Here is a 46,320-nt window from a genome sequence, read left to right as displayed (position 1 = left end):
ATTCAACGAAGGGCTACCGCCTGCGGTCGCAGAGGAAAAACTCAATTCAGTGTCCGGGATCAGTTGACCACTACAGTAATCGAGCTTTCCAGAAACTTTAGCGCAGTCGAATTTAATCACTACATATCCTATGAATTCAGCTAATCGTGGTATGCGGCGCAAGACCAGCAAGGCTGGAAACAGCTTTCCAGACAACTCGCGCAGACCCTATAGCCCCATAGAGGGGACTATAGGCCTTCGAATGGGGCATGGCAATCTGACTTCATGCTCCATTTGTTGGAGCCTTCCATGCTGTCTCGCTAAGCACTCGCGGCTGTCATCCGCGCTCTCCGAGCGTTGAAGGGGGTGAGTCAGGGAGAATTGCCTGCAGATCGCAAGCACCTCTACAAACTCGAACCCGGTTTTTCGGACATCAGTCTTGATATGCTCGTGCAACTGGCGCGGTCACTTGAGATATCGCCCTCAACGCTGATGGTTATACTGCAGGCAACTGATCAAGCGTCTACGTCTGACTCTGTAGTTGATAAGGTTAGAGCCGAGCTGGAGGAATTTGGCCGGTTGGGCGGGCCCGCCGAATTAGCGCGGCAGGTTGAACTGGGGGGAGAGCAAGCCAGGAACGCTGCCAGGGAGGATCGAACAGCTGCTATCCAAGCATGCAAAGCCAGGGGCCTCACCCAGCGAGAGACAGCTGCTGAGCTAGCGCTTTCAAAATCCACGGTCGCCAGGGCTTGGTGACAGCAATCCATTGCTTGCGGCTATTTCGCGCAGAGAACATTTGTACTCCTCGCGTATTTACAGCACGCCTCGAGGGGCACTGATGCCGTTGATTCCCCTCCGGTCGTCAAACGACAGCTGAGCGATGAGGAGGTGGCCTGGAACACCACTGGCACTGTTGAGTACCAAGAACTGGCCAAGAGATGCCTGGAAAACATGAAGGCTTGTTAGCCTGGCCCGCACTCATGTGCGAGCGGGCTCTTGGGGACTACTGTGTAATTTGCCGATTGATTTTCAACAAATACGCATTATTTTCCGCTGTCAGTTGGTCGAAACTGCTCTCGCCTACATGGTTAGCGAGTGTCGTGATTATTTCATCGCGCCGTTTAGGAGCGACCACACGATCTGCTCTCAGCAACGCTGCGCCTATCTGCGCAGCCGTCAGATCCGTGCAATAAACAGGGTTCCCAGGTTGCTGACGCCAAGAATCCAAAAGCGTGCCTGACGGGACTGCGTCAAATCCAGTTTGGTCGACTAGCTCACATACAATGGCCACGCCCGCCTTATCATCGCCTGCGATAGGCAGAGCAATCCTTTCCTGTACTCCCTTGGCATGCCCCAGGTCAGCCAAGCTACCTGCGAGTATGGTGTTCCATGCCTTCACAACAGGCCGCCCAAGCTGTTCACACACCCAAAGACTCTCGATTTGGCCTTCCTCAAGGGCGTCTACGGAACCGTCGCGGTGTGGGTAATAGTTAGACGTATCGGCAACGATTGTTGTCGACGGTGCTTGGGCAAGGATCGGCTTTAGATGCGGAATTTGTGTGAACGGGACGGAAATGATTACGACATCAGCAGCCGTGACAGCTTGCTCAGGTGTCGCAGCTTTAACCCCCGTTTCGGCGGCAAAATTTTCCAGCGACTGGGGGCCGCGAGAGTTCGCCAGGTAGACATCGTGCCCTGCCACGCGCAGCTTTCGCGCCAAGGTAGCACCGATGAGTCCACTGCCTATGATGCCAATTTTCATGAAAATCAAACCTCTCAACTATTTGGTTCTGCTCGGTCTCGGAGAGGAACTGTCGGCGATGAGCGCTAAACTCTCGCCAAAACGGATACACCCTCCGGTTAGTGAATTGATTATATGGAGTGTTCCTCCGTATAATCAACCCCTGCTCAGCGCCCAGGAAAGTCCAATGTCCGGCAAGCTACAAATCGCCCGACCGCCTCGATCCGATGCACTGCGAAATCGCGCCAACATTCTTGGGGTCGCGATCAAGCATTTTCAGGATTATGGTACGGGAGCCTCCCTGGAAGGGATCGCCAAGGAGGCCGGTATCGGGGTCGGTACGCTCTATCGCCATTTTCCGCAGCGCGAGGATCTGATCGCCGCAGTGTTGCAAACGCGTGAGGTTGCCTTGGGCCAGACCATTGAGCGCTTAAATGCAATGGCGGATGCAAAACAATCCTTGCAGTCGTGGATAGAGGCCTTGAACGAGTATTTGACCAGCTTCGATGGTCTGGCTGATCCACTCAGCCGCGCGATGATGGCGGCGGAATCTTCGTTGGCCATTTCCTGCGACTGGCTCGTTGGTGTTACTGAACGATTCCTGACTGCCGCTCAACTAGCGGGGTTTGCGCGCAAAGACCTGAAGGCGCGTGACTTGTTTCTTCTGGTACTCGCTTCATCTTGGGTAACCCGCTCCGTTGTCGCCGATAAGCAGAGCTTGAGATCCGTGCGTACCGTGATTTGGGATGGAATCCAGGCAGCGAGCGCAGGACTGTCGCGGCAGTGAATTGCGCCTTACATCTCGCCGCCTTCGGCAGCTTTGGATTGGTAGAGCCCCGTCACAGGTAGCTTTCGGCCCAGAGTGTGTAAAAACGCCTTCACGAATCCTTCGCTATGTTTTCTGAGAATTTCATCGCAGGGATCGTCCATGAAGAGCTTTATCCAAGGTGAACATCGAGGCCAAGGCACCTTACCGTAAGCGTCTGCCCAACACATCTTGCTCAATGTTCAGCGTTTGTCTGGGAGTAGGAAATCTACCTCGTAGATACCCCGTGCCGCACGGATAGTCACAGGGTGTGTGACTGGCCTTACGTCACTCAACTCCCATGCGAGCCAGCCATCCTCAAAATTGCTTGCACAGGCCGCTTGCATGTCAGCGAGGATGAAGGGGCGCACGGCTTTCACGCACACAATTGCGACGGCAGTACCGTTATCGTCTTCGTCCCCATCGTTATGGAGAAATCGCCCGTTTTCCACAATCAGGAGATCCTCGGAAGGATCTAAGTCTGGATGCCAACGACGGACTTCGAGGGTTTTCTCGCCAGAAGCGATTCGGCCTCCACTGGGCCGTACAATTGATAACGCCTTTATGGTTCTCTCCTAAAAACTAGACGCTTGGAAAATAGTCGCTTCGATAGGATTCCACCTATGCGGCAGAAGCTCGGCGATCTCACTTGCCCGCTGCGTCGGCAGGCGTGTAAGAACATCCTTCAGGTGTGCATACGGATCATGCCCATTGAGCCGCGCAGACTGGATCAAACTCATGATCGCTGCGGCACGTTTACCACTGCGTAGCGAGCCTGCGAACCACCAATTCGAGCGGCCAAGAGCCCACGGCCGAATCTGATTCTCGCACCAATTGTTGTCGATGGGCACAGCACCGTCATCAAGATAGCGCGTTAGCACTATCCGCCGTTTGAGGCTGTAATCAAGGGCCTTGGTGATGGCCGCCCCCTAAGGCACAAGCTGGCAGGCAGGCCCGAGCCTGCTAAAACCCAGCTGCTGGAAGCCGGCGCCGCGACGCTGCAGTCCAAGCCGCCCATTGAGGCCATCAACGCCTACCTGGATGGCTTTCACTTATACAGCGGGCACCCGAATACTGAAACAGCTAGACACCTACATTGCTTAACAGTCCCGCGTTAAACAGACCGTGGCAAGAAGTAAGCTGCAGCCAGCATTGAGACATGGCCAGCAAAAGTCCCACTTTGCTGATTAGTGCCTACATCAAGCGCGCTCTGTTCCGAGCCAGACAACCGCATCTTTCCAAACACCATTGGTTACGAGTTCTTCTAACGTCTCTAGTAACAACTTTTCCCAGCTCAGTGCAAGGCGGGAACGGCGCCTGTCCTTTAGCGTAGTGATCGACACGACCGACCTAATTCCAGGCCTTTCGATGGAGTGTCCAACCAGCGTACCGCGAGCGATATCCTCCTGCACAGCAGCGTGCGCCAGGATCGAGAAGCCCTGCCCTTCCGAAACCAGCTTTTTGGTCAGGTTGACACTGTCCACCTCCAACATCGTCTTGAGATGAAATCCATTCTGTGCAGCCACTTGCTCTAAAAGCCGTCGATTACTGTGTGGCAGCCCCGGCAGTATTAGTGGGAGCTCCGCAAGCTCGGCCAGCCTTAAAGATCTGATTGAGTCACCGGGCGGGCCGACAAGCACCATGGGCTCACTGAAAATCGGTCGCACATCGAACGCCTCGACGAGAGGCTGGTTATAGACCACCGCGACCTCGATCCTGCCGCTGAGGAGCCATTCCTGCAGGGATGTACTGAGTCCCTCCAATACATGGATAGTCGCTTGGGGCCAGCGCTGCTGGAATTTGGCAATAAGCTGGGGCCCGACCACGGTTCCCAGTGTGGGCGGCAGACCAATAGCAAGGTGGCCGCGCTCTATAGCTGCGGCATTGCGTACGTGGTCAGAGGTCTCTTCTGCAAAACGAAGCATGACTTCCGCACGCTCCAGGAGCCTGGAACCCGCCTCGGTAAGCTCCACGCCTTTGCCATGCCGGATGAACAGAGATACTTGGAGCTCTTCTTCGAGCTTCGCTATCTGGCGGCTCAGTGCGGGCTGCGCGATGAATAGCTCGCGGGCGGCTCGGCTGAAACTGCCGCAGTGAGCCACTTTCACAAATGACCTCAACTCTCGAATATCCATCACAATCTCCATGCTCTGTGAGCATAGCTTTTTATCAAAATAAGGTTTTTGCGCCTACCCCCTCATTTTTCTATGCTCAGGGCATATAGCTTGGTTGAGGGTTTGGCCACCTCGGCAAGCAATACGACAAGAACAATTACGCCCGACACGGGCGAGGACAAGCCATGAAGCAATTGAAGAAGCTCCACGTCCAGGTGCTGATAGCCTTGGTCGCTGCCATCATCTTGGGCTTTGCTGCGCCTGAATGGGCGACTGCGATGAAACCAATCGGCCAGGCATTCATCGCCCTTCTCAAAATGATGCTCGCCCCCATCGTTTTCGTCACTCTCGTGCATGGGCTCAGCCATGTTCAAGACATGCGAAAGCTGGGCCGGCTAGGTATGAAATCTCTCCTGTACTTCGAAGTAGTCAGCACCATCGCAATGATCATCGGGTTCATCCTGGTGAACGTCGTCCAACCTGGTGTAGGACTGCATGCAACCAGCATGACCGAGTCGAGTGAGGCGATCAAAGCCACCTCGGCAGCGGGAAGTGTGTCCATGATCAGTTACCTTCTGAGCCTTATTCCCCATACCTTGGTCGACGCTTTTGCCAAGGGCGATATTATTCAGGTTCTGCTTATCTCCGTGTTGACAGGAATCGCGATCAACCGTGTGTGTGGCCCGGACTCGGTAGCCGTCAAGGCTATCGATGAGGCGCAGAACATTCTGTTCAAAATGCTGAGCTTCATCATGAAGCTTGCACCACTGGGTGCCTTCGGCGCTATGGCTGCCGCGATCGGAAGCTACGGGGGGGATACGCTCCTCTACCTCCTCAAACTCATCGCCGTCTACTACGCGGCATCGTTGATCTTCGTGTTTGGCATCCTGGGCACTATTAGTTGGTCTATCGGGCTACCTTTCGGCAGTGTGCTGAGACTGATCCGCGATGAAATCCTGCTGGTGTTTGGTACAGCATCCGGCGAAGTTGCATTCCCTCGCTTGGTCGAGAAACTCAAACGTAGCGGCTGTGACGAAGTGGTAGTTGGCTTTGTCCTGCCAGCGGGCTACAGCTTCAATCTCGATGGCACCGCGATCTATATGGCGATCGCCATTGGATTTATCGCGCAGGCAACCGACACCCCCTTCTCGCTCTGGCAACAACTGGGCCTGCTGGCAATCCTGAGCATCACCTCCAAAGGCGGCACGACCGTGGCGGGCGGCGCCTTCATCAAACTCGCTGCCACCCTGCAATCGGTGCAGACCCTGCCATTGAGTGGACTTGGCCTGTTGTTCGGAATCGACCGGATCATGGCCACCGCAACCGCGTTGACCAACATTGTGGGTAACACCATCGCCGTATTCGCTATCGCTCGCTGGGAAGGTGCTTTCAATCCCGAAGACTTCAAGCGCGAAACTGGCCGAGCGCCGAGCCGCAGCCTGTTACGCCCTCCTGCAAATGCACAACCCGTAGATCGATCAGAGCCCTTGGCTAAATCACAAACTCAGTCGTAGTGCTCTTGAGGAATTAGTAGATGAAACGTTTACCTCCAGTTGATCCCGACAACCTGAGTGCTGCACAACAGGTTATCTATGACCGCATTGCCAGCGGCCCCCGCAAAGGCGTGCGCGGCCCACTCGCCATCTGGCTGCACCGCCCGGAGCTGGCTGAGTGTGCTCAAGCGTTGGGACGGTTTTGCCGCTACGACAGCAGTCTTGAGCCCCGTTTATCGGAGCTGGCAATCCTGATGATGGGGCGGCATTGGCTGGCCGAATACGAATGGGCCGCGCACAAACCCTTTGCGCTGGAAGCCGGGCTGGCCCCGCACATCATTGACGCCATCCGAGATGGTCGCGAGCCCTCTTTCACTCAGGCTGATGAAGAGCTGGTTTACCGCTTTATCCGAGAGCTGCATGACCATCGCAGTGTGAGCGATTCGCTCTATCAACAATTCGTCGAGCTGCTGGGCAATGACGCGGCTGTCGATCTGGTCGGTATCGCGGGTTACTACACGCTCATTTCAATGACCATCAAGGTGTTCGACGTCCCGCCGCCCGTCGGTGTCGCTCCCGAACTGCCTACCACTCTTATTTAAGGATTCTTGCGATGTCTGAAGCATTTCAAAAAAGCGACCGCCTGAAAGGCAAAGTGGCCATCGTGACCGGCGCAGGATGCGTTGGCCCTGGATGGGGCAACGGTCGAGCCGTGGCCGTTTTGTTCGCACTGGCAGGTGCCAAAGTGTTCGCGGTCGACCGCGACTTGAGCACCATGGAGGAAACCCTAGGCCGCATCCGTGAAAACGGTGGTGATGTGACACCTCATACCTGTGATGTCACTGACGGTGCAGCTGTGAAGGCCATGGTTGTTGCTTGTAAAGAAACCTACGGCAAAGTGGACATCCTTGTGAACAACGTCGGTGGCTCTGCAGCCGGTGGCGCTGTGGCTCTGAGTGAAGAGAAATTCGACGAGCAGATCGCGCTCAACCTCAAGAGCGTATACCTGACCTGCAAACACGTCCTCCCGCTGATGGAAGCTCAGGGCAGCGGATCGATCATCAACACGGCCTCTACCTCCGGCATTCGCTTCACTGGCTCTGCGCAAGTCGCTTACGCCGCAAGCAAAGCCGGCGTAATCCAACTGGGCCGCGTCACTGCCGTTGAGTACGCGCCAAAGGGTGTTCGCGTGAATACCGTCGTACCTGGACAGCTGCACACTCCAATGGTCGAAGTTCGCCTCGCTGGGCAACGCACCGGTGGTGATGTCGACAAACTCCTCGACTCACGCTTGGCGCGTATTCCCTTAGGGTTCATGGGGGACGGCCGGGACACCGCGTTTGCGGCTCTGTACCTGGCAAGTGATGAGTCGCGCTTCGTGACGGGCACCGAGATCGTCGTTGATGGCGGGATGACCGTACGCTGTAACTGATATCAGGGGCGGCTTCGCTGCCCCATTTTTCTCCTACAACAAGAGCCAGTTCCATGGACGATCATTCGAATTTTCAGGCATCTCGCCGCCTGTTCATCAAACGCATGTCGATCGCCGCCGCCGGCGCCAGCCTTTTCGGTGGAGCTTTCGCCCAGACTTACGGAGCCACCATGTCCAGTCCATCTACACCGTCTGGAATGTGGGATTGCCATACCCATATCTACGGCCCATGGGATCAATTCCCTCTCCCAGCAAATGCGGCTTATACGCCTGCGCCCGCCCCTTTCAGCCAACTGCGTGCGCTGCATCAGAAGCTCGGCATCGGCCGGGGCGTTCTCGTACAAGCTGCGCCTTATGGCACTGACCACTCCGCGATTCTCGCAGCGATTACCGAGAGCGGTGGCGACTATCGGGGAGTCGGCTTGATCGACGAACAAACTGCTGACGCTCAGATTCAGGAGCTACACGAGGGCGGGCTGCGCGGCATCCGATTTAACCTTATGGGCCATCTCCCCGGCGCGCGCGATCCCGTAGCACTACGGCATCTGGCGGAGCGGGTTTCTGCATTCGGCTGGCATGTGCTGGTTCATGGAGAGCTGCCAAGCCTGCTGCCATTTCTGGAGCAGTGGAAAGACCTCAAGACCCCCCTCGTTATCGACCACATGGCTCGACCGGACTTTACCCAGCCTATCGACGAAGTCGCATTCACAGAGCTGCGTGAACAGCTAAGGCGGCCTGATCGCTGGATCAAACTCTCCGGCGTCGACAGAGCCATGCAAGGTAAGCCGGCCCCTTGGCCACAGGCAACTGATCGAGTGCGTCAGCTCTTGGAATGCGCACCCGAGCGCGCGATATGGGGATCAGATTGGCCCCACCCAAACATAAAGGGCCCTGCTCCGGATGACGGCCAACTGCTCAACTTCATCGAGCAGGTCTGTGACAGCTCAGCTCTGAAGCAGGCGGTTTTGGTCGACAACCCCAATCGGCTCTACCGCTGAAAGGTCAGCCCCTCCGGCAAACACAGCTCAACTCAGGAGATCAACGAATGGACGACATCCAATGGCGACCAAGCGCCCGCGTGCCCGATCCGGCAGTACGGGAGCTTGACCCACGCTTCGCTCACTATCGGCTTGCTCATGCCAAGGTCGAGCGTCTAGCAGGCGGACTGCGCTGGGCGGAAGGGCCTGCGTGGTTTGCTGATGGACGATACTTGTTGTTCACCGACTTGCCTAATGACCGGATCATGCGCTGGGATGAGGCCAACGGCACACTTGGAGAGTTCCGTCAGCCGTCCAGTCAAGCCAACGGAATGACCCGTGACCGCCAGGGTCGGCTGCTGGTCTGTGAACACGGCGGACGGCGTGTTACTCGAACCGAGTATGACGGCTCCATCACAATCATCGCCGATAGCTTCGACGGCAAGCCCCTCAACTCCCCTAATGACATTGTCGTCAGATCCGATGACAGCATCTGGTTCACCGATCCACCGTTCGGGCTGATCAGTGACTACATGGGTCGCCAAGGAACGCCCGCTCTCCCAGCCAACGTCTATCGACTAGACCCGTCGGGCGCGCTGAACTGCGTAGCCGAGAATGTCGAAGGGCCAAACGGGCTCGCATTTTCTCCGGATGAGAAAATTCTTTACCTGGTCGAGTCCAGAGCGCGCCCCCGCCGGATCGTTGCCTACAGCGTCGATACGCAAGGCTACCTCAGTGATCGTCGCGAGCTGATCGACGCGGGTACCGGACTGCCTGACGGTCTGCGGGTGGATGTAGACGGCAACCTTTGGTGCGGATGGGGTGCACCTGAGCCGGGCCTGGACGGCGTGAGGGTTTTTGCTCCAGACGGCTCCGCTATTGGCCATATCGACTTACCGGAGCGCTGCGCAAACCTATGTTTCGGCGGCCCGCGTGGCAACCGACTACTGATGGCTTCAACCACCTCTTTGTATTCGCTGTTCGTCAACACTCGCGGCGCCTGAAATGCGCCCCATCGAAGGTAGCTCTATGAAAAAAACAAAAAATGCTCCATTGCTGGTCTCTACGGGCCTTGCCGGCCTGCTCACGCTCTCTCCGCTGGTCGGCGCGGCCGAGCTGAAGATTATCGCCAGCGGCGCGCTGAAAGGAGCAATGGCCCATCTTCAGCCGGCTTATGAGAAGGCTAGCGGGAACACATTGGCGATAAGTTGGGGCCCCTCCATGGGGGATTCCCCCGAGTCGATTCCGCAAAGGATCAAGCATCAAGAGCCAATGGATCTGGCGATCATGGCCAGTGAAACCCTCGACTTGCTCTCTCCATCCGGTGCGTTCGATATGGCCACGCGCCGAGACATTGCCGACTCACCTATCGGTGTGGGTGTACCTCACGGCCATCCACACCCAGACGTCTCTACCGTCGAGGCACTGAAAGCCGCGTTGCTGGCCGCAAATAAGGTTGCCTATTCCCAAGGTGCAAGTGGCGTGTTTATCCGCACGGAGCTTTTTCAGCGCTTAGGCATCGCGTCTGACCTGCAAGGCAAGACTGTAGAGATACAGGGCAAAGAGCTGGTCGGCACCGCGTTGGCCAGAGGTGAGGCTGACATCGGAATGCAGCAGGTCAGCGAGCTCAAGGTCACGCCAGGCGTCGACTATCTGGGCCCACTGCCAAAAGAAGTCCAGAAGGTGAGCCGATTCTGCGCAACGGTGGCGAAGCAGACTTCCAATGCCACTGTGGCCAAGGAATTCGTGGCGTTCCTGTCTAGTCCTGCAGCACATCATCTGCTCACCGAAAGCGGTCTGGAACCTGTTAAATCATCATTGAGCCAAGGGGTACAAAAATGAAAAAAATTTCCCGCTTCGTTATCGCCACTTCCCTCAGCCTCATGGCGACCGCAGCCTTTGCTGACGCCTCTTTGAAGAAGGAAGTCGTGCATTACGACAATGTTCAGATCGAAGTGACATCGCAAGGGACAGGGCCTGTAGTCGTAATGCTTCCTTCGTTAGGTCGCTCGGGACGAGATTACGACCAGGTCGCTCAATACCTGCAGGCTGATGGGTTCCGGGTAGTAAGACCAGAGCCACGTGGTATCGGCGAAAGCAAAGGCCCGATGGAGAATCTCTCAGTACATGATTTCGCTCGGGATGTGGCTGCGGTAGTCGAGCATGAAAACAAAGGGCCCATCGTAGTCGTCGGTCACGCCTGGGGGAACTTCGCTGCACGTATGCTGGCTGCTGAACGTCCCGACCTCGTTCGCGGCGTAGTCATGGCAGCGGCCTCTGCCGGAAAAGTACCACCAGGCTCCACCGAAAAACCCATCAACGCAGAAATGCGCCAGGCAATTGATGGGGCCGGGGATTTATCGCTAACCAAAGAGCAGCGGCTGACTTATCTGAAGAAAGCGTTCTTTGCTCCCGGCAATGATCCCACTGTATGGCTCGATGGGTGGCACGATGAGACCCATGAGGCAGAGTCGCATGCAAGAAACACTACTCCCGTTGACGATTACTTTGCTGCGGGTACCGCCCCAATCCTTGATCTACAAGGGGAGGCAGATACAGTCGCACCAAGACGTTTTTCGGGCGTGCTGAAAAGCATGCTGGGTGACCGTGTTCAGGTCGTGGTTCTCAAGAACGCCGGGCACGCGATGGCGCCCGAACAGCCCAAAGCAATGGCTGACGCAATCGCAACATTCGCGAAAACACAGTACGCGCGATAACTTCGAGCGAGTCATGAAACAGGCGCCGTATGGCGCCTGTTTTTTTCCTCAGCGAAACTACCTGTTCGCTCACACTCCAAAAGCTACCCGGCCTCGGCTCCCCAGCATGTACAGAGGAGCTCATCGGTCAGCACTCTTTGACGACCTTTTGCAGCACCAGAGTCAAGATTGTCGCGAGACATAGCATCCCAGCCATTGCTATCAATCCCGAATTGAAAGAGTGGGTCATGTCCTTCAATACGCCTACCGCATAGGGCCCTACCAAGCCTCCTAGACTTCCTACCGCGTTAATGAACGCGATACCCCCTGCTGCGGCCTGTTTGCTCAGGAACGTTGCCGGAATGCTGTAAAAGCAGGTGCGCACCGAACTTAGCCCTATCAGCGCAATTGTCAGGCCCACCAAGGCAGGAACCAAATCACTGTAAATCACCGAAAAAATGAATCCTGCCGCACCCACCCCGCAGGTGATCGCAAGATGTCGGATGCAGCGACGCTTGCGGGCCAGGATTTTCGCCCAAACCAACATCGCCAGACTTGCGATCAGGTAAGGGATTGCCGAGACCCAGCCAATTTGAGTGGTAGTAAGTGAATGGGTTTTCAAGATTTGAGGCAGCCACACCCCAATGCCCAAAATGCCAATGATGTAGCTGAAAAGGATGGCAGCGAGCAGCCATACTCGGACGTCGCCGATTGACTGGCGAAAACTGTGAGCGCCCTTCGACTCGTGCTCCTGATCGAGCGCCGCTTGAAGCGCTTCACGTTCCTCTAAAGTGAGCCAACGTGCATCAGTTGGTTTGTCGGCTAGCATTTTGAGGCAAATGACACCCAGGACACATGCAGGCAAGCCCTGAAGAACCAGTAGCCATTGCCAGCCAGCGAAGCCCAAAAGCCCATGCATACTCAGCATCACGGCAGAGAGCGGCCCGCCCAGAACGGACGATATGGGGATAGCGAAAAGGAACCAGGCCATCACACGAGTTCGGTACTGCACCGGAAACCACAGGGAAAGAAAGAAGATCACACCTGGGAAAAAACCCGCTTCTGCAATCCCTGCCATCAACCGAATGATCGCGTAGCTTGTCGGCCCTTGCGAGAATGCTGTGGCGGCTGAGAACAATCCCCAGGTAATCATGATACGGGCCAGCCATCGGCGCGCTCCAAATCGATACAGAGCCAGGTTACTTGGAACTTCGAAGAGGCAGTAGCCGATATAAAATATACCCGCCGCAAAACCGAATTGTGAGGCTGTCAGGCCTAAATCTTCGTTCATTGTTAACGAAGCGAAGCCAACATTTGTTCTGTCGAGGTAGTTGAAAAAATAGGCGATCGCCAACAGAGGGATTAGTCTGATCGCGGCCTTGCGGCAGGCGCTCTGTTCCAACGATTCACGCTCTGATACATCCTGAGCAGCAAGATTAGTCATAGTTTACCTATTGTTGTTGTAGGGGGTCGGCGCGAGCTTATTGCACCGCAAAGCGCTCTAGCCAAGACCTTATTCCCATAACTAGCCATACCCCTTCGGCATAGCGAGTTGTCGTTTCCTCACTGAAATCGAAAGCCATCAGCTCATACCTTTCGGGCATAGATTGTCATCAGCAATCGGCATTTGAAGTTCCTGGAAAGTTGTTCGAATGTGCTTTGGCAATGGCTATTGACTTCTACCAACAAAAAAGGCCCTTTATGCAATTCAGTCGAATTTTTCCTTCATCTGTTTTTGCAGGTTTAATCGCGCTCAGCGCCGCAGCTAAAGCTGACATTTCTGCCCATACCATTTCTGCCGAAAAGGGCAGCGTCCACATTGAGGCGCTCGTTCAAGGGAAAGGCCCCGTGATCGTGATTCTGCCCTCTAAAGGTCGAGGCGCTCACGATTACGATGAAGTAGCCAACCACCTCGCTAAAGATGGATTCAAGGTCATTCGCCCGGAACCACGCGGAGTCAACGGTAGCCGGGGGCCAATGGATACACCCTCCTTGCATGATTTTGCCGCTGACGTTGCGCTCGTCATGGATCAAGAGCATTCAGGGCCAAGTGTCATCGTGGGCCATGCTTGGGGTAGCCAGCCGGCACGGGTGTTGGCGGTTGATCGTCCAGACCTGGTAAAGGGAATCGTTTTAGCGGCAGCATCGATCGGCAAACTCCCGCCAGGTTCGTCGGAGAAACCTTACGGCCGCATGATTGTGGCCATTAAAGGAGCTGGAGACTATTCCCTCCCGGAAGCACGACGGATCGAATATCTACAAGAGGCGTTCTTTGCACGGGGCAACGACGTACGCCCTTGGCTAACCGGTTGGTATGACAAAACACATCAAGCTCAAGATCATGCTCGTGATACCACGCCGATCGACAACTATTGGTCTGGCGGAGATGTCGTTCCGATCCTCGACCTGCAAGGCGAGAAGGATGCGGTGGTGTTGCCAAACATTCTCAAGCCAATGCTGGGCGCAAGAGTCGAGCATAAGACGATTAAAAACTCGGGCCATGCAATGGCGCCAGAGCGACCGCACGAGATGGCTGAGGCAATAGCATCCTTTGCTACTCGCGTGTACCAGAAGCAGTAACTCGCCTTTGTCCGGGATACCAGCGATTTCAAATCGAGGGTATACGGCCCGCTATTCTCTCCGGTAATGGCTGACTCACCGCGCCTCCTACTCGTTCTGAGGCGCGGACAAGCCCAAATTCGATCCTGGATGACACTATGGACACGCCACCAAACATGGGCACTGTGACAGAGGCAGCTCAAGCTTTGCTTCTTGTTCTACTTGAGCCACCTTCCACTCTTGAGGAAGAGTTCAACGACTGGTATGACCTTGAACACTTCCCTCAACGCACAGGGGTGCCAGGGTTCATTGCCGGAGAACGGTGGGTGGCTACGTCAGGATGGCCGCGTTATCTGGCACGCTACAAGTTGAAAGATTCACAGGTGCTCGACTCAGCGCAATACCTGGCTATTTCGGGGCCTAGAAATAGCCCGTGGAGTCAACGGATTTTACCTAGAACCATCGGTCGAGAACGCCTTGCTCTGACTGTGTGTTCTCAGCGAACTACCCAACACACCCCCTCCTCCCTGTGGCTGATCCGGTGGCCGATCAGAAACTCACAAAACTGGGAGCGTCTGATCCGGACTGCTACTGACTTCATCGAGCAGTTGGAAGGGGTCATCGAGTATCAGTGGTGCAGAGATGCAGACACTGTGGTCTGCGTCCTGGGATTCGACTGCATCATTGCCCCAGAGGTTTTAACGCCGCTGTGCAGGGTCAATGGAGTAGGGAGCAATCTGATGAACAGCTATGTGCGCTACCGTCGGTGACAAGAAAGCATCATTCAGAAGAGGTCGTCGTTCCACGCTCGATGAGTGTGACCGGCACCGTTATTTTGTGAGCTTCGGGCAGCGTTTCAACGAGCGCGAGCGCACCGCTCACCAGGGCTTCGATGCTTTGATCGAAAGTCGTCAACTCGTGAGCCTTCCATGCGCTCATCGGAATGTTGTCGAAACCAACTACCTGAATATCCTCAGGAACGCGTCGTTTCCAGACGTGCCTGATAGCGTCTATCGCGCCTAATGCAACGAGATCATTTACGCAAAATAGCCCGTCAATGTCCTTGTCTGCCTCCCACAAAGCCAAAGCGCCGTCATAGCCCTCTTCGTAACTGAATCCACCCACTGCGCTGACAGGCTTGGAAAGTTTCACGCGTCTGGCTTCCGCTATAAATCCAGCTTCGCGATCATTCTGAGGATCACTGTCGCGGCCGGCAAGATAGGCCAGGTGAGTACAGCCCCTCTGCTTCAAAAAGCGCGCGGCCTGAGCGCCTGCCTCGAAGTTGTTGGACGATACAGAGCCGATGTACCCCCCCTCGACTTTGGAGTTGATCGTCACGATGGGGATTTTGTACGTGTTCAACTGGTCGGCAATGTCGTTCGAACGAATGCCCAAGGCACTGAAAACGGCGTCGATCCGGTAACGAGCCAGGTCTCCAACCACCTCATCCAACGCGCTGTCACTGTCTGCCTGAACCAGCATCACCTGGAATTTACGCCGCCGAAGAGCAGCAGTCAGCTGTTCCAAAAATCGCGTAAAAAACGGGTTATAGAACCCCCCAACAATGACAGCGACGATCCCCGACTTTCCCGTCTGCAAAATACCTGGCAAGGCATTGGGTCTGTAGTTCAGCTCGGCAGCCGCCTGCAGTACACGCTCTTTGACCGAGGGGGAAACGTTAGCCCCAGCGCTGAAAACGCGGGAAACCGTAGATTGCGAAACGCCAGCTCGATTCGCCACATCAGTCGACGAAACCGGGCGTTCGCTTGGCGTAGTGCCAGGAGACAAGGGTTGGATTGGAGTCATGACGCGGACGTTACCAATTGTTGCATAGCTATTCAAGGGTAGGTATTTTGAATAGCTATGCAGCGACACTTCGTCGCAGAAACTGCCTGACATAACCATCTCAATGGAGCCATCAGGCTTGCACAACCCAGATCAGCAGCGGTCGGCAGCAGGCTCCTCGTAGCGATGACCGACTAAGCCCGCCACATCAGCTGATACCCCTAATCCGCCCAAGAACTCAGGCGGCTCACAAGCACCTACAGGAAACATAATGGCAAGCTTTGGAAACACCAGAAAGAAACGGGCAATAGGGTGGGGAGGCAAACTCCTGGCTGTAGCCCTGGCCCTCTTCGGGGTATACCTCGTGATAGGAGGCACATGGTTAGTTGCCCTAGGTGGGAACTGGTACTACGCAATCGCCGGCTTGTTGAGCCTGGCATGCGCAGTCGAACTTGCGAGGGCTAAGGCATCAGCTATTGGCTGGTTCGCCGCCCTGTTTTTTTTGACCTTGCTGTGGACGATCTGGGAGTCCGGCACCCGTTATTGGGGGTGGATCCCGCGCTTCTCCCTGGTTCTGCTGTTCGCCATCGCGTTCTCTTTCCTACTCACAACGCTGAACAGCAGAATCTCGAAGTCACTTTCTCGCAGCGTTACTGCCATCCTCGTTCTTGGATTGGTTGTGGCAGGTGGCCTCGGCTTCGTACCGCATCACGTCACCCCCGCCACCAACGTGCCCGACAGTGTTGAAGGCGCTTTTGCGACCGATACCGGCCCTGGCCCGAGTGCGCAAGTCCCGACAACGGAATGGACTGCATACGGTGGAAATCAGGCTGGGCAGCGCTTCAGTTCCGCCTCCGAGATCACGCCGCAAAACGTGAAGAACCTGACACTGGCGTGGTCTGTACATGCTGGGGATCTTCCAACTGGATCCCGCTGGGGAACTGAAAATACACCGCTGAAGGTTGGCAATACGCTCTACGTCTGCACCGCACTGGACAAGGTGGTAGCGCTAAATCCTGCTACGGGCGAGCACAAATGGACGTTTGACCCCAAGATCGATCACGACGCAATCCCTTACACGCCCGCTTGCCGATCACTCGCTTATTACGATGGATCGCCAGCGAACGGTACCGCTGCATCTACTACAAGTGCATCATCATCCAGTGCCTCGGCGTGCGAACGTCGGATCATTCTGGGAACGTTGGACAATCGAGTGATTGAGGTCGATGCCGGCAATGGTCAGCGCTGCACGGACTTCGGCAAGAACGGTGAAGTCTCGATCCTTGAAAACATGGGCCAAACCTACAAAGGCTACGTTGCAATTACCTCCGGGCCCGTTGTTGTGCGAGACACTGTTATCGTTGGTCATCAGGTTGTGGATGGCCAACGTGCGTTCGGGCCCCCGGGTGTTGTAAAAGCCTATAACGTCAAAACCGGTGAGCTGAAGTGGGCTTGGGACGCTGCGGCGCCATACGATCCTGCGCCTCGATATGGTGATGACGCCTACAAGCGTGGCTCACCCAATGTCTGGACGACGTTCACCGGAGATAACAAGCTTGGCCTTGTCTACCTCCCGGTTGCCAACGCTTCTGGCGACTACTACAGCAGCTCCCGCACCGCCGAGGAGCTCAAGTTCTCGCCTTCACTCACCGCGCTCGATGTAGAAACCGGTATGCCACGCTGGACATTCCAGACTACGCATAACGACGTATGGGACTACGACGCTGCCTCCCCTGCGAGCATGATCGATTACCCCGCACAGAACGGTCAGCGGGTGCCTGCGATTGTCATGCCGACCAAGAATGGTGAGCTCTACGTACTGAACCGGGAGACCGGAGAGTCACTCTTCGGTGTGGAGGAACGCCCTGCCCCGCAAGGCGGTCTGGAACCTGCGGCGCGCGCCAAAACCCAACCGTATTCGCTCTTCAACAGCATGGCGCAGCCAGACCTCACGCCTGAAAGCATGTGGGGACTGACACCTATGGATCAGTTGTTCTGCCGCATCCAGTTCCACCAGGCGAACTATCAAGGTCGCTACACGCCGCCGGACATCGGTAAACCGATTATCGACTATCCAGGCTACAACGGCGGTACGGACTGGGGCGGCGTCGCGATCGACCCAACACGCGGCCTGATCATCGCAAACTATAACGACATGCCTAACTACACTCACCTCATTCCCCGAGCTATCGCCGACAAGCTGGGTTGGAAAGCAGCCGATGTCATCAGCGCGTCCAAGGACACGCTTGGGCATGCTGAGGGTGCGAGCGACCCGCAGGAAGGAACTCCCGTAGCTGTGGACGTAAATGCTGGATGGCAAAACAAGTTCACAGGCATGTTGTGCAAAGAGCCTCCCTACGGTGGCATCCGAGCAATCGATGTCCGTAACGGTCACACCGTATGGGATCGGCCATTGGGTACCGCGCGTAAGAACGGGCCGTTCGGCCTGCCTACCGGGTTGCCGATCAACATTGGCACACCTAACAACGGTGGCTCAGTCGTCACTAAATCTGGACTGGTATTCGTCGCGGCAGCCACTGACGATCTGATTCGCGCGATTGACATTCGTACAGGCGAAACGATCTGGTCGGCACCGCTACCCGCTGGCGGCCAGGCCAACCCAATCGTTTACGAGGAGAACGGTCGTGAGTACGTCGTCATCGAAGCTACAGGTCACCACTTCATGAGGACAGGTAAAGGCGACTACGTGCAAGCGTACGCCCTTCCGAAATAATCAGCAGAGATTCATCACCCCCTCCAGTCAAGGGAATCAACTCCCTGACTGGAGTCTTGCATGGGATATTTTATGAGCACTACCAAGACTATCAGCAGCGAAGCCAGAGAAGAGGCCACACTCGGATTCGTGTTCAACCACACGATGCTTCGAGTGAAAGATATTGCCCCCTCCCTGGCGTTCTATACCAACGTACTGGGCTTCAGTCTGATCGAACAGCTAGACTTTCCTGAGGCTGAATTCAGCGTCTACTTTCTCGCCATCATCGACAAGCAACTGATTCCAGAAAATGTGACCACTCGCCGTATCTGGATGAAAACCCTGACAGGTCTGTTAGAGCTTACGCACAATCATGGTACTGAGACAGATCCTGACTTCCACTATCATGACGGCAACGCTGAGCCTCGCGGATTTGGGCACATCTGCATCTCGGTACCCGATGTCCACGCAGCATGCACTCGCTTCGAAACGCTCGGCGTTCCGTTCCAGAAGCGACTCACCGACGGACGAATGAAGGACATCGCGTTTATCAAAGACCCCGATGGTTACTGGATTGAAATCATCCAACCCACTGCGCTGTAGCTGGCCCGCAAATCCTTTGGATCGACTCCGATTGGGGGGCTGGATGTTGCCAGGTGCCGTTGCGGCACTTGGCACATCGACAACACCCTACTAAGCGAGATGCAACACCCAATGGGCAATCGAATCCCCACTGGACAAGTCTGGCCGAACCAGTCCATCGATCATGAATGTCGGGGACACATGGATACCATTCTGCCTCGCGTACTTACATTGCCATTTGATGGCGTGTTCAAGGTCGGGGGCAGCAAATGCGTCCGCCAAGCTGATACCGCTGTAGCGCTCTATCCGGGCGATGATGTCATTGGGCGTGGCGTCGCGGTTCGGGCCGGTTGCGTGATTCTCGAACTCGAATTCCTCACGATGCGCGGCTACTGCTGCCATGACAGCCTTGGCGCATTCTCGACCTCCCGCAAGCGTCGCCGCCGCCAGGATGCATCGCACAACGACGCCTGAAAACATGTGCCAGGGCTGGGATTGAAGCCGGATCTTGAGCGTGATTTTGTCCTCGCCAGCAGACGCAAGCAGCTCATCAAGTTTGTGGAATGCCCTGACCGAAAACGGGCATGTCGGCTCAAGAAAAACTTCAAACATGCGGGGCCCATTACCCCATGACAGAATGTCAGCTTGCATTGCATCTCCTGCTAAATAATCGTATCCGACCGCCCGGTATTCTAGAACTGGACACCGTTGGTCAAGCCGCCATCGACCAACAGTGTAGTGCCGGTGATGTAACTGGCTGCCATGCTCGCCAGGAAGACCGTGGCTGATGCCACCTCCTCCGGCCTCGCCATTCTCCCCATCGGGTTGGCCGCCAAACACTCGGCAAACGCTTTGGGATCGCCGCGTTCGATGCTTCCCCAGACGCCATCCGGGAAATAAACATTACCCGGAGACACTGTGTTCACTCGAATGTGCTCGTGGGCGTGTCGCGCTGACAATGTCTTCCCATAGTGCGTCAGAGCCGCCTTCAAGACCCCGTATGGCTCAGCAAAACGATCGATCTCCCGGCCTGAAACACTAGAGATCAGTATCACAGATGCAGCTGACGATTGCTTGAGATAGGGCAATGCCGCATTCACAAACGCCACGGTACCGAGAAGATCGATATCGAACGCCCTGCGCCAGGTTGACAGATCGCCACCGCCGGTTAAAGCGCTGACATTGGGGACAATGATGTCGATGCCGCCAAGCTCCTCAGCGCTGCGGCACACCCAGCGTGTAACCGCATCCGCATCGGCCACATCGACGACTGTCCCGTTCGCGCGCTCACCAAAACCCAGCTCGGCCTCTCTTACGCCTGACTCGCTACGGGCACAAAAGCTTACTCGCGCCCCCTCAGCCAGGAAGGCCTCAACGATAGCGCGCCCAATCCCACGAGAGCCGCCACTGACCAGAACCGATTTACCCTTGAGTTGGAGATCCAAAACCTGCACCTTTACAGTTGTGATTTACCCAAGACTGTAACGAGTAAAATGCTCTTGAAGGGCGAGTGGCAGAACGTGATTCGTGAAATTCGGCATTGCCGAATAGCGCCTCATTTCAATAGGTGGGAGAACACCGGCAGTGGTAGTCAGCAAACGCCATATTCAGTCCATCGAGCGGGCAATGATGCTGCTGGAGCAACTCAAAATGTATCCCGACGGCGCAAGCCTGGCCGAGCTCTGCACACCCAACGGCCTGACAAAGAGCACTGCGCACGGGCTTCTGGTTACGTTGACAGACCTTGGGTACGTCAGTCATCAAGGCGCGAAATACTCAGTAGGTACGCGCGTTCACGCACTCGCGTCAGCTACCAGCGATCCAAGTGAGGAGATTCACGAGACCTTCAGCCCTGCACTTCGAGCATTCAATGAGCTGTGTGAGTCTGACTGCTACTTGGCCATTGCAAGTGGCGCACGCACATACCTCACCCTCGAAGCGCTCGACCAGCATGGCGGGCCGATCGTGCCTCGTAATGACAGCCAGCGGGATGCGATCAGAACTTCAGCCATCGGCAAAGTTTTCATGGCTCACGATCCCGCCCTGGCCAGAATAGTTCGTCGCAACGCGCCTTTGGATAGATCAGTGGAAGACGAGTTAGTCCGAATCAGCATCTGCGGATTTGCTCTGGACAGCGAAGCTTCACAGGCTGGACTCAATTGCATGGCAATTCCTTTGCGCCTCAAAGGCAAGGTAGTCGCGGCGTTGGGAACCAGCGGTGAGTCGGCACATTTGCACGCCAAAGTGCTCGAGCTCAAAGCGAAACGGGCACTGCGTCAGCTGTACGATGTCGTTAAGTGCTGACAGAAAGTCTGCACCACTACTTATCCAGCAAGCGCTCAGCTGAGCGTGTACGCATCAAAATACGAAGCTATGCCCCAACTCGCTTTCCATCCACTCAAGGAACCTCCTAACCCTCGGAAAACTTGAGTGAGCTTTGGGAAATACCAAGTGATGAGCTGCGACGGGTGCGCTCAGGCTTTCCGGAGCTACCTCTACGAGCGATCCCGAGGCCAGGTATTTCTGGGCTAACAACGTACTTTCCAGAGCAAATCCCAGCCCATGGCGCGCGGCCTCAAGGGTCATGTATGAGCGGTCAAAACTCAGTACATACGGGTGCTCCGGGCGCGCCAGCCCGTGCTGAGCAAACCACTCTGGCCACTTCAACAGCGTGGCCTCAGACAGAATCAAATCCCTTTCGAGCATATCCGTTGCACTGATGACCGGATGTCGCGCAAGCAACTTGGGAGATGCCAGAACAGCAAAGGTTTCATTGCGTACCGTTCGTACTTCATAGCTCGCCCAGTTGGGTTGGCCATGGCGGATATCTACGTCGATTTTGTCACGGCTGAAATGCAACGATTCGTACGAGCATGACAGGTTGATCTGGATATCCGGGTGGCTGATGCGGAACGCCTCCAGCCGGGGCATCAACCAGAGTAATCCAAAGCTCGGCGATGAATGAAGGCGCAAGCAGTCCAGGCTCACGTCACTGGTAGCCCGCTCTGTCGCCATTTCCAAGCTATGCAATAGTCCAGAAATGTCTTTTAGGTATTGCTGGCCAACTGGGGTGAGCGTCACGCCACGGGCAGCTCGAACGAAAAGCTGACGACCAATCATCGCTTCCAGTTTTGCCAACTGATGACTCACTGCGGATGGCGTCAGATCCAAGACTTCAGCGGCACGTGCGAGGTTTCCGAAACGAGCCGTTTGTTCGAAGGCTTGAATAGCTCTCAGCGGTGGCAGATTTGGCGGCGCGTTTTCATCATGGGGCATGGACGCTCTCGTACGATTTTTATGTTGTTTTGGAGATAACGCATTCAACCATCTGGTGCGTGGCTTGACGAGAGGTGAATTTTCTTCAGCTATGAGTGACGTTTGCGTCATTGCTCAGCAAACCGGCTCGGAACACTCTGAATCATCGATTACTGAAATCGAACATAAAAACAATCAGAGGTATCTCTCATGCTTCTTCAAGGCAAAGTCGCAATCATTACTGGCGCGGCATCAGAACGTGGAATCGGTCGAGCTACTGCCGTCACCTTCGCCAAACACGGCGCCCATGTAGTCATTCTGGATCTTGATGAGTCTGCAGCACGTGATGCTGCTGCCACGCTTGGCGAAGGCCATCTGGGCCTGGCAGCTAACGTTGCGGATGAAACTCAAGTCAAAGAAGCCGTTGCCAAAGTGCTGGAACGCTTTGGTCGCATCGACGTCCTGGTCAACAACGCCGGTATCACACAGCCCATTAAGACCTTGGATATTCGGCCTTCCGATTACGACAAAGTGCTGGATGTCAGCCTGCGCGGCACTCTGCTGATGTCTCAGGCGGTCATCCCGACCATGCGCGCCCAGTCGTCCGGCAGCATCGTATGCATGTCTTCCGTCTCCGCCCAGCGTGGCGGCGGCATCTTCGGCGGCCCACACTACAGCGCTGCCAAAGCGGGTGTACTGGGTCTGGGCAAAGCTATGGCCCGAGAGTTCGGCCCTGACCAGATTCGGGTCAACTCCATCACACCAGGCCTTATTCACACCGACATCACCGGTGGCCTGATGCAAGACGAGCGTCGTCACGCAATCATCGACGGCATTCCGTTGGGGCGTCTGGGTGCTGCTCAGGACGTGGCCAACGCCGCATTGTTTCTGGCGAGTGACCTCTCCTCCTACCTCACGGGTATCACTCTGGACGTGAACGGCGGCATGCTGATTCACTGACGCTGAGTGGGCGGGCTACCAATGGCTCGCATTGTTCTAGATCGATGATCCACCGGGCAGACTGCCTGGTGGTCTATAAAAACAAGAGATCAGACCATCATGATAACCACCATGACCCTCGATGCGGTCTCGACCGTACGCTCAAATGCTTATCGCAAAACAGCTTGGCGCCTGATGCCGTTCCTGATGCTGTGCTACCTGTGCGCGTATTTGGATCGCGTGAATGTCGGCTTCGCCAAGCTGCAAATGATGAACGACCTGTCCCTGAGCGAGACCGTATACGGTCTTGGTGCAGGCATGTTTTTCATCGGTTACTTCCTCTGTGAGGTGCCCAGCAACCTGATCCTGCACAAGGTCGGCGCACGCCGCTGGATCGCCCGGATCATGATTTCCTGGGGCATCATTTCCGCCCTCTTCGCCTTCGTCGAAACCGCTTGGCAGTTCTATGCCCTGCGCTTTCTGCTGGGGATCGCTGAAGCAGGCCTGGCCCCAGGGCTGCTGTTGTACCTGACCTACTGGTTTCCGTCCTATCGCCGCGCCAAGATGACCGTTCTGTGGTTCGTCGCCATTCCGCTGTCGGGCATGATCGGCGGCCCACTGTCGGGCTGGATCATGAACAGCTTCGCAGGCTTCCATGGCTGGGCGGGCTGGCAGTGGATGTTCGTGATCGAGGCGATTCCTACCGTCATCGTCGGCTTGCTGGTGCTGTCGTATCTGAAGGATGGCGTGCATCAGGCGACCTGGCTCAGCGACGAGGAAAAGGAACTGGTCAACAAGGAACTCGCCGAGGACAACAGCCGCAAGGTCACCCACGCTTCACCTCGCGAATTCATCCGGGATCGTCGCCTGTGGCTGCTCGCGTGCATTTACTTCTGTGTGGTCATGGGCCAGTACGCGATCACCTTCTGGCTTCCAACACTGATCCGCAACGCAGGTGTTTCTGACCCATTGCACATCGGCCTGCTGACCAGCCTTCCGTACATGTGCGCCATCGTCGCCATGCTGTTGATGGGTCGCAGCGGCGACAAGCACCGCGAACGTCGCTGGCACTTGGTCGCGCCGATGATCGCGGGCGCCATCGGCCTGACGCTGGCAGCCATTCTCGGCGGCAATCTGGTGCTGTCCGTGCTTAGCCTGTGTCTGGCCGCTGCCGGGGTGCTCTCAGCCTCGTCACTGTTCTGGATGCTGCCCACCACACTGCTCGGCGGGGTCTCAGCCGCCGCAGGTATCGCCGGCATCAACAGCTTCGCCAACCTTGCCGGTTTCTGCTCGCCCTACCTGATCGGCTGGATCACCACCACGACCGGTTCAAGCGCCATCGGCATGTACCTGATCACAGGCGTGCTGTTCATCGGAGCCTCGCTGGTTCTGCGCATCCCCGCCGCTTCGGTCAATCGTTAAGTTCTCGGAGTTTTCACCATGACTGCTAATACACCCGATACCGCGCTTTCGGTTCTGGCAGAGCGCGCCCATAACATTCGCCGCCATGCCCTGCGCATGGGCCAGGTTCAGGGCCAGGGTTACGTCGGCCAGGCCCTCGGCGCAGCCGACTTGCTGGCGGTGTCGTACTTCCACGCGTTGCGCTATCAGCCGCAGAACCCCAGGTGGGAAGAACGCGACCGCTTCTACTTGTCGATCGGTCACTACGCCATCGCCCTGTATGCGGCGCTCATCGAAGCCGAGGTCATTCCCCTCGACGAGCTGGAAACTTACGGCTCGGACGACAGCCGCCTGCCGATGTCGGGGATGGCAGCTTATACGCCAGGCATGGAGATCACCGGTGGCTCCCTCGGCCATGGCCTGGGCATCGCCGTGGGTGCATGCCTGGGGCTCAAGCGCAAGAAGTCCGATTCGTTCGTCTACAACCTGCTCTCCGATGGCGAACTGAACGAGGGTTCGACCTGGGAAGCAGCGATGTCGGCCTCGCACTGGAAGCTCGACAACCTGATCGCGATCATCGACGTCAACAATCAGCAAGCCGACGGTTACTCCAGCGAGGTGCTGGCATTCGAACCGATCGTTGACCGCTGGGAGGCCTTTGGCTGGTTCACCCAACGGGTGGACGGCAACGACATCGGCGCGCTAGTCACGGCGTTTGACGCCGCGCGCAATCATCAAGGCGCTCAACCACGCGTGATCATCTGCGACACCAAGATGGGCAAGGGCGTGGACTTCCTCGAAACCCGCGAAAAGACCCACTTCATCCGCGTCGATGAAAACGAATGGGATCTGGCACTGAAAAACCTGAAAGTCGGGAGAACCGTATGAGCAATGTGAACACCCCCGAGCCGGGCAAAAAACGCCTAACCACTTCGGCGATGATTGCCTCCATCGCGTCCGAAGGCCAGGCCACCCGCTCGGCACCTTTTGGCCATGCGTTGGCTGCGCTGGCCGATCAGCGTTCGGACATCGTCGGGTTGTCCGCCGACCTGTCGAAATACACTGACCTGCACATCTTCGCCAAAGCCCACCCGGATCGCTTCTATCAGATGGGCATGGCCGAGCAGTTGCTGATGAGCGCCGCCGCCGGCATGGCCCGCGAAGGCTGCGTGCCGTTCGCCACGACCTACGCCGTGTTCGCCTCACGCCGTGCCTACGACTTCATCTGCATGGCCATTGCCGAAGAGAACCTCAACGTCAAAATCGTCTGCGGTCTGCCTGGGCTCACAACCGGTTACGGCCCGAGCCATCAGGCCACGGATGATCTGGCGATCTTCCGCGCCATGCCCAACCTGATGATCGTTGACCCGTGCGACGCACTGGAGATCGAACAGGCGGTGCCTGCCATCGCTGCACACCAGGGCCCGGTGTACATGCGCCTGCTGCGCGGCAACGTGCCGCTGGTGCTGGATGAGTACGGTTACAAGTTCGAGATTGGCAAGGCCAAGACCCTGCGCACCGGCAAGGACGTGCTGATCATCTCCACCGGCCTTATGACCATGCGCTCACTGGAAGCGGCGGCGCAGCTGCAAAAGGATGGCGTGGATGTGGCGGTGCTGCATGTGCCAACCATCAAGCCGCTGGACGAACAGACCATTCTGGCCGAAGCACGCAAGTCAGGGCGGCTGGTGGTAACGGCTGAAAACCATTCGATCATCGGTGGACTGGGCGAAGCCGTGGCAGGCCTGCTGCTACGCAATGGCGTGACCCCGACCTTCCGCCAGATCGCCCTGCCAGATGCCTTCCTCGATGCCGGCGCCCTGCCGACACTGCACGATCGCTATGGCATCTCCACCAATGCGGTGGCCGTGCAAATCAAAGCTTGGCTTTAAACGATACGACGACTAGACAGGAATGGCTGCACGGACAGTGCTTGAGTCCGTGTTGATATTGGAAATTCAGCGCGGGGGCATTGCAAAGCAAGGCCCCTTTCCGCCGTTTGTGGAGGCAATGAAAAGAGCCCCTCTGACTCGCCATCAGCGTCCGAGACACGCGTAAATGCTCTGCAAGCATGGTGACTTGCAGGCAAAAAAAGCTCCCAGCCAAAGTCAGAGAGCAAATGCCAAGTGCGACAGGGTAAGGGTGACCAAACCACGGCCATGTCACAGTGGTTCTGTAACATAGCCCCCAATCTCACCGGCGATATAGGCAAGCATGAGCACACGACCTGAACGTCACGCTTGCCCTTGAGGAATGTAGTTATCCCTAATAATGACTATTTGGAAAGACTCCATATTCCTTTGTTATCTCTGCGGCAACACGAGACGCGCGAACGTCACAAACATGGGTTATAGGCGGAGAGCCGAACTCCCGGCGGTACTCTCGACTGAATTGAGACGCGCTGCCATATCCAACTGCACTGCTGGCGGATCTGGCATTGCATCCGTTTTCAACCATCAATTGGTGAGCCTTTTGCAGGCGCTTTTTCTTCAAATAACCTATCGGCGTTAAGCCGACATGCTTGCGAAACTCCCGATGAAAGGAGGAGATCGGCAGCTTGATGAGCGCTGCCAGGTCGCTGAGCTTAACTCGATCCCGGTAGTTCGAGTTAATCCAAGAAACCGCTTGCTCTATCTTAGCGATCCCAGTCAGCCGATGACCAATTGGCGGATCAAGCCGGGGCATTGCAACAGCCTCAACCAAAGCGCGCTTGATCACTACCGTGATCTTGTCACCCTCACTCCCCAAGGTCGCAGACTCTACAATACGGGCGACAAGATGAGCTACCTTAGAGTCGGTTTTTCTAACACCCTCGCAGCTCAACTGCCGTTCAATCGAAATCAATGGGCCGATGCAGTTATCTTCAAAAACGGACAAGGCACCTGAGTCAACGGGAATAAAAATCGAGATGAACGAGTTGCCGTCGCTGTCCATAGAATTGACTTCAGTCAGCACTAGGGGACGCCTAATCACTCGATGGGTGCCGGCATGCATTTCGCCAACGCCATCGCCAGCCGCTATTTTTTTGTGACCCGAAACGACGAACAGCAATCCGCTTTCATAGAGCTTCGCGATTTCGACAGTTTCGCTATCAGCGCGATGAATTACAATCCCTGCATTAGCTATCGTCAATGTTCCTGCGCATCGCAGGACGTCGCGCACAATAGCCAAAGTGCTGGAGGCCGGATCACTGTTTTTCGTATTCATGTCAGTATTTGGATGGTCTAGCCCTCACCCGATACTCGTGCGAGGGTTAGGGACAACGTCAGAGAATGTTGATGGGGTATTCGATCATCAATCGAACATCATTATTATCAGCTCCATAAATCCCTGCATTGTATGCAGAATTAGCCCTGTACACTGCGCTCCGCAGCCTGACAGAAAGATCTTTTGCTGGGCCAGACTGGAAGACATATTTAGCCTCAAGATCCAACTCGTGCTCTTTCCCTTCGCCTTGGGCCGTAGTGATGTCATAACCGTACACGTATCTTGAGACAAAGCTCAGACCGGGGACGCCATAGGATGCCATATTGAGGTCATATCGCACCTGCATAGACTTTTCGTCTTCACCCACGAAGTCCGACCACTGCACAGAGTTGTGCAGCCAGACAGTGCCTGCGCCATCAACGCCGTATCTGTAGCCTGTTTTACCCGAACCCTGCTGGTAGGAAAACGAAAGCTTATGCGCATCAAATGTGTAACCTACGCCAGTGCTCCAAAAAAGATTGTCGTTTTCACCACCGCGCTGCTCACCTTGTCCGTGAGGACATCAATGACAGCCAGCCCCCAATCCATCACTTATGGAGTTTGCTGAAACGACTGGACAGCGTTGCAGGATCCATAGTCATCCAGAACTGAGGACATACACGAGTCCAGGCACCTCCATGTCTCCTTAAGCGCATCCTTGGTCTTGTCTATAAATAGATCGAGAACGAAGTCTCGCATGACCGTGAAAGGGCTGTCTCTGTCGTACCCTTGATAGATACCAGGTGCGATAGAGATCCCTCGCCCGCTTTCAAGACCCTGGCGGACATATACGCATCGACTCCCTCAGTCCTCGACTGTCCCGGACAACCACTCCCCTACTGCAGCACGTGTGGGGACAGATGGTGCTGCCCCCTAGACAACCGCAGAAACGTACGAAGGCTCGCACGTCCATTGACGCGCTGAAACGTCGCGAGCACGTACCGCGAATTCACAGTCGTCATCACCCAAAATCGCCCTTCGCGCTCGACTTTCAACACGTCAGAAGTACGGATCAGGTGACCATCGCCAAACCGCCCGTACTGATCTTTTCGCTTGTGGCCAAACACCACACCGATGCCTGCGCGCGCCCTTATGGATACACCACATAGGTACGCAGTAACCGGTAAGTCGAAGCCCTGCTCTTGCGCTTTTATGATTCGCAAGAGGTCGAAATCTGTATGGCGCTTTCCGTGGAAATTTACATCTATCGTATCTGTCAACGCCAACCCAAAACTGACCCCTTTACTGCATTTTTCGCCAACTGAAATCTGACCCCCTCGGCCTGCTTTTAAACGCTCTTCACCGCTCGCGCAGGGCTGGTACCCGCCTTGCGTTTATCCTTGAGCCGGTAGCTATCGCCGGATATCTGCACGATATGCGCATGATGTAACAAACGATCCAGCATCGCGGCCGTCAACGTCTGATCATCGGCGAAAGTGCCCGCCCACTGGGTGAACGGCAGGTTGCTGGTGAGGATCATGCTGCCGCGCTCGTATCGGCGGGCAACGACGTTGAAGAACAAATTGGCTTCATCACGTCCGAAAGGCAGGTATCCGATCTCGTCGATCACCAACAGTCGTGGGCCCATCACCGCGCGGTTGAAGTATTCCTTCAGGCGATCCTGCCGGTGTGCGGCGGCGAGTTGCAGCATCAGGTCGGCAGCGGTGATGAAGCTAGTTTTGATTCCAGCCAACGTTGCACAATAGGCCAATGCGCAGGCCAGATGCGTTTTGCCCACACCGCTGGGGCCGAGCAAAACGATGTTCTCAGCGCGCTCGATAAAGCTGAGTCCCGCCAGCTCTTGCAGCTGCGCGCGTGGCGCGCCGCTGGCGAAGGCAAAATCGTATTGCTCCAGCGTTTTGAGAGCGGGCAGTGTCGCCATCTTCAGTAGGGTTTGGCGTGATCGCTCGGTGCGCGCCTCAGCCTCTACGCGCAGCAAATGCTCCAGGAAGTCGGCGAAGCTCTGCTCCTGAGCGGCGGCTTGCTGCGCCAAGCCAGCCCAGTCTGCGGCCATCCGCTCCAGCTTGAGCTGCTGGCACATTTCGATGATGCGCGCGTGCTGAAGGGTTCATCGACGTGTCTCCAGCAACTCATCGTAAACCGAGAGCGGGTGCTGCAAGCTCTCGTGCGGTAGCACGCGGCCTGGCCGCAAAAGAGGTAGCGCCAGAGTGCTCACCCTGCTGGCCGGTAGCGGTAACAAGACGTCGCGCTCTTCGGCCAGACGCGCTGCCGGCTTAACCCCTGTGGTGCCATGAATCCGCTGATGCGCGACTTCATCGAGCCAGCGCCCGATGTGGGCATTGGCGGTGGCGACGTCCAACGGCAAACCCGCGCTCTTGAGCGTGACCGCCAGTGGCGTGATGAAACTGCCTTTGAGGTAGCCGTTGAAACGCTCGACCTTGGCCTTGGTTTTTGCGCGGTAGGGCCGGCAAACGCGCGGCCGAAAACCGTATTCGTCGGCCAGTGCCAGCAGTCGAGGATGCCAGCGATGCTGGCCAGCACCATACGCATCGCGCTCAAGGATGATCGCGCCGGCGTTGTCGAACAGCGCCTCTTCCGGCACTCCGCCGAAAAAGGCGACGGCCTCGCGCAAACCGTTTAGCCACGCATCGCTGTCCTCGCGAGCGCCGAAGCAGACGAAGGTGGCGCGGCTGTAGCCAAGCGTTGCGACAAAGGCTTTGAGCGGGTCACGGCCCCTGCGAATGGTGGTGAAGTCGACCTGAAGTTGCTGACCGGGCAAGGTTTCGAAGCGCACAACCGGGTCGTGCACCGGACGCTTGAAGGGCGCCAGCCAGGATTTGAGCCGGCTGACCCCACCGGCATAGCCTTGCGCCTGAATTTCGCGAAGCAGCACTGTCGCGGGAATCCAATGCGGCCGGGCTGCATCTATGCGCTCTTGCAGGTAGGCCTTGAAGGGGTCGAGCTTGGCCGGCCGGGTCGGCCTTGCCGGATAACACGGCTGATCGGCTTCGCCGCGCAGATACCTGCGCACGGTGTTGCGCGACAGCCCGAGCGTGCGCGCGATGGTTTTGATACCCATGCCCTGACGGGCCAATACCTTGATTTCCACTGACTGCTCCTGGGTCAACATCTCGGCAGCTCAAAGCCACCATGATCGCCCAGGGGGTCAAAATTGAGTTGGCGTTAGGGGGTCAGTTTTACATTGGCGGTGACAAATACTTCGACGACTACTCGCACAACAACGACTGACTCAGCCATTGCCAGCTAGGAATCAATCAATATGTCAACGTATCACTATCAGTGCCAACACTGTTATTGCACCACCAATATGTGGGAGGTAGAAGATGGAGAAGACAACTACTGTGGAGGTGCCATTGAAGACTGTGGATGTACTTCGCTTCATGACAACCAGGATGACGATGAAAATTAACGTTCGACGCTCACCCTTCTGGAGGGTTGTTTAACTCGGCTTTGCAGCGTACTGGACTCGCGGTTCTCGCAGCGGCGCTCTACGAATCTGGCAAGCTCGTCAATAGCAAGATGCGCTGCATTCGGCTGCCCCGGGATGACTCTGATCCTGGGTCATTCATGTAGTCCATGATCGCAAGCGGGGGTGCGCCGGCCCACGATGGGCCAAAGGCTCAAGGATGGAAGTCCGGAGGGCCGCCAATTCGACTGGACTGGTCTTTCCGCTTGCGACCAAAAACAACACCGATACCTGCCCGCGCCCGGGTTAATATTCCCTAGATTTCCATAACCGCTGTATGAGCAAGCGGAGCGCGCAGGCCAGGATGGTCGAAGGCGTGAAGATGGACGCCCGGAGGGCCAAGACACAGGTTGGCTTGGTTCACAACAGCTGACCGCAACGCGGCACGCCCAGGATCTCTGCGCCATCAGCCTCTCTCAATTTTGAGCCAAGTCCTACCAATTCGGAATACCTGCATAACATGTTGTAAGAATGGCGTATTCACCAAACCGTCAATTCCTGAGACAGCGCATGAACCAAGAATTAACTGAAGAAGAGATGCGTCGTGCCCTGTTCGGCAGCGCTGAAGTCTGCGCACGAATCCTCCCCCCTACCGTTCAGGAGCCCGTTCCAGAAGCGGTGACCCTGCCGGTTAGCAAACCCCTGGTGAAGAAGAAAGCCGCGAAAGCGTTCACTCCAAGACTGAAGGTCACGCTCCGGGTCGGTAATGAGTACGAAGGCCAGACGTTTGAGATGATTCATGAGGCTGATACGCTGAGCACCCTGCTGGCAGAGCAGGAAGCGGTAAAAGCAGCGAAGAAAAAGTACAAGTACATGGAAGTGGTATCGGTCAAATCCATGTAGAAATGACGCCGCTCCCAATCCATGCAATGTGTCCGAATTCGCTCCACACTCCCGCAGCCAATAAGACAGCGGCGGTAGCGCTTACCTGACTGAGCCAATGAATTATCTTCCCCCGCTAGGCCTCATTTGTCTGGCAGGAATGGGAGCGTTATCTCAAATTTTGCACCCCCTAGCGGCGCATAACCCACCGTGATTTTACCGCCCTGGCATTCTATTGCACGACGACTGATAGCTAGCCCGAGCCCAAATCCTCCAGTATCGCGATCTCGACTTCTGTCCATGCGATAGAACGGCTCGAACACACGCTCCTGCTCGTCGACAGGTATTCCGATACCATCGTCTTCAACGCTGAGAGTGAAGCCATTATCTGTATGTATGTGGGCACTGACACGAACCTGGTGCTCACAATATCGAATCGCGTTATTGATCAGGTTCTGGATCGCCCTGGCGGTCAGACGAGGGTCGAGCATAAAGTGCTCGCAAGCCGTATCAAAATTCAGGATTAAGGAAAATTCCAGGCTGTCCTGCTCATCTATGAACCCACCGAGCACGCTATCTAGGTAAGACTGGACAGGCACTGGTTGCCGCGCTGGTAGCTGGTAGGGGGATTGCAATCGAGTGTAGGAAAGCAATTCGTCTATGAGCGTGTCCAGTTCGCGCACGTGGTTGAGCATCTGCTCAAGCCGCAACTTTGTAGGCGGTTCCAGCGGGGCGGTCATGACCAGCGCCATGCCGAACTCCAACCGTGAGAGCGGAGTGCGCAATTCATGGGAGACTGCATTGAGCAGCTCCTGCTGCTGATTAAGCAAGCCCTCAATGTCCTGAGCCATCTTGTCAAAGACTTGGGCCAAGTCACCAATATTGGAACTCGGAGAAATACGCGTCCGCTCGGCGAGATTTCCGGCTCCCAACTTCATTGCGGTACGCTTGAGCCGTTGGAGGTCGCTCCAATGAGGCCATACCCAGATCAACAAGCAGCCCAACAGAGCGGCGCCAATGAGGATATTCATTAGCCAATAAATGATGTTGATATCCACCGGTGGATCCGGTGATACCAGTTCGATCACGTGGTCATCAGGGAGCAGCGTCAGGGCGGCGCCCAGCTCGCCGTAGAACCCCCTGCGAACGGCGTTCTTGCCTTGCTTGAGATCAGCTCGCTCGATATCGCTTAGGCTAGGATCGGCCAGTGGGATGACTCTTAGCTGCAAGGGGGCGAAATCTTGTTTCAGCTCGCGCTCCAGCGCAGCCCACGCCTCATGCGGCGTCTGGGAAAAACGCACTTGGATCAATCGTAACGTTCCCTTTGCCTGCTGCTGGTTGTACGTGACGGTGCGTTCGTCGAACAGCTTCAGGACGATTCCTGGGACGGCATAGAGCGCAACGCCGTACGTCACCAACATGATCAGGTAAAGCCGAGCGAGCATTTTGAACATGGTGATTGATCAACTATTTAGGACAGGATAAAGGGGCGACCGAAGAGCAAACGGGCTACTCGTCCCACTCGGATCGGCTCAGCAAGTAACCCTTGCCCCAAACGGTTTTGATCTTCCGAGGCTCGCTGGGGTCGTCCTCAAATTTACGTCGGAGCTTGGAGATGGCAACGTCAACAGATCGGTCGATGCCGTTAAATTCGATGCCTCGAAGTTGCTGGATCAACTGATCTCGACTCAATACTTCGCCCACATGGGTGGCAAGCACCAACAGCAGATTGTATTCGCCGGATGACAAGTCGACATTCTTGTTCCGCCACTGCACCTGACGTTCAGCCAGTTCGATGACAAGCTGTCCAAGTACGATCTGCTCAGCATTGGGACGGACGACCGCTGGTGTGCTGCGCCTTAACACAGTGCGAATGCGGGCCAGTAAAACCCGTGGCTCGCAGGGCTTGGCGACGTAGTCATCGGCCCCGGTCTCCAAGCCGAGTATCTGATCGTCGCTTTTGTCTCTTGCGGTGAGCATGATGATGGGCAATCCTGGGTTTTCGTCCCGCAACTGCCGGCAGACATGTAGGCCGTCTAGGCCCGGTAGCATCAGGTCGAGAATGACCAGATCGGGACGCAACCGATGCGCGCCTTCTAACGCCCGGTCGCCACGACTGATCACTGTGACGTCGAACTCATAGCGCTGGAGATAGCTGGCAATCAGTTCAGACAGAGCCGCGTCATCCTCGACAAGCATAATCCTAGTCATTTCACAGGCCATTCCCCAAAAGTGGGCAGCATAACCAAGGCATGCCTCATGTATGCAAAGTCTTAACAGTTCTTAACATCTTCCCTACACTTTTTTACATGCGCGTGGGACGCGGTCTCTAGCATGGTGCGATCTTTGGGGGAGCGCCATCATGCCGTCTTTTTTTCGACTAAATCCATACCGTTTGCTGGTCTGCGTGGGCTTTGCTGCGTTAGCGGGCTGCAATGAGCCACCGCCATCGCAGGATATGCCCCCACCTGAAGTTAGTGTGGAAACAGTAAAGATCCAGCCTCTCACGATTACGACAGAGCTCAATGGCCGGCTTGTGTCTCCGCGAACCGCTGAGGTTCGTGCACGGGTAGCCGGCATTGTGCTGCAGCGGGTTTACCGAGAAGGCACCGACGTCAAACAGGGTGACGTTCTTTTTCGCATCGATCCGGCACCGTTCCAGGCCGACGTTGAAAGCGCGGAAGCCGCTTTGCGCAAGGCCGAAGCTAACGAGTATCAAACTAGGCTGCAGGCAGATCGTTATGCGGAACTGGTGAAAATCAACGCGGTAAGTCGGCAAGAATCCGAAAACGCTCGTGCGGGATTCCTGCAGGCCCAGGCTGACGTAGCTTCGACCCGTGCGGCTCTCAAGCGCTCACGGTTAAACCTTGGCTACGCGACAGTGACCGCGCCAATCTCCGGGCGTATTAGCAAAGCCATGGTGACTGAGGGCGCACTTGTGGGCCAAGGCGATGCCACCGCCTTGGCAACCATCCAGCAACTGCAACCCATCTATGCCGACATCAACCAATCTACTCGACAGATCAGCGAGTTACGTAGCTCGTTACAACAAGGTCAGCTGCAGCAGCTTGATCGAGGGCAGATTACCGCCACGCTGATTCAAGAAGATGGCAGCCTGTATGCACTGAAAGGACAGTTGCTTTTCTCAGACCTGACGGTTGATCAGAGCACCGGCCAGGTCGTGCTGCGCAGCGAATTCCCTAACCCTCACAGTGAACTGCTCCCAGGTAGTTTCATTCGTGTGAAGCTCGACCAAGCTCGCACAGCAGAGGGCATCACCATCGCTCAACGCGCAGTGCAGCGAGATGCCGGAGGTAAGTCTCTGGTGATGATCGTGGACGCAGAAGGCAAAACCCAAGAGCGCGCCATCTCACTCGGTGAAGTAAAGGACAATCGCTGGATTGTGAAAGCTGGGCTCAATGCAGGGGATCGCGTGGTGGTTACAGGCCTTCAGCATGTACAGCCGGGCATCGCAGTTACCGCAGTGGAAGAGCCCGCACCATCGGCTGCGCAGGAGCAGAAGTGATGCCGCAGTTCTTTATTGATAGGCCGGTATTCGCTTGGGTCATCGCATTATTCATCGTTCTGGCGGGACTGCTGGCTATACCGAACTTGCCTGTTGCCCAGTACCCTAGTGTGGCCCCACCCCAAATCGAATTGACGGCAACGTATCCAGGTGCGTCTGCTCAGACCATTGATGAAAGCGTGGTGAGTTTAATCGAGCAGGAATTGAACGGGGTTAACCACCTACTTTATTTCGGCTCGAGCAGCAGTCAGGGGCGGGCGACCATGACCGTCACCTTTCAGCCGGGCACTAACCCGGAGCTGGCCAAGGTAGACGTGCAGAACCGACTTAAAGTGGTGGAGCCGCGTTTGCCTCGTGCTGTGACGCAGCAGGGATTGCAGATCGAAGAAACCTCGGCAGGTTTCTTGATGATCGCGACTTTGACCTCGACAGATGGCAGGCTCGATGAGATTGCGCTGAGCGATTATCTGACTCGTAACGTAGTCAATGAACTCAAGCGGCTTGATGGTGTGGGTAAAGCGCAGTTGTTTGGTGCCGAGCGCGCCATGCGTATCTGGGTCGACCCGCAAAAACTGGTGGCTTTCAACCTGACACCTGCAGATGTCAGTCAGGCTATTTCCGAGCAGAACGTTCAGGTCTCTGCCGGCAGTATAGGCGACTTGCCATCCTCTACGGATCAAGAGCTTACTGCAACGGTCATGGTGAAAGGTCAGTTGAGCACACCTGAGGAGTTTGCCGCCATCGTGCTCAAGGCAAATCCCAATGGCTCCAACGTCACAATCGGTGATGTGGCAAGGGTTGAAGTAGGTGGTCAAAACTATAACTTCGCGACCCGCCTAAACGGTCAACAATCGGTTGCATTGGGCGTACAGCTCGCACCGGCTGGTAACGCGTTGAGCACCGCCACCCATGTGCGGGAAAAGCTTGATGAGTTGTCGCGGTATTTCCCGGCAGGCGTCAAATACGATATCCCTTACGACACCTCCCCGTTCGTGAAAGTCTCGATCACCAAGGTCATTCACACATTGCTTGAGGCAATGGTGCTGGTGTTCATCGTGATGTTTGTATTCCTGCAGAACATTCGTTACACGCTTATTCCTGCTCTGGTAGTACCTGTCGCACTGATGGGTACGTTTGCCGTGATGTATGTGCTTGGCTTCTCCATCAACGTTCTGACCTTGTTTGGGATGGTGTTAGCCATCGGCATCCTAGTGGACGACGCCATCGTCGTCGTGGAAAACGTCGAGAGGCTAATGGCGCAGGAGGGGCTTTCGCCGAAGGATGCCACTCGCAAGGCAATGACCGAAATCAGCAGCGCCATCATTGGCATCACACTGGTTCTAACTGCCGTATTCATCCCTATGGCCTTCATGTCCGGCTCGGTCGGCGTGATTTATCAGCAGTTTTCGATTTCGATGGCGGTTTCCATCGTGTTCTCTGCATTTCTCGCTCTGAGTCTGACGCCAGCGCTGTGCGCGACCCTGCTCAAACCCATTGCAGCAAACTCGCATCACGAGAAGAAAGGCTTCTTTGGCTGGTTCAACCGTCGCTTCGACCGCATGAGTAACGGTTACGAAAGCTGGGTGAGCAAGGCGGTTGGCCAGTTGGGCCGCTACATGTTGGTGTTCGTCGTATTGGTGGGCATCATGGGACTGCTGTTCACCCGTTTGCCGTCCTCATTCCTGCCGGTTGAGGATCAGGGCTATACCATCACTGATGTTCAACTGCCGCCAGGTGCCAGTCAGAATCGCACCATTGAAATCGCCAAGCAGATCGAAGCGCATAACGCTCAGGAACCTGGCGTTGCTAATACCGTCATGATTCTCGGATTCAGCTTTTCCGGGAACGGGCAAAATGCTGCACTTGCCTTCACTACCTTGAAAGACTGGTCTGAGCGAGAAGCAGAAGACTCGGCACAGTCCATTGCTGATCGTGCCAGCGCAGTGTTTTTCGCGCTCAAAGACGCCATGGCTTTTAGTCTGCTTCCGCCTCCAGTGGAGGGCCTAGGCACGTCAGGTGGCTTTGAAGTGCGCTTGCAAGATCGCAGCGCACAGGGTTATGACGCACTGCGCCAAGCCCGTGATGAGCTACTCAGCAAAGTCAGTGAAAGCCGGATCCTGCAGAATGTGCGTGAATCCGCTCTTGCGGAAACACCTCAAGTGAACATTGAGGTGGATCGTCAGCAAGCCAATGCCATGGGCGTTTCGTTCTCCGCTATAGCCAATGTCCTGTCCACATCCCTGGGCTCCGCCTATGTGAACGACTTTCCAAATCTCGGGCGCATGCAGCAAGTGATCGTGCAAAGTGAGGGTGATCGTCGGCAGCAGGTTGAGGACATCATGAAACTGGAAGTCCTAAACAACCAAGGCCGTATGGTTCCTGTCTCCGCGTTCTCCAAAGTGAAATGGGAGAGAGGGCCTGCGCAGCTCAATCGTTACAACGGTTATCCCTCGGTCAGCCTGTCCGGCGAGCCTTCCCCAGGCCACAGTACAGGTGAAGCCATGGACGAGATGGAGCGGCTAGCCTCGGGTTTACCATCGGGCTTCGCCCTGCAATGGACGGGGCTGTCGTTGCAGGAAAGCATCTCGGGTGGTCAGGTGCCGTTGCTGCTCGGCTTGTCGATGCTGGTGGTCTTCTTATGCCTCGCCGCACTTTATGAAAGCTGGGCAATTCCAGCTGCGGTGCTGCTGGTTGTTCCGTTGGGCGTCATAGGCGCGGTATTGGCGGTAACGTTGCGCGGAATGCCGAACGACGTTTTCTTCAAAGTCGGGCTGATCACTATCATCGGTCTGTCAGCCAAGAACGCCATCCTGATCATTGAGTTCGCCAAGAGTTTGCACGATCAGGGCATGGGCCGTGTGGAGGCGAGCATTCAAGCTGCACGCCTGCGGTTACGCCCAATCATCATGACGTCGCTGGCGTTCATCCTGGGCGTAGTTCCGCTGGTCTTCGCGTCGGGTGCCAGCTCGGCCAGTCAAAAAGCCATCGGTACGGGCGTGATTGGCGGGATGCTGACGGCGACCTTGGCAGTCGTGTTCGTTCCAGTGTTCTTCGTAATGGTTATGGGGATCGTGGAGAAGGTGAGACCTGGTAAGGCTTCCGACGCTCACGCCAAACAAGGGCAAGCTCATGAATAATTTGTCTTCTCCGATCCTCGCCGGGGCGCTGGCTGCAATGCTGGCTGGATGCTCACTAGCACCCGCTTATCAGCGTCCATCCTTACCTGTTCCTGAGCAGTTTCCAGGTGTCAGCGTAGCAACGCAGGAAGCTTTGCTACCGGATAGCCGAGGAGTGTTCCGCGACCCACGTTTGCAACGTTTGATTGAACTGGGCCTCGCGTCCAACCGAGACTTGAAAGTAGCTACTCTGAACATTGAACAGGCCCGCGCTCAATACCGAATTCAGCGAGCCGATTTGCTGCCCTCTGTAGATGCGACTGGAGCTTTCACCCGACAGCGCGGCCAAACTGGCTTTGCATCGCCGCAGGGTGAGAGTCAGGTCAGCAACCTTTACAACGTCGGAATCGGTCTCAGTTCGTATGAACTGGATCTTTTCGGGCGGGTGCGGAATTTGAGCGATGCCGCTCTTAGCGAATATCAAGCGATCAGTGAAACCCGCCAAGCAGTGGCGCTATCGCTAGTAGCTGAAATTGCGACGGCTTACATCAATCAACGTGCAGCCAGCGAGCGGATTGAGGTGACGCGACGTACCTTGAAAAGCCGAGAGGAAGGTTTGGAGCTGATACATCAGCGACTGGAACTAGGTGTGGGATCTGACCTGGATCTAAGTCAGGCTCAAACCTTGGTAGAGGGTGCCCGCAGCGACCTTGCTGTACTCGATAGAACGCTTGCACAGGCGGACAACGCACTGGTATTGCTAATCGGCCAGCCGCTGCCGAGCGATTTACCTACACCGTTGTCTTTGGCTAAGCAAGGCCTAAATCAGACTATGGAACCGGGGCTACCGTCCGAATTGCTGAACCGTCGGCCCGATATTCAGGCTGCAGAGCGGCGACTTGAGGCCACCTCTTCCAATATTGGCGCTGCAAGGGCAGCATTTTTTCCGAGAATTTCCCTGACTGCTAGTTCCGGTTCCACCAGCGCTGAACTCAATGAGTTGTTTTCTGGCGGCAGCCGGGCTTGGAGCTTTGCACCGCAGATTCAGATTCCGATTTTCAACTACGGGCGCAACCGAGCGGAACTCGACGTCGCCAAGGTGCGTCGTGATTTGCGGGTGGCTCAGTACGAGAAAAGCATTCAAGTGGCGTTTCGTGAAGTGGCCGACGAGCTTGTCGCCCGTGAACCGCTTCAGCGCCAGTTTATTGCTCAGCAACGACAGCTGGACGCAGCGCAACGAAGCCTGACGTTGGCTGATCAGCGTTATAGACGTGGCCTAGATGGTTATCTGACTAAACTCGACAGTGAGCGGACTGTGTACGGCGTACAAAACTCTGTCGTCGAAGCAAGGCTGCAGCTCGCACTATCCCAGGTAAGCCTGTTCAAGAGCTTGGGTGGAAATTGGTCTGTTCGGGAATAGGAACTCGGATATCTCTTATTAACCTGAGGCTGCTGCAGCGCACCGACTACAACCCAGTCGGTGCGCGAGCTTTCGAGCGATCATGACCGCCTGCAGGAGCGTTCGCAGTTTCAATATCGACACGAACAATCGCAGGCAGCCTGGCCGTTTCACGTCGTCATCCGCAAACCCGCAGATAGGCTTTTAGAGGTGACGCATGGGCGGTCAGATAGCTCGCATCCAATCAAGGGTGTGCCGGAAAACAGGGTATTCCTGATCAATCGTTTCCGATTGCCAGCCCCGAATATTGTCCTCCTGAGCGATGATGGCTGCTTCTCCCTTGTCCACGATGTTCAGAGCATCCTCGATGCACCCCATTGGCCAGATCCAAGTTGAAAACGTCGCCTTCATGGCCTCATGCGCGGCGTTTGCAAGTGGTTGGCCTTCAGCGTGCCTTGCGAAGGCAGCCCAGCAGTCCGCTGCGGTTCCGTACTGGGATTTCTGAGGCAATCCATTGCCTCCAAGCTGAAAGCCTTCGGCTTGGCCGACAACCTGAAGCGCCGATCTTACGTTATCCATCTCCTCGCACTCCTTCAAAAGCCACGGCCCCCTAGCGTGGGTGAATGCAAAATCCAAGTCAGCGATCACGCCACATTTGATGCCCATCGCCGTCAGTACAGAAAACCCTTTGGGTATAGCGGTGCAGCTCCCGAGGGCAACGAAACAGATTCGGTCGAGATCTGGGCTAACGCCATAGAGCTTTTCGTAGATGAGGGGTAAAAGTCTCTGGTCTGTCTTGCCTTCGCACAGAATTACCTTTTCAGCAAAATAGATCTCCGCAATGTTTCCGAGCTCAAAAAGCGTTCGCGATTGGGATTGAGCCTCTGCTATAGCTTGGGCAACCGCTGTGCCCATAGGAATGCGAACCTCGGAACCGTTTTCACGTGAGCGGCGCACGATCACCGTTTCAGGCGCATTATCCCTACTTACCATCAATGGCGAATGGGTCGTGAACACAACTTGGTAGCCGGATTTTGAAAGCACATGGAGTGCTTCTCTTAGGCCCCTGACACCTTGCGGGTGAAGGAAAATCTCGGGCTCATCAATCAGCAATAGGCGACGGGAAAGGTCTTGATCGCGAGTCTTGCGGATGTCGGCCAAAAGCCGAATCAGGGCCATCTGGATAGCACGCTGAGCACCGCTACCTAAGGTGTCGAACCGTCTGGTTTGGCCAGAAATTTCATCGGTTACATTCAGATCCCCGCTCTTGAAAAACTCCTTCACATCGATTGATGGTACGTCCAGGTTCAGTAGCAACCCAGGGAAGAAGCTTGAGAGAGCGTTGTTGGCACTGGTGTCGAACTGGGCCAGTAACGGGGATCGATTTTCACCATCGGATCCTAGGATGTTTCTGACTGCTGTGAGCGCATCCTGAACCTCTTGGTGGGCTGTCAGGATGGGTGCCATGATTTCATCCAGCAGCCCTCGGATTGTGCTGCCAGCTTTGCCTTTACCTAAGTCCTCCTGGACATCATCCATGGCGCGGATATGCAACGCTTCAGGTAACAATGCCGAAATGGCTTGAGGCAATCCCGTCGGATAGGAGCGCCACGACGTAGGGAGACCTTGCTCATCTATATCAGCAGTACCCCAGACCTCTGTGGTCGGTTTGCTTGAGCCCGAAGCAGAAATCCTTATCCAAAGGTCACCGTTGATGCAGTAAGGGGTAATCGCTGCTTGATGTTTGGCTTCAGGGATTTGCGCAATCAGTTCTTCGGTAATCCCGGATATGCAGGCGCTGATGATAATGGGCTGAGTCGGATCATTCGCGTCTGTCTTTGCAAATGCCTTGGGCGCAAGCACTAATCTGATCGCGTCGAGGATGGTGGATTTTCCTGCGTTATTTTGACCGACCAGAGGGGTGAAATCGCCCAGTGGCAGGGTTACATGCTTGCAAGAGCGGAAGTTCTTGATATGTATTTTGCTCAGGGCGTGCATGAGATGAATTCCTTTTCTACGGTGGGCAGGGCTCCTCAGCGTAGCCGAAAAGTGGCGATGCGCCATAGTCCTGACACCATTGCTCAAGGATGCAGCAGCGCTGTGAGCACATGTCCTCTACCGCGCAAGCGGAGCGCGCCGGCCTAGGATGGGCCAGAGGCTTGAGGATGAACGCCCGGAGGGCCAAAACCTGGCAAAGCCAGGGTTTGGTTTACGACAGCCGTACCCCGAAGGGGGCAAGCCCAAACCCGACTCTGCGTCAGTCGCTATCAAGCTGCGAGACACCAGTGCAGATACTTGGGGCTATTCGGGCTACCGATGTGAGCTGGTTAACTAAAGCTTTGCGGCTACGTACTGCTCTGAGTCGCCCCTGGCCCAATCATCGCTCCAACAAACCGTTTGTGGTTTGCCGCGCTCGTGCCACATCACACCTTCTGACCGTCGCCGTGATGCATCTTCATTGTCACCGCCCGGCCATGCGCTACGTTCCGTCACAAAGATCCACACGCAAGCAAGCCCATCTTCCTTCAGGAATGTCTGGAAAAGCTGCTGATCGATAAACGCGTGTGAGCCATCACCTGGGCTTCTGCCGCAAACGAAGCGAATATCTCCAGAGTTATCCACGTAGACAGCTTCATCCGTAGGGTGCGGCTTCAGGTTGAGCCTCTGGGCCAGCCAAGGCGCTGGTATTAAAGCCTGTGCGCCTTCTGGCATTGAGACGTCCAAGTGAGATTCCCAATAGTGCCGGAAGCACGGATAGGCAACCTCTACTTCACCCAAATCGTAAAAGTCGTAGGTTGACCATTGCTCTTGAGCCCATGTCGAGCGCCATGGAGCCTCCCTGAGATAGCCATCATTGGTTAAATCACGGGAAGTCCAAGAGACCACGTCCAACTTTTGCTTTTTTCGGATGTAATCGAGAAGCTGTTGTTCGTCCTCCTGCCTCACCAACACCGGCAGCAGGAAGCGCCACTGTTGTTGCCTCGAGCCATGCTCCCCGCCTTTCTTCTCCGGGTACTTCACTGTCACAGAACGGTGTTCGTGTAGAGGAATTCACCTATCTAAACCCTGGGCGCGTCTCCGGGACTACCCAAGCTGACCGCAAACCAATGGCTGATGCCTACTGGCAGCTTGGGGATATGGAAAGCATTGATGGCCCAGGCGCGGAATACTTTTCCGATTTGCTGCTCAGGGCGAAGACCATGCTGGATCGGCTGGCCACATCCGAAGCCAATACGGTTTTGGTTTTCAGTCACGGGCAGTTCATCCGCGCAGTCGCGTGGTTTATCCGGTACGGGGAAGACGCCGGCACGTCTGAGAACATGCGCCTGTTCCGTGAGCTCGATGCCAAAGATCCTTTGCCGAATTGTGCGGGCTACGACTTGGAGCTTCGGGATGGCCGTTGGGAAGTGAAACACCAGGTTGGGCAGGATGGTGAGGTGAAGTTTATCGACGAGTTCTGCACGGATCAGGGTGTGGCGCCTATCCCGACGAACGTGATGACGAGAAAGCGGCGCGAGATACTGAATGGCATACGGAGCGCCGAGGACGATTTCACCGAGTGATTTTTAGTGCCGGGTGGGGAACCAGTCGCCCGATGCGGGCGGGTTCTCGACGAAATCTATCGAATTGGTGAGCTCGTACTGGATGTCCGCAAATACTCCTTCGAGATTCGGATGAGTGCCTGATTTCCTAAGCTCAGCTACCAACTGCAAGAGCTCTTTCCCGTGCAGCAATGGCATCTGGATATGGCAGTACACCGTGTCGTCATCGTCCTGAGCCATATGGCCTTCCTGCTTCGTCGAGTTTGGTTTGGGCGCTCCCCTACGGGGCCGGCTGTCGTGAACCAAGCCATCGGCGGGCGCCGCCGTCTTGGCCCAGGGGGCTTCCATCCTAGTGCCTGCGGCCTCGCGGCCTGCGCGCTCCGCTTGCCTTGGAGCAGGGTACCAATGTCGTTATCCAGAAACTCAACCAAGCTCTTGGGTCAGGTAAGCTGATAGCCAAGGCTAACCATGTTCTGAATATCTTGAAGGAGGACAGTCTTATGGGGTTGATCCAGGCAGTTCGGCAACGACTTTTCAAGGACAAGCGACCGGAGTGGGAGATCCAGCGCGAGAGAGAATTCATCCAAGCCGCCAATCGACTCAAGACGCTCCGGGTAACCCCGAGGGGTGGCATGTCCATCGACCCGGAAGAAATTCGCGATCAGATCATCGCCGCTAGGGAAGAGTACAAGCACCTCGCCCGCAAATAACGCGCTTAGCTCGATTGCCATCATGGTCACGCCGGTAACCGACGGTAGGATGTCCTCGGTGAAGGCGTCTAGGCACCCCGCTAACAGCTTTGGCCATTTTGCTTCCCCCCCCACTGCCTATGCATATTCGCCCGACGGTTCCGAAAGAGTAGGCAGTCTTTCAGAGCCGCCCGCCTAGGTCTTACTTGTCCAGTTTGCTGAACCGGCTCGATAGTGTCTGAGGATCTATCACCTGCCAGGCATCAGGATCTGCAGTCATGCTGAGCATTTTCCATGCGCCCCACAGATAAAATCCTGCAGCTAGGCATGCTTCCACGAAAGCGTAATGAGTGATCTGCGATATACCTGTGTGATTACCCATGCCGGTCACAGCGAGAAGAGATGCAGAGACGGGCCATCCGATGACGAAGACCAAGCAAAAAGCCAGAGCCGCGTAAAAGATCATCATTGCGGGTACTGTCCAGCGGTATTTAGTTGCAAAATTACTTTTTCCGCCTTTCTTTTTATAGCCATACAAGACGCCAAAATTCTTTTCTTTTTTATTTGAGTTCTTGCAGATCGTATAGAGAGTGACCTCATCCCCCGAGTTCAGCTCCTCAAAAAAATCAGACTCCATCTGGATGTTTGGCAGCTTGTTGCCATCCACAGTTATCAACGTCTTGTAACCCTTAGTCATACGATCAGTCACTCTGATAGAGTCAATTTTACCCGTGACTTTCGTGCAGTCGAATTTGATCACTACATTCCCTATGAATTTTTAGCTAGCCAAAATTTTATATTGTTACCGAGCATCAGCCTGCGGTCTTTTATGACAAGCGACTCGCCGCTAGTGTGATCGATATTTTGCCCGCCAAAACGGGCATGCCCCACGAGGGGGACTATAGCCCGTGGAGTGGATCATGGCAATGTGACTCTATGCTCGATTTTGGAGCGAGTTATGCTGCCGCACCAGGCACTTGCCGCCGTCATCCGAACCCTACGTGTAATGAAGGGGTTTACTCAGGCTGAGCTACCAGCAGATCGTAAGCACCTATACAAGCTGGAAGCTGGCTTATCTGACATCACCCTTGGCATGCTGGAGCAACTATCCGAAAGTCTCGGGGTAGAGCCTGCCATGCTCGTTATGCTTGTGAGGGCAGTAGAAAAAGGATGCTCAAGCCAGGAAGTGGCCAATTTGGTCGCAGTTCAGCTTCGGGATTTCGAGCATCAGGGTGGCCCAGCGGAATTGACTCGCCAGCTTGATCTGGGAGGCGTCAAAGCAAGAGAAGCGGCTAGATCTGAACGCTCATCTGCGATTCGGGCTTGTAAAGAAAGGGGTCTCACTCAGCGTGAGACAGCAGAGGAGCTAGGCATCTCTAAATCTACGGTGTCTCGAGCATGGTGAGCGTTCATCAGCGCACCTGTGGATGGTGAATGCCACGTACAGATCTGTGCTCTTCTAAATGGCACATCTCAGCCTTCCATTTTCTGAGAAACGTCTCCCAGTCAGTCGCATACGGCCCCTCGACTACGCGAGTAGATCCCATGCTCGCGCACCGAAAACGTTCCCGCCATGGTTGTGGAATCACCGCCTCTCGAACAATCCAGATTCCGGTCGGTAACTCCTCTTCGGGGACGGCGTTGGCAACCTCATCGATGCTTAAGGCTCGACTGCGCAAATGCGAGCTGTCGCTATCATGGGCATCAATGTCATCAAGAACCTCCAGGGTTTCTGCAGCCATAGGATCTCCGGGCGAGAAGCGGGCTAGTTCCCAGAGTGCTTTCCTCCTAGCCATCTCACGCTGGTAGATATTATCAGTGGCCATTACTGCCTTTCCTTGATCTGTGGTTCTGGATCGACGAGTTCGCGGTAGAGCGTGGAGAGCAATCGCGCATCTAGCAAGGCATGGTGCGGAAGCTCAGGGAGGGTCACGTCTCCAATGTCACCAGCTTCAAGGTGCTTGAACAGCTGGATCAGGTTGGTTGGCTTGTTCACGACATGACGAGGCCACAAGTGATCAATGTAAGCCAGCTGACAGAAGAAGTCCCAGTCCCATTCCG

43 protein-coding genes and 3 pseudogenes (1 of these 46 cut by a window edge) are annotated in these 46,320 nt (G+C 55.7%); 23 read left to right on the top strand and 23 right to left on the bottom strand.

What is annotated here, in order from left to right; all coding sequences use genetic code 11:
- Positions 1-982: 982 nt before the first annotated feature.
- Positions 983-1,741, bottom strand: a complete 759-nt coding sequence (locus tag AC3WJP_RS13460) for an NADPH-dependent F420 reductase (protein ID WP_493721797.1) — start codon at positions 1,739-1,741, stop codon at positions 983-985.
- Here AC3WJP_RS13460 and AC3WJP_RS13455 point away from each other — a divergent pair.
- Entirely contained in the window at positions 1,740-2,507 is a 768-nt protein-coding gene (locus tag AC3WJP_RS13455) for a TetR/AcrR family transcriptional regulator (RefSeq protein WP_493721796.1), read from the top strand. The genes AC3WJP_RS13460 and AC3WJP_RS13455 overlap by 2 nt on opposite strands.
- Positions 2,508-2,728: 221 nt before the next feature.
- Here AC3WJP_RS13455 and AC3WJP_RS13450 read toward each other — a convergent pair whose 3' ends face one another.
- The 3 genes and pseudogenes from AC3WJP_RS13450 to AC3WJP_RS13440 form a co-directional block, all read right to left on the bottom strand.
- Entirely contained in the window at positions 2,729-3,076 is a 348-nt protein-coding gene (locus AC3WJP_RS13450; protein ID WP_493721808.1) for an ASCH domain-containing protein, read from the bottom strand.
- A gap of 24 nt (positions 3,077-3,100) precedes the next feature.
- A pseudogene (locus AC3WJP_RS13445) lies at positions 3,101-3,454 on the bottom strand (IS66 family transposase); the annotation flags it as partial.
- Positions 3,455-3,724: 270 nt separating this feature from the next.
- A complete protein-coding gene (locus AC3WJP_RS13440) occupies positions 3,725-4,660 on the bottom strand; it encodes a LysR family transcriptional regulator (protein ID WP_493721795.1) in 936 nt (311 codons plus the stop codon).
- 164 nt (positions 4,661-4,824) lie between these two features.
- Here AC3WJP_RS13440 and AC3WJP_RS13435 point away from each other — a divergent pair, with 164 nt between their 5' ends.
- The 7 genes from AC3WJP_RS13435 to AC3WJP_RS13405 are packed head-to-tail and all read left to right on the top strand — an operon-like array spanning position 4,825 to position 11,258.
- Positions 4,825-6,153 (top strand): cation:dicarboxylate symporter family transporter, encoded by a 1,329-nt coding sequence (locus AC3WJP_RS13435; RefSeq protein WP_493721794.1) that lies wholly within the window; start codon positions 4,825-4,827, stop codon positions 6,151-6,153.
- A gap of 20 nt (positions 6,154-6,173) precedes the next feature.
- A complete protein-coding gene (locus AC3WJP_RS13430) occupies positions 6,174-6,734 on the top strand; it encodes a carboxymuconolactone decarboxylase family protein (RefSeq protein ID WP_493721793.1) in 561 nt (186 codons plus the stop codon).
- An 11-nt stretch (positions 6,735-6,745) separates the two neighbouring features.
- A complete protein-coding gene (locus AC3WJP_RS13425; RefSeq protein ID WP_493721792.1) occupies positions 6,746-7,564 on the top strand; it encodes an SDR family NAD(P)-dependent oxidoreductase in 819 nt (272 codons plus the stop codon).
- A 53-nt stretch (positions 7,565-7,617) separates the two neighbouring features.
- Positions 7,618-8,562: an amidohydrolase family protein gene (locus AC3WJP_RS13420; protein WP_493721791.1), complete on the top strand. Its 945-nt coding sequence runs from the start codon at positions 7,618-7,620 to the stop codon at positions 8,560-8,562.
- A gap of 47 nt (positions 8,563-8,609) precedes the next feature.
- On the top strand, positions 8,610-9,545 hold the full coding sequence (locus AC3WJP_RS13415; protein WP_493721790.1) for an SMP-30/gluconolactonase/LRE family protein: 936 nt from the start codon (positions 8,610-8,612) through the stop codon (positions 9,543-9,545).
- Positions 9,546-9,570: 25 nt separating this feature from the next.
- Positions 9,571-10,383, top strand: a complete 813-nt coding sequence (locus AC3WJP_RS13410; RefSeq protein ID WP_493721789.1) for a molybdate ABC transporter substrate-binding protein — start codon at positions 9,571-9,573, stop codon at positions 10,381-10,383.
- Complete coding sequence (locus tag AC3WJP_RS13405; RefSeq protein WP_493721788.1) at positions 10,380-11,258, top strand: alpha/beta fold hydrolase; 879 nt, start codon at positions 10,380-10,382, stop codon at positions 11,256-11,258. The genes AC3WJP_RS13410 and AC3WJP_RS13405 overlap by 4 nt, the downstream gene beginning before the upstream one ends.
- 127 nt (positions 11,259-11,385) lie before the next feature.
- On the opposite strand, the gene AC3WJP_RS13400 is transcribed toward AC3WJP_RS13405, so the two are convergent.
- A complete protein-coding gene (locus AC3WJP_RS13400) occupies positions 11,386-12,681 on the bottom strand; it encodes an MFS transporter (RefSeq protein ID WP_493721787.1) in 1,296 nt (431 codons plus the stop codon).
- Positions 12,682-12,902: 221 nt separating this feature from the next.
- Here AC3WJP_RS13400 and AC3WJP_RS13395 point away from each other — a divergent pair, with 221 nt between their 5' ends.
- Both AC3WJP_RS13395 and AC3WJP_RS13390 read left to right on the top strand, forming a co-directional pair.
- Complete coding sequence (locus AC3WJP_RS13395) at positions 12,903-13,817, top strand: alpha/beta fold hydrolase (protein WP_493721786.1); 915 nt, start codon at positions 12,903-12,905, stop codon at positions 13,815-13,817.
- Between the two features lie 137 nt (positions 13,818-13,954).
- Positions 13,955-14,566: a hypothetical protein gene (locus tag AC3WJP_RS13390; RefSeq protein ID WP_493721785.1), complete on the top strand. Its 612-nt coding sequence runs from the start codon at positions 13,955-13,957 to the stop codon at positions 14,564-14,566.
- Positions 14,567-14,576: 10 nt separating this feature from the next.
- On the opposite strand, the gene AC3WJP_RS13385 is transcribed toward AC3WJP_RS13390, so the two are convergent.
- Positions 14,577-15,695: a LacI family DNA-binding transcriptional regulator gene (locus AC3WJP_RS13385; RefSeq protein WP_493721784.1), complete on the bottom strand. Its 1,119-nt coding sequence runs from the start codon at positions 15,693-15,695 to the stop codon at positions 14,577-14,579.
- Between the two features lie 157 nt (positions 15,696-15,852).
- Between AC3WJP_RS13385 and AC3WJP_RS13380 the strand changes: the two genes are divergently transcribed.
- Together AC3WJP_RS13380 and gloA are read left to right on the top strand one after the other, a co-directional pair.
- The gene (locus AC3WJP_RS13380; protein ID WP_493721783.1) at positions 15,853-18,315 is read left to right on the top strand and encodes a membrane-bound PQQ-dependent dehydrogenase, glucose/quinate/shikimate family; all 2,463 of its coding nucleotides are present in this window, start codon (positions 15,853-15,855) and stop codon (positions 18,313-18,315) included.
- A 72-nt stretch (positions 18,316-18,387) separates the two neighbouring features.
- Entirely contained in the window at positions 18,388-18,897 is a 510-nt protein-coding gene (gene gloA, locus AC3WJP_RS13375) for a lactoylglutathione lyase (RefSeq protein WP_493721782.1), read from the top strand.
- Between the two features lie 90 nt (positions 18,898-18,987).
- Here the strand turns inward: gloA and AC3WJP_RS13370 are convergent, their stop codons facing one another.
- Both AC3WJP_RS13370 and AC3WJP_RS13365 read right to left on the bottom strand, forming a co-directional pair.
- A complete protein-coding gene (locus AC3WJP_RS13370) occupies positions 18,988-19,527 on the bottom strand; it encodes a DsbA family protein (RefSeq protein ID WP_493721781.1) in 540 nt (179 codons plus the stop codon).
- 41 nt (positions 19,528-19,568) lie between these two features.
- Entirely contained in the window at positions 19,569-20,321 is a 753-nt protein-coding gene (locus AC3WJP_RS13365) for an SDR family NAD(P)-dependent oxidoreductase (protein WP_493721780.1), read from the bottom strand.
- 139 nt (positions 20,322-20,460) lie between these two features.
- On the opposite strand from AC3WJP_RS13365, the gene AC3WJP_RS13360 reads away from it, so the two are divergent.
- On the top strand, positions 20,461-21,180 hold the full coding sequence (locus AC3WJP_RS13360; protein WP_493721779.1) for an IclR family transcriptional regulator: 720 nt from the start codon (positions 20,461-20,463) through the stop codon (positions 21,178-21,180).
- Positions 21,181-21,234: 54 nt separating this feature from the next.
- Here the strand turns inward: AC3WJP_RS13360 and AC3WJP_RS13355 are convergent, their stop codons facing one another.
- Positions 21,235-22,152: a LysR substrate-binding domain-containing protein gene (locus AC3WJP_RS13355; RefSeq protein ID WP_493721778.1), complete on the bottom strand. Its 918-nt coding sequence runs from the start codon at positions 22,150-22,152 to the stop codon at positions 21,235-21,237.
- Between the two features lie 189 nt (positions 22,153-22,341).
- Between AC3WJP_RS13355 and AC3WJP_RS13350 the strand changes: the two genes are divergently transcribed.
- The 4 genes from AC3WJP_RS13350 (at position 22,342) to AC3WJP_RS13335 (ending at position 26,363) form a co-directional block, all read left to right on the top strand.
- Positions 22,342-23,091 carry an SDR family NAD(P)-dependent oxidoreductase gene (locus AC3WJP_RS13350; protein WP_493721777.1) on the top strand — a complete coding sequence of 250 codons (750 nt, stop codon included), beginning with the start codon at positions 22,342-22,344 and terminating at the stop codon, positions 23,089-23,091.
- 99 nt (positions 23,092-23,190) lie between these two features.
- Positions 23,191-24,492: an MFS transporter gene (locus tag AC3WJP_RS13345; RefSeq protein WP_493721776.1), complete on the top strand. Its 1,302-nt coding sequence runs from the start codon at positions 23,191-23,193 to the stop codon at positions 24,490-24,492.
- 18 nt (positions 24,493-24,510) lie between these two features.
- On the top strand, positions 24,511-25,359 hold the full coding sequence (locus AC3WJP_RS13340) for a transketolase (protein WP_493721775.1): 849 nt from the start codon (positions 24,511-24,513) through the stop codon (positions 25,357-25,359).
- Positions 25,356-26,363, top strand: coding sequence for a transketolase family protein (locus tag AC3WJP_RS13335; protein WP_493721774.1), 1,008 nt, complete (start codon positions 25,356-25,358; stop codon positions 26,361-26,363). The genes AC3WJP_RS13340 and AC3WJP_RS13335 overlap by 4 nt, the downstream gene beginning before the upstream one ends.
- A gap of 373 nt (positions 26,364-26,736) precedes the next feature.
- On the opposite strand, the gene AC3WJP_RS13330 is transcribed toward AC3WJP_RS13335, so the two are convergent.
- The 5 genes and pseudogenes from AC3WJP_RS13330 to istA all read right to left on the bottom strand — a co-directional run bounded on the left by AC3WJP_RS13330 (position 26,737) and on the right by istA (position 30,808).
- Positions 26,737-27,678, bottom strand: coding sequence for a helix-turn-helix domain-containing protein (locus AC3WJP_RS13330; protein ID WP_493721773.1), 942 nt, complete (start codon positions 27,676-27,678; stop codon positions 26,737-26,739).
- 58 nt (positions 27,679-27,736) lie between these two features.
- Positions 27,737-28,228: pseudogene (locus AC3WJP_RS13325) on the bottom strand (OprD family outer membrane porin); the annotation flags it as partial.
- Positions 28,229-28,553: 325 nt separating this feature from the next.
- On the bottom strand, positions 28,554-28,937 hold the full coding sequence (locus AC3WJP_RS13320; protein ID WP_493721807.1) for a hypothetical protein: 384 nt from the start codon (positions 28,935-28,937) through the stop codon (positions 28,554-28,556).
- A 68-nt stretch (positions 28,938-29,005) separates the two neighbouring features.
- Positions 29,006-29,782: pseudogene (gene istB, locus AC3WJP_RS13315) on the bottom strand (IS21-like element helper ATPase IstB); the annotation flags it as partial.
- 3 nt (positions 29,783-29,785) lie between these two features.
- Positions 29,786-30,808 carry an IS21 family transposase gene (gene istA, locus AC3WJP_RS13310; protein ID WP_493721772.1) on the bottom strand — a complete coding sequence of 341 codons (1,023 nt, stop codon included), beginning with the start codon at positions 30,806-30,808 and terminating at the stop codon, positions 29,786-29,788.
- An 867-nt stretch (positions 30,809-31,675) separates the two neighbouring features.
- Between istA and AC3WJP_RS13305 the strand changes: the two genes are divergently transcribed.
- Positions 31,676-32,008 (top strand): hypothetical protein, encoded by a 333-nt coding sequence (locus AC3WJP_RS13305; RefSeq protein WP_493721771.1) that lies wholly within the window; start codon positions 31,676-31,678, stop codon positions 32,006-32,008.
- Between the two features lie 122 nt (positions 32,009-32,130).
- Here the strand turns inward: AC3WJP_RS13305 and AC3WJP_RS13300 are convergent, their stop codons facing one another.
- Positions 32,131-33,441 carry an ATP-binding protein gene (locus AC3WJP_RS13300; protein WP_493721770.1) on the bottom strand — a complete coding sequence of 437 codons (1,311 nt, stop codon included), beginning with the start codon at positions 33,439-33,441 and terminating at the stop codon, positions 32,131-32,133.
- Between the two features lie 55 nt (positions 33,442-33,496).
- On the bottom strand, positions 33,497-34,198 hold the full coding sequence (locus AC3WJP_RS13295) for a response regulator (protein WP_493721769.1): 702 nt from the start codon (positions 34,196-34,198) through the stop codon (positions 33,497-33,499).
- Between the two features lie 151 nt (positions 34,199-34,349).
- Here AC3WJP_RS13295 and AC3WJP_RS13290 point away from each other — a divergent pair, with 151 nt between their 5' ends.
- From AC3WJP_RS13290 to AC3WJP_RS13280, 3 genes are read left to right on the top strand one after another with little or no spacing between them, the layout of a single operon-like run.
- On the top strand, positions 34,350-35,513 hold the full coding sequence (locus AC3WJP_RS13290; RefSeq protein WP_493721768.1) for an efflux RND transporter periplasmic adaptor subunit: 1,164 nt from the start codon (positions 34,350-34,352) through the stop codon (positions 35,511-35,513).
- The gene (locus tag AC3WJP_RS13285; RefSeq protein ID WP_493721767.1) at positions 35,513-38,650 is read left to right on the top strand and encodes a multidrug efflux RND transporter permease subunit; all 3,138 of its coding nucleotides are present in this window, start codon (positions 35,513-35,515) and stop codon (positions 38,648-38,650) included. The genes AC3WJP_RS13290 and AC3WJP_RS13285 overlap by 1 nt, the downstream gene beginning before the upstream one ends.
- Positions 38,643-40,049 (top strand): efflux transporter outer membrane subunit, encoded by a 1,407-nt coding sequence (locus tag AC3WJP_RS13280; RefSeq protein WP_493721766.1) that lies wholly within the window; start codon positions 38,643-38,645, stop codon positions 40,047-40,049. The genes AC3WJP_RS13285 and AC3WJP_RS13280 overlap by 8 nt, the downstream gene beginning before the upstream one ends.
- 204 nt (positions 40,050-40,253) lie before the next feature.
- Here AC3WJP_RS13280 and AC3WJP_RS13275 read toward each other — a convergent pair whose 3' ends face one another.
- Both AC3WJP_RS13275 and AC3WJP_RS13270 read right to left on the bottom strand, forming a co-directional pair.
- Positions 40,254-42,026: an ATP-dependent nuclease gene (locus tag AC3WJP_RS13275; protein ID WP_493721765.1), complete on the bottom strand. Its 1,773-nt coding sequence runs from the start codon at positions 42,024-42,026 to the stop codon at positions 40,254-40,256.
- Between the two features lie 333 nt (positions 42,027-42,359).
- Positions 42,360-43,055 (bottom strand): hypothetical protein, encoded by a 696-nt coding sequence (locus AC3WJP_RS13270; RefSeq protein WP_493721764.1) that lies wholly within the window; start codon positions 43,053-43,055, stop codon positions 42,360-42,362.
- On the opposite strand from AC3WJP_RS13270, the gene AC3WJP_RS13265 reads away from it, so the two are divergent.
- Positions 43,049-43,591 carry a histidine phosphatase family protein gene (locus AC3WJP_RS13265; RefSeq protein WP_493721806.1) on the top strand — a complete coding sequence of 181 codons (543 nt, stop codon included), beginning with the start codon at positions 43,049-43,051 and terminating at the stop codon, positions 43,589-43,591. The genes AC3WJP_RS13270 and AC3WJP_RS13265 overlap by 7 nt on opposite strands.
- Positions 43,592-43,594: 3 nt before the next feature.
- Here AC3WJP_RS13265 and AC3WJP_RS13260 read toward each other — a convergent pair whose 3' ends face one another.
- The 3 genes from AC3WJP_RS13260 to AC3WJP_RS13250 all read right to left on the bottom strand — a co-directional run bounded on the left by AC3WJP_RS13260 (position 43,595) and on the right by AC3WJP_RS13250 (position 45,019).
- Entirely contained in the window at positions 43,595-43,810 is a 216-nt protein-coding gene (locus AC3WJP_RS13260; RefSeq protein WP_493721763.1) for a hypothetical protein, read from the bottom strand.
- Positions 43,811-44,010: 200 nt separating this feature from the next.
- Positions 44,011-44,304: a hypothetical protein gene (locus AC3WJP_RS13255; RefSeq protein WP_493721762.1), complete on the bottom strand. Its 294-nt coding sequence runs from the start codon at positions 44,302-44,304 to the stop codon at positions 44,011-44,013.
- A gap of 157 nt (positions 44,305-44,461) precedes the next feature.
- Positions 44,462-45,019, bottom strand: coding sequence for a hypothetical protein (locus AC3WJP_RS13250; protein ID WP_493721761.1), 558 nt, complete (start codon positions 45,017-45,019; stop codon positions 44,462-44,464).
- A 198-nt stretch (positions 45,020-45,217) separates the two neighbouring features.
- Here AC3WJP_RS13250 and AC3WJP_RS13245 point away from each other — a divergent pair, with 198 nt between their 5' ends.
- Positions 45,218-45,664 carry a helix-turn-helix transcriptional regulator gene (locus AC3WJP_RS13245; RefSeq protein WP_493721760.1) on the top strand — a complete coding sequence of 149 codons (447 nt, stop codon included), beginning with the start codon at positions 45,218-45,220 and terminating at the stop codon, positions 45,662-45,664.
- Positions 45,665-45,671: 7 nt separating this feature from the next.
- Here AC3WJP_RS13245 and AC3WJP_RS13240 read toward each other — a convergent pair whose 3' ends face one another.
- Entirely contained in the window at positions 45,672-46,085 is a 414-nt protein-coding gene (locus AC3WJP_RS13240) for a hypothetical protein (RefSeq protein WP_493721759.1), read from the bottom strand.
- Positions 46,085-46,320 carry the final stretch of a hypothetical protein gene (locus AC3WJP_RS13235; protein WP_493721758.1) on the bottom strand. The gene runs 268 nt beyond the window's last position, so the window shows 236 of its 504 coding nt (coding positions 269-504); the start codon falls outside the window, past its right edge — the gene reads right to left on this strand; it ends in the stop codon at positions 46,085-46,087. Before AC3WJP_RS13235 ends, AC3WJP_RS13240 begins: the two co-directional genes overlap by 1 nt.

Source organism: Pseudomonas sp. GW821-FHT01A09 (assembly GCF_058986725.1).
The sequence above is the reverse complement of the archived record's forward strand: the minus strand, read 5'-3'. Positions and strand labels throughout refer to the sequence as shown.

What these genes read in the sequence shown, in the direction of transcription:
- AC3WJP_RS13290 (WP_493721768.1), top strand. Translation starts at nt 34,350, where the DNA reads ATGCCGTCTTTTTTTCGACTAAATCCATACCGTTTGCTGGTCTGCGTG.
- AC3WJP_RS13415 (WP_493721790.1), top strand. Translation starts at nt 8,610, where the DNA reads ATGGACGACATCCAATGGCGACCAAGCGCCCGCGTGCCCGATCCGGCA.
- AC3WJP_RS13455 (WP_493721796.1), top strand. Translation starts at nt 1,740, where the DNA reads ATGAAAATCAAACCTCTCAACTATTTGGTTCTGCTCGGTCTCGGAGAG.
- AC3WJP_RS13410 (WP_493721789.1), top strand. Translation starts at nt 9,571, where the DNA reads ATGAAAAAAACAAAAAATGCTCCATTGCTGGTCTCTACGGGCCTTGCC.
- AC3WJP_RS13435 (WP_493721794.1), top strand. Translation starts at nt 4,825, where the DNA reads ATGAAGCAATTGAAGAAGCTCCACGTCCAGGTGCTGATAGCCTTGGTC.
- AC3WJP_RS13385 (WP_493721784.1), bottom strand. Translation starts at nt 15,695, where the DNA reads ATGTCAGGCAGTTTCTGCGACGAAGTGTCGCTGCATAGCTATTCAAAA.
- AC3WJP_RS13425 (WP_493721792.1), top strand. Translation starts at nt 6,746, where the DNA reads ATGTCTGAAGCATTTCAAAAAAGCGACCGCCTGAAAGGCAAAGTGGCC.
- AC3WJP_RS13260 (WP_493721763.1), bottom strand. Translation starts at nt 43,810, where the DNA reads ATGGCTCAGGACGATGACGACACGGTGTACTGCCATATCCAGATGCCA.
- AC3WJP_RS13240 (WP_493721759.1), bottom strand. Translation starts at nt 46,085, where the DNA reads ATGGCCACTGATAATATCTACCAGCGTGAGATGGCTAGGAGGAAAGCA.
- AC3WJP_RS13430 (WP_493721793.1), top strand. Translation starts at nt 6,174, where the DNA reads ATGAAACGTTTACCTCCAGTTGATCCCGACAACCTGAGTGCTGCACAA.
- AC3WJP_RS13330 (WP_493721773.1), bottom strand. Translation starts at nt 27,678, where the DNA reads ATGAATACGAAAAACAGTGATCCGGCCTCCAGCACTTTGGCTATTGTG.
- AC3WJP_RS13245 (WP_493721760.1), top strand. Translation starts at nt 45,218, where the DNA reads ATGCTGCCGCACCAGGCACTTGCCGCCGTCATCCGAACCCTACGTGTA.
- AC3WJP_RS13380 (WP_493721783.1), top strand. Translation starts at nt 15,853, where the DNA reads ATGGCAAGCTTTGGAAACACCAGAAAGAAACGGGCAATAGGGTGGGGA.
- AC3WJP_RS13440 (WP_493721795.1), bottom strand. Translation starts at nt 4,660, where the DNA reads ATGGATATTCGAGAGTTGAGGTCATTTGTGAAAGTGGCTCACTGCGGC.
- AC3WJP_RS13305 (WP_493721771.1), top strand. Translation starts at nt 31,676, where the DNA reads ATGAACCAAGAATTAACTGAAGAAGAGATGCGTCGTGCCCTGTTCGGC.
- gloA (WP_493721782.1), top strand. Translation starts at nt 18,388, where the DNA reads ATGAGCACTACCAAGACTATCAGCAGCGAAGCCAGAGAAGAGGCCACA.
- AC3WJP_RS13400 (WP_493721787.1), bottom strand. Translation starts at nt 12,681, where the DNA reads ATGACTAATCTTGCTGCTCAGGATGTATCAGAGCGTGAATCGTTGGAA.
- AC3WJP_RS13275 (WP_493721765.1), bottom strand. Translation starts at nt 42,026, where the DNA reads ATGCACGCCCTGAGCAAAATACATATCAAGAACTTCCGCTCTTGCAAG.
- AC3WJP_RS13335 (WP_493721774.1), top strand. Translation starts at nt 25,356, where the DNA reads ATGAGCAATGTGAACACCCCCGAGCCGGGCAAAAAACGCCTAACCACT.
- AC3WJP_RS13390 (WP_493721785.1), top strand. Translation starts at nt 13,955, where the DNA reads ATGGACACGCCACCAAACATGGGCACTGTGACAGAGGCAGCTCAAGCT.
- AC3WJP_RS13340 (WP_493721775.1), top strand. Translation starts at nt 24,511, where the DNA reads ATGACTGCTAATACACCCGATACCGCGCTTTCGGTTCTGGCAGAGCGC.
- AC3WJP_RS13280 (WP_493721766.1), top strand. Translation starts at nt 38,643, where the DNA reads ATGAATAATTTGTCTTCTCCGATCCTCGCCGGGGCGCTGGCTGCAATG.
- AC3WJP_RS13355 (WP_493721778.1), bottom strand. Translation starts at nt 22,152, where the DNA reads ATGCCCCATGATGAAAACGCGCCGCCAAATCTGCCACCGCTGAGAGCT.
- AC3WJP_RS13295 (WP_493721769.1), bottom strand. Translation starts at nt 34,198, where the DNA reads ATGACTAGGATTATGCTTGTCGAGGATGACGCGGCTCTGTCTGAACTG.
- AC3WJP_RS13420 (WP_493721791.1), top strand. Translation starts at nt 7,618, where the DNA reads ATGGACGATCATTCGAATTTTCAGGCATCTCGCCGCCTGTTCATCAAA.
- AC3WJP_RS13300 (WP_493721770.1), bottom strand. Translation starts at nt 33,441, where the DNA reads ATGTTCAAAATGCTCGCTCGGCTTTACCTGATCATGTTGGTGACGTAC.
- AC3WJP_RS13395 (WP_493721786.1), top strand. Translation starts at nt 12,903, where the DNA reads ATGGCTATTGACTTCTACCAACAAAAAAGGCCCTTTATGCAATTCAGT.
- AC3WJP_RS13345 (WP_493721776.1), top strand. Translation starts at nt 23,191, where the DNA reads ATGATAACCACCATGACCCTCGATGCGGTCTCGACCGTACGCTCAAAT.
- AC3WJP_RS13370 (WP_493721781.1), bottom strand. Translation starts at nt 19,527, where the DNA reads ATGCAAGCTGACATTCTGTCATGGGGTAATGGGCCCCGCATGTTTGAA.
- istA (WP_493721772.1), bottom strand. Translation starts at nt 30,808, where the DNA reads ATGTTGACCCAGGAGCAGTCAGTGGAAATCAAGGTATTGGCCCGTCAG.
- AC3WJP_RS13285 (WP_493721767.1), top strand. Translation starts at nt 35,513, where the DNA reads ATGCCGCAGTTCTTTATTGATAGGCCGGTATTCGCTTGGGTCATCGCA.
- AC3WJP_RS13255 (WP_493721762.1), bottom strand. Translation starts at nt 44,304, where the DNA reads ATGATGGCAATCGAGCTAAGCGCGTTATTTGCGGGCGAGGTGCTTGTA.
- AC3WJP_RS13350 (WP_493721777.1), top strand. Translation starts at nt 22,342, where the DNA reads ATGCTTCTTCAAGGCAAAGTCGCAATCATTACTGGCGCGGCATCAGAA.
- AC3WJP_RS13405 (WP_493721788.1), top strand. Translation starts at nt 10,380, where the DNA reads ATGAAAAAAATTTCCCGCTTCGTTATCGCCACTTCCCTCAGCCTCATG.
- AC3WJP_RS13460 (WP_493721797.1), bottom strand. Translation starts at nt 1,741, where the DNA reads ATGAAAATTGGCATCATAGGCAGTGGACTCATCGGTGCTACCTTGGCG.